The 55,927-nt window shown below is 65.8% G+C and carries 53 protein-coding genes and 2 tRNA genes (1 of these 55 only partly in view); 26 read left to right on the forward strand and 29 right to left on the reverse strand.

All coding sequences use genetic code 11. From position 1 onward, the window contains the following. Positions 1-152 precede the first annotated feature (152 nt). From ACSFA8_RS13985 to ACSFA8_RS13995, 3 genes are read right to left on the reverse strand one after another with little or no spacing between them, the layout of a single operon-like run. Positions 153-932, reverse strand: coding sequence for a glycosyltransferase family 2 protein (locus tag ACSFA8_RS13985; protein ID WP_435480109.1), 780 nt, complete (start codon positions 930-932; stop codon positions 153-155). Further along, positions 896-1,696, reverse strand: a complete 801-nt coding sequence (locus ACSFA8_RS13990; RefSeq protein ID WP_435480110.1) for a lysophospholipid acyltransferase family protein — start codon at positions 1,694-1,696, stop codon at positions 896-898. Before ACSFA8_RS13990 ends, ACSFA8_RS13985 begins: the two co-directional genes overlap by 37 nt. A 7-nt stretch (positions 1,697-1,703) precedes the next feature. Beyond that, a complete protein-coding gene (locus ACSFA8_RS13995) occupies positions 1,704-2,735 on the reverse strand; it encodes a chorismate transformation FkbO/Hyg5 family protein (protein WP_435480111.1) in 1,032 nt (343 codons plus the stop codon). A gap of 208 nt (positions 2,736-2,943) precedes the next feature. On the opposite strand from ACSFA8_RS13995, the gene ACSFA8_RS14000 reads away from it, so the two are divergent. The 8 genes from ACSFA8_RS14000 to rng are packed head-to-tail and all read left to right on the forward strand — an operon-like array spanning position 2,944 to position 9,779. Then, positions 2,944-3,669, forward strand: coding sequence for a YebC/PmpR family DNA-binding transcriptional regulator (locus ACSFA8_RS14000; RefSeq protein WP_435480112.1), 726 nt, complete (start codon positions 2,944-2,946; stop codon positions 3,667-3,669). Beyond that, entirely contained in the window at positions 3,666-4,961 is a 1,296-nt protein-coding gene (gene purD, locus ACSFA8_RS14005) for a phosphoribosylamine--glycine ligase (RefSeq protein WP_435480113.1), read from the forward strand. The genes ACSFA8_RS14000 and purD overlap by 4 nt, the downstream gene beginning before the upstream one ends. Beyond that, positions 4,961-5,878 carry an oxygen-dependent coproporphyrinogen oxidase gene (hemF, locus tag ACSFA8_RS14010; RefSeq protein ID WP_435480114.1) on the forward strand — a complete coding sequence of 306 codons (918 nt, stop codon included), beginning with the start codon at positions 4,961-4,963 and terminating at the stop codon, positions 5,876-5,878. Before purD ends, hemF begins: the two co-directional genes overlap by 1 nt. 8 nt (positions 5,879-5,886) lie before the next feature. Further along, positions 5,887-6,495 carry a nicotinate (nicotinamide) nucleotide adenylyltransferase gene (gene nadD / locus ACSFA8_RS14015; protein WP_435480220.1) on the forward strand — a complete coding sequence of 203 codons (609 nt, stop codon included), beginning with the start codon at positions 5,887-5,889 and terminating at the stop codon, positions 6,493-6,495. Next, complete coding sequence (gene rsfS, locus ACSFA8_RS14020; RefSeq protein WP_435480115.1) at positions 6,495-7,154, forward strand: ribosome silencing factor; 660 nt, start codon at positions 6,495-6,497, stop codon at positions 7,152-7,154. The genes nadD and rsfS overlap by 1 nt, the downstream gene beginning before the upstream one ends. After that, on the forward strand, positions 7,151-7,618 hold the full coding sequence (gene rlmH / locus ACSFA8_RS14025; RefSeq protein ID WP_435480116.1) for a 23S rRNA (pseudouridine(1915)-N(3))-methyltransferase RlmH: 468 nt from the start codon (positions 7,151-7,153) through the stop codon (positions 7,616-7,618). Before rsfS ends, rlmH begins: the two co-directional genes overlap by 4 nt. Next, positions 7,615-8,262 carry a Maf family protein gene (locus ACSFA8_RS14030; protein WP_435480117.1) on the forward strand — a complete coding sequence of 216 codons (648 nt, stop codon included), beginning with the start codon at positions 7,615-7,617 and terminating at the stop codon, positions 8,260-8,262. Before rlmH ends, ACSFA8_RS14030 begins: the two co-directional genes overlap by 4 nt. Further along, positions 8,247-9,779, forward strand: coding sequence for a ribonuclease G (rng, locus tag ACSFA8_RS14035; protein WP_435480118.1), 1,533 nt, complete (start codon positions 8,247-8,249; stop codon positions 9,777-9,779). Before ACSFA8_RS14030 ends, rng begins: the two co-directional genes overlap by 16 nt. Positions 9,780-9,903: 124 nt before the next feature. Here the strand turns inward: rng and msbA are convergent, their stop codons facing one another. Next, positions 9,904-11,688, reverse strand: coding sequence for a lipid A export permease/ATP-binding protein MsbA (gene msbA, locus ACSFA8_RS14040; protein WP_435480119.1), 1,785 nt, complete (start codon positions 11,686-11,688; stop codon positions 9,904-9,906). Between the two features lie 137 nt (positions 11,689-11,825). On the opposite strand from msbA, the gene tolB reads away from it, so the two are divergent. The 5 genes from tolB to ACSFA8_RS14065 all read left to right on the forward strand — a co-directional run bounded on the left by tolB (position 11,826) and on the right by ACSFA8_RS14065 (position 15,378). Further along, positions 11,826-13,142, forward strand: a complete 1,317-nt coding sequence (tolB, locus tag ACSFA8_RS14045; RefSeq protein ID WP_435480120.1) for a Tol-Pal system beta propeller repeat protein TolB — start codon at positions 11,826-11,828, stop codon at positions 13,140-13,142. Positions 13,143-13,162: 20 nt separating this feature from the next. Next, the gene (gene pal / locus ACSFA8_RS14050; RefSeq protein ID WP_286543885.1) at positions 13,163-13,675 is read left to right on the forward strand and encodes a peptidoglycan-associated lipoprotein Pal; all 513 of its coding nucleotides are present in this window, start codon (positions 13,163-13,165) and stop codon (positions 13,673-13,675) included. A gap of 2 nt (positions 13,676-13,677) precedes the next feature. Next, the gene (gene ybgF, locus ACSFA8_RS14055) at positions 13,678-14,427 is read left to right on the forward strand and encodes a tol-pal system protein YbgF (protein WP_435480221.1); all 750 of its coding nucleotides are present in this window, start codon (positions 13,678-13,680) and stop codon (positions 14,425-14,427) included. A 26-nt stretch (positions 14,428-14,453) separates the two neighbouring features. After that, entirely contained in the window at positions 14,454-15,257 is an 804-nt protein-coding gene (locus ACSFA8_RS14060; protein WP_435480121.1) for a tRNA threonylcarbamoyladenosine dehydratase, read from the forward strand. 45 nt (positions 15,258-15,302) lie between these two features. Continuing rightward, a tRNA-Lys gene (locus tag ACSFA8_RS14065) sits at positions 15,303-15,378 on the forward strand. Positions 15,379-15,498: 120 nt separating this feature from the next. On the opposite strand, the gene ACSFA8_RS14070 is transcribed toward ACSFA8_RS14065, so the two are convergent. The 12 genes from ACSFA8_RS14070 to argA all read right to left on the reverse strand — a co-directional run bounded on the left by ACSFA8_RS14070 (position 15,499) and on the right by argA (position 28,412). Continuing rightward, complete coding sequence (locus tag ACSFA8_RS14070; protein WP_435480122.1) at positions 15,499-15,972, reverse strand: response regulator; 474 nt, start codon at positions 15,970-15,972, stop codon at positions 15,499-15,501. A gap of 247 nt (positions 15,973-16,219) precedes the next feature. After that, the gene (locus ACSFA8_RS14075) at positions 16,220-16,444 is read right to left on the reverse strand and encodes a hypothetical protein (RefSeq protein ID WP_435480123.1); all 225 of its coding nucleotides are present in this window, start codon (positions 16,442-16,444) and stop codon (positions 16,220-16,222) included. Between the two features lie 252 nt (positions 16,445-16,696). Continuing rightward, positions 16,697-17,284 (reverse strand): hypothetical protein, encoded by a 588-nt coding sequence (locus tag ACSFA8_RS14080; protein WP_435480124.1) that lies wholly within the window; start codon positions 17,282-17,284, stop codon positions 16,697-16,699. A gap of 19 nt (positions 17,285-17,303) precedes the next feature. Next, complete coding sequence (locus ACSFA8_RS14085) at positions 17,304-19,262, reverse strand: ABC-F family ATP-binding cassette domain-containing protein (protein WP_435480125.1); 1,959 nt, start codon at positions 19,260-19,262, stop codon at positions 17,304-17,306. Next, the gene (locus tag ACSFA8_RS14090; RefSeq protein ID WP_435480126.1) at positions 19,259-21,019 is read right to left on the reverse strand and encodes a peptidase M14; all 1,761 of its coding nucleotides are present in this window, start codon (positions 21,017-21,019) and stop codon (positions 19,259-19,261) included. The genes ACSFA8_RS14085 and ACSFA8_RS14090 overlap by 4 nt, the downstream gene beginning before the upstream one ends. Positions 21,020-21,067: 48 nt before the next feature. Next, positions 21,068-21,943, reverse strand: coding sequence for a 50S ribosomal protein L3 N(5)-glutamine methyltransferase (prmB, locus tag ACSFA8_RS14095; RefSeq protein WP_435480127.1), 876 nt, complete (start codon positions 21,941-21,943; stop codon positions 21,068-21,070). Beyond that, the gene (dapE, locus tag ACSFA8_RS14100; RefSeq protein ID WP_435480128.1) at positions 21,943-23,118 is read right to left on the reverse strand and encodes a succinyl-diaminopimelate desuccinylase; all 1,176 of its coding nucleotides are present in this window, start codon (positions 23,116-23,118) and stop codon (positions 21,943-21,945) included. The genes prmB and dapE overlap by 1 nt, the downstream gene beginning before the upstream one ends. A gap of 16 nt (positions 23,119-23,134) precedes the next feature. Next, positions 23,135-24,286: a PilT/PilU family type 4a pilus ATPase gene (locus ACSFA8_RS14105; RefSeq protein ID WP_435480129.1), complete on the reverse strand. Its 1,152-nt coding sequence runs from the start codon at positions 24,284-24,286 to the stop codon at positions 23,135-23,137. A gap of 36 nt (positions 24,287-24,322) precedes the next feature. Then, positions 24,323-25,147, reverse strand: coding sequence for a 2,3,4,5-tetrahydropyridine-2,6-dicarboxylate N-succinyltransferase (dapD, locus tag ACSFA8_RS14110; protein WP_435480130.1), 825 nt, complete (start codon positions 25,145-25,147; stop codon positions 24,323-24,325). After that, positions 25,144-26,355 carry a succinyldiaminopimelate transaminase gene (gene dapC, locus ACSFA8_RS14115; RefSeq protein ID WP_435480131.1) on the reverse strand — a complete coding sequence of 404 codons (1,212 nt, stop codon included), beginning with the start codon at positions 26,353-26,355 and terminating at the stop codon, positions 25,144-25,146. Before dapC ends, dapD begins: the two co-directional genes overlap by 4 nt. A 52-nt stretch (positions 26,356-26,407) precedes the next feature. After that, positions 26,408-27,043: a LysE family translocator gene (locus ACSFA8_RS14120; protein ID WP_435480132.1), complete on the reverse strand. Its 636-nt coding sequence runs from the start codon at positions 27,041-27,043 to the stop codon at positions 26,408-26,410. A 22-nt stretch (positions 27,044-27,065) separates the two neighbouring features. Continuing rightward, the gene (gene argA / locus ACSFA8_RS14125) at positions 27,066-28,412 is read right to left on the reverse strand and encodes an amino-acid N-acetyltransferase (protein WP_435480133.1); all 1,347 of its coding nucleotides are present in this window, start codon (positions 28,410-28,412) and stop codon (positions 27,066-27,068) included. A gap of 68 nt (positions 28,413-28,480) precedes the next feature. Between argA and hrpA the strand changes: the two genes are divergently transcribed. Continuing rightward, entirely contained in the window at positions 28,481-32,422 is a 3,942-nt protein-coding gene (hrpA, locus tag ACSFA8_RS14130; protein WP_435480134.1) for an ATP-dependent RNA helicase HrpA, read from the forward strand. Positions 32,423-32,464: 42 nt separating this feature from the next. Here the strand turns inward: hrpA and ACSFA8_RS14135 are convergent, their stop codons facing one another. The 6 genes from ACSFA8_RS14135 to lptF all read right to left on the reverse strand — a co-directional run bounded on the left by ACSFA8_RS14135 (position 32,465) and on the right by lptF (position 37,504). Then, entirely contained in the window at positions 32,465-32,623 is a 159-nt protein-coding gene (locus ACSFA8_RS14135) for a DUF3309 family protein (protein ID WP_286543923.1), read from the reverse strand. A 105-nt stretch (positions 32,624-32,728) separates the two neighbouring features. Further along, positions 32,729-33,922, reverse strand: coding sequence for a pyridoxal phosphate-dependent aminotransferase (locus ACSFA8_RS14140; protein ID WP_435480135.1), 1,194 nt, complete (start codon positions 33,920-33,922; stop codon positions 32,729-32,731). Then, positions 33,919-34,860 (reverse strand): CysB family HTH-type transcriptional regulator, encoded by a 942-nt coding sequence (locus ACSFA8_RS14145; protein ID WP_435480136.1) that lies wholly within the window; start codon positions 34,858-34,860, stop codon positions 33,919-33,921. The genes ACSFA8_RS14140 and ACSFA8_RS14145 overlap by 4 nt, the downstream gene beginning before the upstream one ends. Before the next feature lie 60 nt (positions 34,861-34,920). Then, the gene (locus tag ACSFA8_RS14150) at positions 34,921-35,292 is read right to left on the reverse strand and encodes a sirohydrochlorin chelatase (RefSeq protein WP_435480137.1); all 372 of its coding nucleotides are present in this window, start codon (positions 35,290-35,292) and stop codon (positions 34,921-34,923) included. 2 nt (positions 35,293-35,294) lie between these two features. Then, entirely contained in the window at positions 35,295-36,404 is a 1,110-nt protein-coding gene (gene lptG / locus ACSFA8_RS14155) for an LPS export ABC transporter permease LptG (RefSeq protein ID WP_435480138.1), read from the reverse strand. Next, entirely contained in the window at positions 36,401-37,504 is a 1,104-nt protein-coding gene (gene lptF / locus ACSFA8_RS14160) for an LPS export ABC transporter permease LptF (protein ID WP_435480139.1), read from the reverse strand. Before lptF ends, lptG begins: the two co-directional genes overlap by 4 nt. 20 nt (positions 37,505-37,524) lie before the next feature. On the opposite strand from lptF, the gene ACSFA8_RS14165 reads away from it, so the two are divergent. The 4 genes from ACSFA8_RS14165 to ACSFA8_RS14180 all read left to right on the forward strand — a co-directional run bounded on the left by ACSFA8_RS14165 (position 37,525) and on the right by ACSFA8_RS14180 (position 41,249). After that, the gene (locus ACSFA8_RS14165) at positions 37,525-39,015 is read left to right on the forward strand and encodes a leucyl aminopeptidase (RefSeq protein WP_435480140.1); all 1,491 of its coding nucleotides are present in this window, start codon (positions 37,525-37,527) and stop codon (positions 39,013-39,015) included. A 15-nt stretch (positions 39,016-39,030) separates the two neighbouring features. Then, positions 39,031-39,468, forward strand: a complete 438-nt coding sequence (locus tag ACSFA8_RS14170) for a DNA polymerase III subunit chi (RefSeq protein ID WP_435480141.1) — start codon at positions 39,031-39,033, stop codon at positions 39,466-39,468. Then, the gene (locus tag ACSFA8_RS14175; protein WP_435480142.1) at positions 39,468-39,908 is read left to right on the forward strand and encodes a hypothetical protein; all 441 of its coding nucleotides are present in this window, start codon (positions 39,468-39,470) and stop codon (positions 39,906-39,908) included. The genes ACSFA8_RS14170 and ACSFA8_RS14175 overlap by 1 nt, the downstream gene beginning before the upstream one ends. A 132-nt stretch (positions 39,909-40,040) precedes the next feature. Next, positions 40,041-41,249: a branched-chain amino acid ABC transporter substrate-binding protein gene (locus tag ACSFA8_RS14180; RefSeq protein ID WP_286543938.1), complete on the forward strand. Its 1,209-nt coding sequence runs from the start codon at positions 40,041-40,043 to the stop codon at positions 41,247-41,249. A 238-nt stretch (positions 41,250-41,487) separates the two neighbouring features. On the opposite strand, the gene ACSFA8_RS14185 is transcribed toward ACSFA8_RS14180, so the two are convergent. The 3 genes from ACSFA8_RS14185 to ACSFA8_RS14195 all read right to left on the reverse strand — a co-directional run bounded on the left by ACSFA8_RS14185 (position 41,488) and on the right by ACSFA8_RS14195 (position 42,971). Next, a tRNA-Ser gene (locus ACSFA8_RS14185) sits at positions 41,488-41,578 on the reverse strand. A 13-nt stretch (positions 41,579-41,591) separates the two neighbouring features. Beyond that, a complete protein-coding gene (locus tag ACSFA8_RS14190) occupies positions 41,592-42,518 on the reverse strand; it encodes an SPFH domain-containing protein (protein ID WP_286543941.1) in 927 nt (308 codons plus the stop codon). 27 nt (positions 42,519-42,545) lie between these two features. Next, positions 42,546-42,971, reverse strand: coding sequence for an NfeD family protein (locus tag ACSFA8_RS14195; RefSeq protein ID WP_435480143.1), 426 nt, complete (start codon positions 42,969-42,971; stop codon positions 42,546-42,548). 109 nt (positions 42,972-43,080) lie between these two features. Here ACSFA8_RS14195 and ACSFA8_RS14200 point away from each other — a divergent pair, with 109 nt between their 5' ends. Further along, complete coding sequence (locus tag ACSFA8_RS14200) at positions 43,081-45,375, forward strand: Orn/Lys/Arg family decarboxylase (protein WP_435480144.1); 2,295 nt, start codon at positions 43,081-43,083, stop codon at positions 45,373-45,375. A 59-nt stretch (positions 45,376-45,434) separates the two neighbouring features. Here ACSFA8_RS14200 and ACSFA8_RS14205 read toward each other — a convergent pair whose 3' ends face one another. Further along, positions 45,435-45,989: a phosphonate degradation HD-domain oxygenase gene (locus ACSFA8_RS14205; RefSeq protein ID WP_435480145.1), complete on the reverse strand. Its 555-nt coding sequence runs from the start codon at positions 45,987-45,989 to the stop codon at positions 45,435-45,437. Between the two features lie 3 nt (positions 45,990-45,992). Beyond that, the gene (locus ACSFA8_RS14210) at positions 45,993-46,742 is read right to left on the reverse strand and encodes a phosphonate utilization associated transcriptional regulator (protein WP_435480146.1); all 750 of its coding nucleotides are present in this window, start codon (positions 46,740-46,742) and stop codon (positions 45,993-45,995) included. Positions 46,743-46,875: 133 nt separating this feature from the next. Between ACSFA8_RS14210 and ACSFA8_RS14215 the strand changes: the two genes are divergently transcribed. From ACSFA8_RS14215 to ACSFA8_RS14240, 6 genes are all read left to right on the forward strand, one after another. Continuing rightward, a complete protein-coding gene (locus ACSFA8_RS14215; protein WP_435480147.1) occupies positions 46,876-47,910 on the forward strand; it encodes a putative 2-aminoethylphosphonate ABC transporter substrate-binding protein in 1,035 nt (344 codons plus the stop codon). Between the two features lie 13 nt (positions 47,911-47,923). Next, positions 47,924-49,012 carry a putative 2-aminoethylphosphonate ABC transporter ATP-binding protein gene (locus ACSFA8_RS14220; protein WP_435480148.1) on the forward strand — a complete coding sequence of 363 codons (1,089 nt, stop codon included), beginning with the start codon at positions 47,924-47,926 and terminating at the stop codon, positions 49,010-49,012. A 1-nt stretch (position 49,013) separates the two neighbouring features. After that, the gene (locus tag ACSFA8_RS14225) at positions 49,014-50,732 is read left to right on the forward strand and encodes a putative 2-aminoethylphosphonate ABC transporter permease subunit (RefSeq protein ID WP_435480149.1); all 1,719 of its coding nucleotides are present in this window, start codon (positions 49,014-49,016) and stop codon (positions 50,730-50,732) included. Between the two features lie 177 nt (positions 50,733-50,909). Further along, positions 50,910-52,040 carry a TIGR03364 family FAD-dependent oxidoreductase gene (locus tag ACSFA8_RS14230; protein WP_435480150.1) on the forward strand — a complete coding sequence of 377 codons (1,131 nt, stop codon included), beginning with the start codon at positions 50,910-50,912 and terminating at the stop codon, positions 52,038-52,040. Between the two features lie 24 nt (positions 52,041-52,064). Then, entirely contained in the window at positions 52,065-52,880 is an 816-nt protein-coding gene (phnX, locus tag ACSFA8_RS14235) for a phosphonoacetaldehyde hydrolase (RefSeq protein ID WP_435480151.1), read from the forward strand. Between the two features lie 113 nt (positions 52,881-52,993). Beyond that, positions 52,994-53,554 (forward strand): fasciclin domain-containing protein, encoded by a 561-nt coding sequence (locus ACSFA8_RS14240; protein WP_286543946.1) that lies wholly within the window; start codon positions 52,994-52,996, stop codon positions 53,552-53,554. A gap of 31 nt (positions 53,555-53,585) precedes the next feature. On the opposite strand, the gene ACSFA8_RS14245 is transcribed toward ACSFA8_RS14240, so the two are convergent. Both ACSFA8_RS14245 and fabI read right to left on the reverse strand, forming a co-directional pair. Then, positions 53,586-54,434, reverse strand: coding sequence for a DNA ligase (locus tag ACSFA8_RS14245; RefSeq protein WP_435480152.1), 849 nt, complete (start codon positions 54,432-54,434; stop codon positions 53,586-53,588). 33 nt (positions 54,435-54,467) lie between these two features. Further along, the gene (fabI, locus tag ACSFA8_RS14250) at positions 54,468-55,262 is read right to left on the reverse strand and encodes an enoyl-ACP reductase FabI (protein WP_435480153.1); all 795 of its coding nucleotides are present in this window, start codon (positions 55,260-55,262) and stop codon (positions 54,468-54,470) included. Between the two features lie 37 nt (positions 55,263-55,299). Here fabI and ACSFA8_RS14255 point away from each other — a divergent pair, with 37 nt between their 5' ends. Continuing rightward, on the forward strand, positions 55,300-55,927 hold the 5' end (the start) of the coding sequence (locus ACSFA8_RS14255; protein ID WP_435480154.1) for an extracellular solute-binding protein. It continues 1,199 nt past the right edge of the window; only the first 628 of its 1,827 coding nucleotides appear in the window; the start codon lies at positions 55,300-55,302; its stop codon lies beyond the right edge, outside the window.

Below are 55,927 nucleotides of genomic sequence, written 5' to 3' on the forward strand. Positions count from 1 at the left end.
TTTGCGGATCAGGGCTCGCAGCTGTTTGAGCGAAGCGAGTTCTGCGAGACCCCGCAAAACGCGAGCACCGCAGGGCAGCCGCGAAGCGGCCGGCGCAGCAGGGTCGGACAGCCCGTACCGCACACCGGGCGCTCTGCGAAAAGGGCGGAATTTCAGTCCTGAAACGGCGGTAACCGCAAAACCCGCTTGGCGATCAACCAGGGCAGCCGCAGTACGAACTCCACCATCAGCCGCGTGTGCATCCAGGTCAGCAGGACGTTGTCGCGCACGTACCGAAAGTGGGACACACCGCCCTCGGCCGCGGTGAGGTACTTCACTGGTGCATCGATGTTGACCGGCTTCACGCCGCGCCAGGCCAGGCGCACCACGGCTTCGGTGTCGAAGTCGAAGCGGCGCATCCAGGGCTGGCGCGCCATCACGCGGATCAGCGAGGCAACCGGGTAGACGCGAAAACCGTAGAGTGAATCGCCGACGCCGGCGAACAGGGTTTCGAGCTGCGTCCAGCCATTCGACACGCGTCGCCCCCGCACGCGCAGCAGCGGGGCGCTGGCATCGAAGACCGGGCGGCCCAGCACCATCGTGTCGGGTCGCGCGACCGAGGCCTGCATGAACGTCGGGATCAAGTCGGCCGGGTGCTGGCCGTCGGAGTCCATCGTCAATGCGTGGGTGAAGCCGGCCTCCTGCGCCATGCGCAGGCCGTGCAGCACGGCTGCGCCCTTGCCCTGGTTCCGGGGCAGCAGCACCACCTTCAGGCCGGGGTCGCTGGTGGCGATCTGCGCGAGGCGCTCGCCGGTGCCGTCGGTGCTGCCGTCGATTACCACCCAGACCGGGTTCCATTGCGCACGGGCCGCGCTGACGGTGGAAAAAAGGCGCTCGCCCGTGTCGTAGCTCGGGATCAGAACGAGGTGTGTGCGCGAGGCGTCGATGGGCATGCGGGCTGCGCGTCTTTGGCGCGCTGTTCCATGTTTTGGCGAAAATATTGTTCGAGCTGTTTCAGCAGTGCGCTGCTGTCCTGCTCCGGCGCAAAGCGCTGGCCCAGCCGCAGCTTGAACACGACCGGCAACGGCGGCACCCTCCACAGCGGCCAGCCCTTGCCGAGGTACGGCGAATCGGTATCGATGAAAACAGTCTGGATCGGGGCTTGCGCGAGCTTGGCGATCAATGTGACGCCTGGGCGAAAACTGTTGATCGGCGGTTCGACCGTGCGCGTGCCTTCGGGAAACAGCACCAACTGACCGCCGGCACGCAGATCGTCGACGGCCAGCCGCACCATGGCGCGGGCCGAGTCGTTGCGGATGTAGTGCGCCAACCGCGCACCGGCGCCGAGGAAGATGTTCTTCATCAGGTCGGCCTTCATGATGCAGACGCTGCGCGGCAGCCGCGCGACAAGCAGCAACGCATCGAGCATGGTCGGGTGGTTGGCCACGAAGATCAGTCCGCGTTCGTTGCGCAGCGCGTCCAGGCATCCGGCGTCGATGCGCATCATGCCGGTCAGCGATGCGGTGGCCCAGAACCAACGGTAGGCCAGCGCAATGGTTGCGCGTCCGAGCGGACGCGCCAGGCGGGCTGGCAGCACCGGCTGAAGCAGCATCGCGACCATGTTCCACGTGAGCGAGATGGTGCCGAGCAGCAACAGCAACGCGTAGAGCGGCACGGCCAGCAGGGCCGTCTTCAGCAGGGAGAAAAGCCGCATCATCTAAGGCTCAGCCGCGCAGTTCGCCCGGTTCGGTGGCATGCGCCTCGATCTCGACCAGCAGGTCGCTGCGGCAAATGTCGGCCTGGAGAAACACCGCGTGCCGCATGAAGCGCGAGCCGGCGCCGAGCGCCTGCTCGAGTTGCCGGCGGATGCCTGGCGCATCGGCCGGATGGCGCACATAGACCACGGGGTCGCTGCGCTCCAGCGTGAAGTTGGCACTGGAGCGCTCGTTGGCGGCGGCGATCACCGCACGCAGATTCAGCAGCGTTTCGTCCAACTGTGCCCGCACGTCGCCAACGTGTACCGTTTGGTGCCCAACAATGCTGGCCGTGCCCGAAATGAACAACGCGACCTGGCCTCCGCCGAGCGGCGCCAGCGCTGCGCGCGAAAAGGTGGGAGAACGCGGCCCATAGTCGGCGGGGTAGTGGTACGCCGACACCTGGCGCGGGTTTTCCACCGGAAGCGGGGGGACGCGGCCGGCAAGAAACCGGATGCAGAGCGCGCCTTCGTGCACGCCCAGCGCGCAGGCCGCGGGCGCACCTTCGAAGGCGGCTTGGCCGGCCTCGAGAAAGGCCTGCTGGCGCCCTGCGTTGAACTGGCGGTAGCGCTCCATGCCGCCGCCGTCGTCGTTGATGCGCGGCAGGTAGTTCCAGATCCGCAGCAGATGCGGGCAACCGGCTTGTTTCATCGCCTCGAACAGGTTGCGGTAGGCGCGCTGAGACAGCGCGGTCAAGTCCTCGCCATTGCCGTTCTCGTCGAGATCGACCACGCCGAGCAGCCAGTGGCCGTCGCTGCGCCAGCGCACCACGCCGGTGGTGCCCGACTGCACGGCGGCACCGGCATGCCAGAGGTCGACCATGGGCTCGCTGTTGAGCAGCACCCGGGCCGAGACGCCAGTGATCCAGGCGTTGTCACCGCCGGCGCCGTAGCTCAAGGCAGCGAACGGCTTGGCACCGCCCGCCGCGCGGGCCAGGCCTTGGCCCAGTGTCAGACGCTCGACGCGCAGGGACGGCGCTTCTGCCGCGGCAACGAGCGTCACTTGGCCTCGGCGACGTTTGCGCCCATCAGCACATCGCGGCTTTGCGGGCGCGTCGGCCGGGGAGCGGTCTGGGCGAAAGGCATCTGTGTCATCGGGCGATTATCCCCAAACACATTTGGCAGGTCGCAGTTACAGCTCGGGCGTTGTGTGCGCCGGACAGTAAACTCGCTGTCTGCTTTGCAAACACGAGATCGCGAGATATAGAGCTATGGCCGGACACAGCAAATGGGCGAACATTCAACACAGAAAAGGCCGGCAGGACGAGAAGCGTGGCAAGGCCTGGACCCGGGTGATCCGCGAAATCATGGTGGCAGCGCGCCTGGGCGGCGGTGATCTGGGTATCAACCCCCGGCTGCGGCTCGCGGTGGAAAAAGCCAAGGCCGTCAATTTGCCGATCGACACCGTCAAGCGCAACATCGACAAGGCCACGGGCAACCTGGAAGGCGTGAGCTACGAGGAAATCCGCTACGAAGGCTACGGCATCGGCGGCGCCGCCATCATCGTCGACACCATGACCGACAACCGCGTGCGCACCGTGGCCGAGGTGCGGCATGCTTTCAGCAAATACGGCGGCAACATGGGCACCGAAGGCTCGGTCGCGTTCCAGTTCAAGCATTGCGGGCAGTTCATCTTTGCGCCCGCCACCAGCGAGGACAAGGTCATGGAGGTTGCGCTCGAAGCCGGCGCCGAGGACGTCATCACGCACGACGACGGCGCGATCGAAGTGCTCACGGCCTACGCCGACTTCGAAACCGTCAAGAACGCGCTGGAGGCCGCCGGCCTGCAGCCCGAAGTCGCCGAAGTCACGATGCGCGCCGAGAACCCGGTCGAGGTCACCGGCGAAGACGCCGCGAAGATGCAGAAGCTGCTCGACGTGCTGGAAGACCTGGACGACGTGCAAGAGGTCTATCACAACGCCGAGTTGTCCGAATGAAAGTGCTCGTCATCGGCGGTGGTGGACGCGAACACGCACTCGCCTGGCGGCTCGTGCAGTCGCAGCGCGTGTCGAAGATCTATGTGGCGCCGGGCAACGGCGGCACCGCGCTCGACCCGCGCTTCGAGGGGGTGGCGATCAGCGAGCCAGCGGCGTTGCGTGCCTGGGCCGCGGCTGAAAAGATCGCGTTGACCGTGGTCGGCCCAGAGGCGCCGCTGGCGGCCGGCATGGTCGACGAGTTCCGCGCGCATGGCCTGCGCATCTTCGGCCCGACCAAGGCGGCGGCACAGCTCGAAAGCTCGAAAGCCTTCTCCAAGGCGTTCATGAAGCGGCACAAGATCCCGACGGCCGAGTACGAAAGCTTCACTGACCCGGTGGCGGCGCATGCGTACATCGATGCGCAGGGCGCGCCGATCGTGGTCAAGGCCGATGGCCTGGCCGCGGGCAAGGGCGTGGTGGTGGCGATGACCGCGGCCGAAGCCCACGAGGCGGTCGATTTCATGCTCGAAGGCAACAAGTTCGGCGTGACCCACAACGAGGGCGGGGCGCGCGTGGTGATCGAGGAATTCCTGCAGGGCGAGGAAGCCAGCTTCATCGTGCTGTGCGACGGCCGCAACGTGACGGCGCTGGCCACCAGCCAGGATCACAAACGCCTGCAAGACGGCGATCAGGGCCCCAACACGGGCGGCATGGGCGCCTATTCGCCCGCACCCGTGGTCACCGCCACCGTGCATGCGCGTGCAATGCGCGAGATCATCCTGCCGACCATTCGCGGCATGGAGCGCGACGGCATCCTCTACACAGGCTTTCTGTACGCCGGCCTGATGGTCGACCCGCAGGGCCAGCTCAAGACGCTGGAATTCAACTGCCGCATGGGCGACCCCGAAACCCAGCCGATCATGATGCGGCTGAAGTCCGACCTGTTCGAGGTGCTGTGGCACGCGACCGACGGCACGCTCGACCAGGTCGAGCTCGAATGGGATCGGCGCACCGCGCTCGGTGTGGTGATGGCCGCGCACGGCTATCCATTGTCGCCGCGCAAGGGCGACCTCATCAACGGCCTGCCGCCGGAAGCGCCCGATGCCGTGGTGTTCCACGCCGGTACCGCGATGGAGGACGGCGAGGTTCGCACCAGCGGCGGCCGGGTGCTTTGCGTGACCGTGCTGGCCGACAGCGTCAAGCAGGCCCAGCACCGCGCCTATGAAGTGGCAGCGCGCATTCATTTCGACGGCGCCCAGTACCGCCGCGACATCGGCTTCCGGGCGTTGCCGCTGCGCGACCAGGCCGGCTGATGAGCGTCTCGACGCCCGAGGCGGTTGGCGCGTACCTGCGCGGGCTGCAGCAGCGCATCGTCGATGCGGTCGAGCTGGCAGATGGCAGCGCGGCGCTGCGCGATGCCTGGCAGAAAGCGCCCGGCGAGCCGTTGCAGGGCAGCGGGCTTACCTGCATCCTGGAAGGCGGCGCGCTGTTCGAGCGCGCCGGCTGCGGCTTCTCGCAGGTGAGCGGCCCGAAGCTGCCGCCCTCGGCCACCCAGCACCGCCCCGAGCTGGCCGGCGCGCCATTCGAGGCGATGGGCGTGTCGCTGGTGTTCCATCCGCGCAACCCGTACGTGCCGACCGTACACATGAACGTGCGCATGCTGGCCGCCTTGCCCGCGGGCGGCGAGCCGGTCTGCTGGTTCGGCGGCGGCATGGATCTGACGCCGTACTACGGCTTCGACGACGATGCGCGCCATTTCCACCAGACTTGCCGCACGGCGTTGGCGCCGTTCGGCGACGACAAGTACCCGCGCTTCAAGACCTGGTGCGACGACTACTTTTTCCTGAAGCACCGCAACGAGCCGCGCGGTGTCGGCGGCATCTTCTTCGACGACTTCGCCGAACCGGACTTCGAGCAGAGCTTTGCCATGCTGCGGTCGGTCGGCGATGCCTTCCTGCCGGCCTATCTGCCGATCGTCGAACGCCGGCGCGACATGGCCTGGGGCGAGCGCGAGCGCGCCTTTCAGCTCTACCGGCGCGGCCGCTACGTGGAGTTCAACCTGGTGTGGGATCGCGGCACGCATTTCGGGCTGCAGTCGGGTGGGCGCACCGAATCGATCCTGCTGTCGATGCCGCCGCTCGCAAGCTGGGCCTACCGGCGCGAGCCCGAGGCGGGCACGCCCGAGGCGGCGCTGACGCGCGATTTCCTGGTGCGGCGCGAGTGGGTTTGAGCCAAGCGATGCCGCGCGTCGGTGTGTTCGGCGGCGCCTTCGACCCGCCCCACAATGCACACGTGGCTCTGGTGCAGGCCGCGCTCGCCCAGCTGGGCCTGGCCGAGTTGCGCATCTTTCCGACCGGCCAGGCCTGGCACAAGGCGCGCGCCTTGAGCAGTGCTGAACACCGGCTCGCCATGGCCCAGCTGGCCTTCGGCGGCGTGGCCGATGCGGTGGTCGATACCCGCGAAATCCGTCGCGCCGGCCCGACCTATACACTCGACACCTTGCGCGAACTCAAAAACGAGCGCCCGGACATGCAACCTGTGCTGCTGATCGGTGCCGACCAGGCCACTGCCTTGCGCAGTTGGCGCGGGTTTGAGGAGATTCTCTCGATCGCTATTATTTCGATAGCGCATCGCGCAGACCCCACGGGCGCTGCGATCCGATTCGACCCTCAAACACTGGCGCCGTTGCCAGCCGGTGCGCGCTTCGAACAGCTCGAACTGGCGCCGATGGACATCAGCGCCACCGAGATCCGGAGCCGCGCTGCCCGTGGGGCGGACATCTCCGGTCTGGTTCCCCCTGCCGTTGCACGCTATATTGACCAACACCACCTCTACTCACCTGCCTGATGACCACTGAAGCCGCCGCCAAGAAAGACACCCAGAAACTCCAACGGGCCATCATCGATGGGCTCGAAGACGTCAAGGCGCAGGACATCCAGGTTTTCGATACCGAGCATCTCTCCCCGCTGTTCGAGCGCGTGATCGTCGCCTCGGGCACCTCCAACCGCCAGACCAAGGCGCTTGCCGCCAGCGTGCGCGACGCTGTGCGCGAGGCCGGTTTCGGCAAGCCGCGCATCGAGGGTGAGGACAACGGCGAGTGGATCATCGTGGACTGCGGTGCTGCGGTCGCGCACATCATGCAGCCGGCGATCCGCCAGTACTACCACCTCGAAGAGATCTGGGGCGAGAAGCCGGTGCGCCTGAAGTTCGGTGCCGCCAAGCCGGCGACCGCATCGGCTGCGACTGCTGCACCGACGCCCGCCGCGAAGAAGGCGGCGACCACGCTGCGCCGTTCCAGCGCCTCCAAGACCGCGATCCGCGAGATCGAGCAGGCGGCCAAGGCGGCGAAGCCCTCGTCGGCCAGAAGGCCGGCGGCGAAGAAGACCGCTGCGCCTGCGAAGAAAATACCCGCTGGCAAGACACCCATCAAGACCGTGGTGGCCGGCAAGCCGGCCGCCAAGAAGAAGGCCGCGCGCAAGACCACCACCTCGTCGCGCAGCAAATGAAGCTGCTGGTGGTCGCAGTCGGGCAACGCATGCCCGACTGGGCGCAGACCGCCTGGGACGACTACGCCAAGCGCTTCCCGCCCGAGCTGAAGCTCGAACTGCGGGCGGTCAAGACCGAGCCGCGCGGCTCCAAGACCCTCGACACACTCTACGCGGCCGAACGCGAGCGCATAGAAGGCGCGATTGCCAAGGGCATGCGCATCGTCGCGCTCGACGAGCGCGGCACGGCGCTCACGACCAAGGCGTTGGCGGCGCGGCTGCAGGCCTGGCAGGGCGAGGGCGATGACGTGGCGCTGGTGATCGGCGGGCCCGACGGGCTCGACCCGGCGTTCAAGGCGGCCGCGCACGAACGCATTCGCCTGTCGGATCTGACGCTGCCCCACGCGATGGCGCGGGTGCTGCTGGTCGAGCAGTTGTACCGCGCCTGGTCGGTCAACGCGGGCCATCCGTATCACCGCGAATGACTTTGTCTTCTTCTTCATCTCCTTTCATCTATCTGGCCTCGCAGAGTCCACGCCGTGCGCAACTTCTCGGGCAGCTCGGCGTGCGCCATGAACTGCTGCTGCCCGCACCCGACGAGGATGCCGAGGCGCTCGAGGCGGTGCAGGGGGGCGAGTCGCCGAGCGCGTACGTGCAGCGCGTGACTGCGCTCAAGCTCGATGCGGCCGTGGTGCGCCATGCGCGGCTGGGCTTGCCGCCGGCACCGATCCTCTGCGCCGACACCACGGTGGCGCTGGGCCGCACCATCCTCGGCAAGCCCGAAGACGCGCGCGACGCCCAGCGCATGCTCGCACTGCTGTCGGGCCATACGCACCGCGTGCTGACGGCCGTGGCGCTGCAGAACGGCAAGCGCCGGTGGGCCGCGTTGAGCGTCTCGCGCGTGACCTTCGGGCCGATCGGCCGCAACGAGATCGCCGACTACGTGGCCAGCGGCGAGTCGCTCGGCAAGGCTGGCGCGTATGCTGTGCAGGGCCGCGCCGCCGCTTTCATCGCGCACATGGCCGGTTCGTATTCGGGCATCATGGGCCTTCCCATGCACGAGACAAACGCGCTGCTGAAGTCGGTCGGATTCAAGCGCCAGGCCACACCCCCATGCAAGACATCCTGATCAACTGGTCACCCCAGGAGACCCGCGTCGCGCTGGTCGAATACGGCTCGGTGCAGGAGCTGCACGTAGAGCGCACGCTCGAGCGCGGCCTGGTCGGCAATGTCTACCTCGGCAAGGTCTCGCGTGTGCTGCCGGGCATGCAGTCGGCCTTCATCGACATCGGGCTGGAGCGCACCGCGTTCCTGCATGTGGCCGACATCGTCGCGCCGTTCACGCCCGGCTCGCGGCCGAAGACGGCATCGCCCGAGCGCGATCACCGCGGCGGCAATGGCGGCGCGATAGTGCCGATCGAGAAGCAGGTGTTCGAAGGCCAGGCGTTGCTGGTGCAGGTGATCAAGGATCCGATCGGCAGCAAGGGCGCACGGCTGTCCACGCAGATCAGCATCGCGGGCCGGTTGCTCGTGTTCTTGCCGCAGGACAACCACATCGGCGTGTCGCAGAAGATTCCGTCCGACCTGCGCGACGCGTTGCGCGCACGCATGCAGGCGTTGATCGAAGCTGCGGCTGCCGCCGACAGCGGCGGGGTGGTGCCGGCCAGCACCGGCGGCTTCATCCTGCGCACCAATGGTGAGGATTCGAGCGATGCCGAACTGGCCGAAGACATTGCCTACCTGCGCAAGACCTGGTCGCGCATCCGCGAGCTGTCGACGCGGCTGCCGCCGATGTCGCTGCTGCACCAGGATCTGAGTCTGCTGCAGCGGGTGCTGCGCGACCTGACCAGCGAAGACACGCAGGCGATCCGGATCGACTCGCGCGAGCAGTTCGATTCATTGGTGAAGTTCGGCCGCGAGTTCATGCCGCAAGCGGTCGACAAGCTGCAGCTCTACAAGGGCGAACGCCCGATCTTCGATTTGTGCGCGGTCGACGAAGAGATTGCGCGTGCACTGGGGCGGCGGGTCGAGCTCAAGTCGGGCGGCTACCTGGTGGTGGATCAGACCGAGGCGCTGACCACGGTCGACGTGAACACCGGCGGCTTCGTGGGCGCACGCAACTTCGACGACACCATCTTCAAGACGAATCTCGAAGCGGCACAGGCGATCGCGCGGCAACTGCGGCTGCGCAACCTGGGCGGCATCATCATCGTCGACTTCATCGACATGGTGCGCGACGATCATCGTGAGCAGGTGCTGGCCGAGTTCCGCAAGCAGCTCGCGAGGGATCGGGTCAAGACCACTGCCGGCAGCTTCTCGCAGCTCGGTTTGGTGGAGATGACGCGTAAGCGCACCCGCGAGTCGCTGGCCCACATGCTGTGCGAGCCCTGCGCGGCCTGCGGCGGGCAGGGCATCGTGAAGACCGCGCGCAGCGTGGCCTACGACGTGCTGCGCGAGATCCTGCGCGAGGCGCGCCAGTTCACGCCGCGCGAGTTCCGCATCGTCTCGTCGCCGCAGGTGATCGAGTTGTTTCTCGACGAGGAAAGCCAGCACCTGGCGGGCCTTAGCGACTTCATCGGTAAGCCGATTTCGCTGCAGGCCGAGGCGTCGATGGGGCAGGGCCAGTACGACATCGTGTTGCTTTAGCTCGCCCCCAGGTTGGGCTCACTTCGTGTAGCCCGCCCACCCCCTACCGGGGGCAACACCAGCGGACCGGCAGAGCCGGTTCCGCGGTGTTCCGCGAAGGGGCCGGAGTTCCCCCGCTCCGCAGTTAGAGGGTTGGGTCCTGGCCCGCGGGAGCGGTGCGCACGGCATGGGTCTGCAGGCGCGCATAGAGGCCGTCGAGCGCCATCAACTGGTGGTGGCTGCCTAGCTCGGCGATGCGGCCATGCTCCATCACCACGATCCGGTCCGCATGCTGGATGGTCGAGAGCCGGTGCGCCACGATGAGCGTGGTGCGGCCCTGCATCAGGCGGTTCAGCGCTTCCTGCACCAGCCGTTCCGATTCGGTGTCGAGTGCCGAGGTCGCTTCGTCGAGCAACAGGATAGGTGCGTCCTTGTAGAGCGCGCGGGCGATGGCGAGGCGCTGCCGCTGGCCGCCTGAAAGTTCGGTCGCGTTGTGGCCGAGCACGGTGTCGATGCCCTGCGGCAGGCTCTGCACGTGCACCGTGAGGTTGGCGGCTTCTACCGAGGCGGTTACCCGAGCGCGGTCGATCGTGGCGCCGAGTGCCACGTTGGCCGCGAGCGTGTCGTTCAGCATGACGACGTCCTGGCTCACCATCGCGAACTGGGCGCGCAGGCTGGCCAGCTTCCATTGGTCGATCGCATGGCCGTCGAGCAGCACGGCGCCGCCGCTCGGGAGCACGAAGCGCGGCAGCAGGTTCACCAGCGTGGTCTTGCCGGAGCCGGAAGGCCCCACGAAGGCAATCACTTCGCCCGGCTCGATCGTCAGGTTCACGCCGTCCAGCGCCCGCGCTTCGTCGGCGCCACGATAGTTCACCTGCACGTTGCGCAGTTCGATGTGGCCGGCCGCGCGGGCGGCCTCGAAGCCGCCTTGCGGTTCTGCACCGACATCGTCGATGAGCACCAGTCCGCGCTCAAGCGCTGCGAGCCCGCGCGTGATCGGGTTGGCCATGTCGGCCAGCCGCCGGATCGGTGCGATCAACATCAGCATGGCCGTGATGTAGGCCACGAAGCCGCCGACCGTGAGGCCTTGCTCGCCACTCTGCCAGAGCGCGATCATCACCACTACCGACAGCGCCACGGCGGCCAGCAACTGCGTGAGCGGCGTCATGGCCGCCGAAGCAATGGTCGATTTGACGGCGAGCCGGTTCAGGCTCTGGCTCAGTTGCTCGAAGCGGGCGAGCTGGCCGGTTTCGGCGCCGTGCAACCGCACCATGCGATGCGCCAGCACGTTCTCTTCGACAACGTAGGCGAGGTCGTCGGTGGCCTTCTGGCCCAGGCGCGTGAGGTGGTACAGCCGCTTCGACAGCACCTTCATGATCCAGGCCACGCCGGGCACCAGTACGCCGACGATCAGCGTGAGCTTCCAGTTCAGGTAAATCAAATAGGCGAGCAGCGCGATCAGCGTGAAACCGTCGCGCGACAATCCGAGCAGCGCCTGCACCAGCAACATGGCGCCCGTCTGTACTTCGTACACCACCGTGTTCGACAACGCGCTGGCCGACTGGCGCGAGAACAATGCCAGTTCCGCGGCGAGCAGCCGCTCGAACAGCACGCGCCGCAACCGTTGCATGCCCTCGTTGGCTATGCGTGCCAGCGCGTACTGCGAAATGAACTGCGCCACGCCTCGCACTGCAAACAAAAGGATGATGGCGGCAGGCACCGTCCACAGCGCGAGTTGTCCGCGCGTGAAGCCGCGGTCGAGCAGTGGCTTGAGCAGCGCGGGCATCAGTGGTTCGGTCAGCGCGGCGATCATCGCGGTCGCAATGCCGAGTGTCCACCACCGGCGCGAGCCGCCGAACCAGGTCATCAGCCTTGCCAGCCGGCGCATCAGGGGAGGGCGCGCGCTCGCGTCGGCGGGGGAAGACTGCATGGCGGCGCATTCTACGGGTGGCCCTTGCACCACAAGGCCGTACACAGTTTGTGACGTTGCCCTCGGCGCAATGTGTACCATGTAGCCTCGTTACGCCCGGGCCAGAAACTTTCTTCCCGGAAACATCTCCGATCTGCATGAACAAGCCGTTGCCCGTTTCTATCCCAACTCCTTCTTCATCGTTTTTTTCTCGCCGCGGCCTTGTCGCGGCACTCGCTGCCTCCCCCGTGATCCCTGCACTGGCCCAGTTCCGGGTCGAGGTGTCGGGCGTGGGGCTCACGCAGTTGCCGATCGCGCTCGTCCCGTTCAAGGGTCAGGACGCGTCGCCCCAAAAGATTTCCGCCATCGTGCAGGCCGACCTCGAACGCAGCGGCCAGTTCCGCGGCGTCGATGCATCGGGCCAGGCGCTCGACGAAACCTCGCGCCCCGATCTCACGCTCTGGCGCCAGCGCACTGCCGATTCGGTGGTGGCAGGCAGCGTCACGCGCCTTGCCGACGGCCGCTACACGGTGCTGTTCCGGCTGTGGGACGTGGTGCGTGGCCAGGATCTGGGCGGCCAGAGCTACACCGTGCCGCAGGGCGACCTGCGCTTGGCATCGCACCGCATCGCCGACTTCGTCTACGAAAAGCTGACCGGTGAAAAGGGCATCTTCTCGACCCGCATTGCCTATGTGACCAAGGCCGGCAGCCGCTATTCCCTCTGGGTCGCGGATGCTGACGGCGAGAACGCGCAGGCTGCGCTGGCGAGTCCGGAGCCCATCATCTCTCCGGTGTGGTCGTCCAATGGATCGCAACTGGCCTATGTGTCGTTCGAGTCGCGCAAGCCCGTGGTCTACGTTCACAACGTGGCCAACGGACAGCGCCGGCTGCTGGCCAACTTCCGCGGCTCCAACAGCGCGCCTGCGTGGGCGCCCGATGGCAACTCGCTGGCAGTGACGCTGAGCCGCGACGGTGGTTCGCAGCTCTACACGATCCCTGCTGCAGGCGGCGAGCCTCGGCGGCTGACGCAGAGCAACAGCATCGACACCGAGCCGGTGTTTTCGGCCGATGGCGGCACCATCTACTTTGTCAGCGACCGCGGTGGTGCCCCGCAGATCTACAAGATGGGCGCCAGCGGCGGCAACCCGACGCGGGTTACCTTCAGTGGAACCTACAACATTTCGCCTTCAATCAGCGGAGATGGCCGGTGGTTGGCCTACATCTCGCGGGTGGGCGGAGCCTTCAAACTCCACGTGATGGAGTTGGCCACCGGCAACGTGACGGCCATCACCGACACCAGCGCCGATGAAAATCCGAGTTTTGCACCGAACAGCAAGCTGATCGTCTACGCCACCCAGCTGCAAGGCAGGGAAGCGCTGATGACGACCACGCTCGATGGAAAAATCAAGGCACGGCTGGCGGGGCAGGCAGGCGACATACGGGAACCGGACTGGGGTCCGTTTCAAAAGCAATGATTAACTTGAGGAGTTCGAGAATGTTGAAACGTACGATTTATTCGCTCGCCATCGTGGCGCTGATTGCCGGTTGCTCTTCGGGCACCAAACTCAACGACACGCCGGTCACCGACGGACGCGCCGGCGGCATGGGCCAGGGCGCGCAAAGCGGTGTGGCACCGGTCACCATCGACCAGAGCGCGCTGAATGCGCAAGGCCCGGTGGGCGTCGCACGCATCGTGTATTTCGACTACGACAGCTATACGGTCAAGCCCGAGTTCCAGTCGCTGATAGACGCGCATGCACGTTTCCTCAAGACGAATCCCGCACGTCGTGTTTCGATCGAAGGCCATACCGACGAACGCGGCGGCCGCGAATACAACCTGGCGCTCGGCCAGAAGCGATCTGAAGCCGTGCGTCGCGCACTCGCGCTGCTCGGCGTCGGCGATAGCCAGGTCGAAGCGGTGAGCTTCGGCAAGGAAAAGCCGGCAGTGCAGGGCGGCGGTGAAGCGGCGTGGGCACAGAACCGTCGCGCCGAGATTTCCTACCGTTGATGATGGCCAGGCTGAGCCTACGGCGTGCGGCTTGTGCCGCCGCTGTGCTGTGTGTCTCTATGGGCGCGAACGCGGCGTTGTTCGAGGATGACGAAGCGCGCCGCGCCATCCTCGATCTGCGTCAACGCGTCGAGACCATGCGGGTGCAGTCGGAAGGCGCTGCGCAGCGGGCCAGCGAACAGAACGCGCGCTCGGTGCTCGAACTGCAGTCGCAGATCGAAGCACTGCGAGCGGATCTGGCCCGCATGACGGGCCAGAACGAACAGCTGGCCAAGACCGTGTCGGACCTGCAGCAACGCCAGTCGAGCGTGGACGACCGGCTGAAGAAGAACGAGCCCTCACAGGTCGCGGTCGATGGTCGCGAGTTCACGGCCGACCCGCGCGAGAAGTCCGACTTCGATGCGGCGCTGGGCGTGTTTCGGGCCGGCCAGTTCGCGCAGGCGCAAACCGCGTTTGCCGAGTTCGTCAAACGCTATCCGCAGAGCGGCTACAACCCGTCGGCCTTGTTCTGGTTGGGCAACGCGCAATACGCGACGCGCAACTACAACGAGGCGATCGCCAATTTCCGTTCCATGCTGTCACTCGCGCCGGATCACGCAAAGGCGCCCGAGGCCGTGCTGTCGATCGCGAACTGCCAAATCGAGCTCAAGGACACGCGCGCTGCGCGCCGCACGCTGGAAGACCTGGTCAAGGCCTACCCGCAGTCCGAAGCGGCTCAGGCGGGTCGCGAGCGCCTCTCCCGTCTGAAGTAGCAGGCGTCGCGCTGGACGCTCTCGCGTTGCCTGCCGCCCCGCTCCCCGAAGAAGTCGACCTTGCGCGGCGCTTCGGTGGGTTGGAGCGCCTCTACGGCGTGCCAGGGGCCAACAACATCCGCAACGCGCACGTGCTTGTCGCTGGTATCGGCGGGGTTGGGTCGTGGGCCGTTGAGGCGCTCGCCCGCAGCGGTGTGGGGAGGCTGACGCTGATCGACCTCGACCATATCGCCGAGTCGAACATCAATCGCCAGATCCATGCGCTCGACAACACGGTCGGCCAGGCCAAAGTCGAGGCCATGGCGGCGCGCATTGCCCATATCAACCCCGACTGCCGCGTGCTTGCCATCGACGAATTCGTCGAGCCCGGCAACTGGCCTGCATTGCTGCAGGCGGCGGTCGACGCGCACGGGCCGTTGAGTGCCGTGATCGACGCATGCGACGACGGGCGCGCCAAGCTCGCGATGGCGGTTTGGGCGCGCGACAGCCGCAGCCGCTTCATAACGGTGGGCGCAGCGGGTGGCAAGCGGCTCGCGCACCAGGTCGAGATCGACGACATCGCGCTCGCGACGCACGACCCGTTACTGGCACAGATGCGCAACCGCCTGCGCAAGCTGCATGGCGCGTCGCGCGAAGGCAAGAAGATCGGCGTGACTTGCGTGTTCAGCCGCGAGGCGGTGGCACCGCCCGATGCGACCTGCGCCGTCGACGAGGGCGACGGCAGCCTGAACTGCCATGGCTACGGCTCGGTCGTCAGCGTCACCGCCACCTTCGGACAATGCGCCGCGGGCTGGGTTCTCGACCAGATTGCACGGGCCGGCACGCTATAATCATTGGCTTTGCCGGGCCAGCTGCCTGGCGAGATGAATCAGAGTGGGACGTTAGCTCAGTTGGTAGAGCAGCGGACTTTTAATCCGTTGGTCACAAGTTCGAATCTTGTACGTCCTACCACCACACTCTGCGCCAGTACCAGAGAGCCTGCTATAAAAAAGATAGCAGGCTTTTTTGCTTTTCCGTTGCGTTGCCAGATCGCGTAGCGGTTTGCAGGCGCCGCTCCTCGGTAAGAACCCCTCAACAGGCGCCTGGATTGGCGCCACGTGGTTCCATCGCCTCCCCGATCGAACCCATTGGGTGTCGCCCCTGGTCGCGCGCAACTCGCAGGTCCGAGAGCGGGATGTCAAAAACCAGAAGCAAGCTGCGAAGCGCGGCGAAGAGTTCGCGTGAGCTTGCGGTCTTTTCGATGTAGATGTCGGCGCCGGCATCGATGCATTCGTCCGCAACGTCGGCTGCGGGCGATGCCGAATAAACAGCCAGGGGCACGCCGGGAAAATGCCGCTTGACCTTTTGAACCCCGGAGCAGCCCGTGGCGTCCGGCAGGTTCAGATCCAATAAAATCAGGCCAGGCAATCCCGTCACATCCACGCTCGGAACGAGTTCGGCCAGGCATCCGAGTTCGACCACGTTCCGGTGGGGGTGCAGCCGGCGCATCACCATGGCGATCGCGTCGCGCATCATGGGATGATCGTCAACGACATAGATGCTCATGCTGGCGCGCGCAGAGGCTGTGCTGCGATGCTGCGTGAGTCGGCTGCGAATGCCTTGGCAGGCGCGGTCATCATCGGCGTTCCCCCGGTCAATGCTGGGAACCACACCATACCGCGGGCGCTCCGGGGGCTCTGTGCGGCGGCGAACAGAGCGTCAAAGGTGGCGCACAACGGAAAACTTTTCCGCAAAACAACAAAAAAGCCCGCATGCCCATCGGCTCTGCGAATCTTTTTCGTGAACGGCCCGATCAGGCCATGTGCTTGCCGTTGCGCAGAACAGATTCGGCCGCGACAGTCGAAACCAGGCCAATCGCAGTGGCGCGCAGCAATTCGGCTCGCAGGGCGGCCTCAAGCTGGTGGCGAGCGGCATCGGGGCGGTCGTGTTCGTACTCTTCATCCAGTTCGCAATGAAGGTAGTAATCCACCCGTCCCATCAGGCGCTCTATGGCTGCTGCAAGGTCTGTCTCGTTCATCCTTATCCTCTCGGGAGAAACGCGCCTGCGACGGCGCTGTTTCTTGACCTCCCTGCACGGTGCCAGCCGGATCCGGCTGGCCCTCTTTCACTCTCAGTGTGATCCCTTTTAGCGAAACCCACATGCAAGAGGGTATTCGACTTGACGGGAAAGCGCGTTATCGGTAACACCAATATTCTTGAATTTACGATAGCCGGCCTGGCAGGAAGTCAGAAGCTTCCCCACAGGACGCGTCACCATTGTACTTTCTTGTCAATGGCGCAACAGCTTCTGCATCACGTCGCGCAGCCGTGAGGGCCCGGCGGGCGCACGCGCTTGCAGCCTTCGCACGGGCGCAGCCCCCGCGGCAGGAGGGGCCGGAAGCAGGTGCTGCGCCGCCTTGGCAACGCGCACGCAGTCCTTGATGTGCTGTTCGCCCAGCGTGCGCAGCGCTGCATAGCCCAGCACGGCCGAGATGGCCTGGCCGGCCAACGGCACGTATTTGGTCGCCTGCTTGGCCGTCAGGCGGATGCCGGCATGCTTTGCCAGCGTGATCAGCAGTTCGCGGGTGACGAGCTTGCCGACCAGCAGGGCGCTAACGGCGACGGCCGCTTTTTGCACGCCTTCTCGGTGCTGAGGACCGAGCCGGTCGAGTTGCGTCAGCGAGAGGCCGAACTCGGCGCTGATTTGCGGCACCAGCCGCGACAGCAGCGCAGCATCGGCCGCCCAATCCAAACCGGGGATCGGCATCGCGCTGGCGGCCGCGCCGATCAGCGCCTTGCGCCCGAGCAGGCGCCGACTGCGCTGGATTGCAGCGATCAGGTGCGGATCGCCCTGGGCAAGCTCGATAGCGGACGGCATGGCCGCCAGCGTAGCAGGCTCAGCTGGCGAGCGCTTCGAGTTGATCTGAAAGTGCCAGCCAGCGCTCTTCCAGCGTGGCGATCTCTGAATTCAGCGCCTTGAGCCGCTTGCCGGCCTCGGCCATCTCGGCGGGTGCCAGCGAACCGGCCAGGCGGGCCTCGAGCGAGGCCTTGTCGGCGCTGGCCGCTGCAAGGCGTGCATCGATCTGCGCGATCTCGCGTTTCAGCGGCTTTTGCTGCTCGCCGCGTTGCTGCACATCAGACCGGGCCGCAGGCGCGGCCGGTGCCGCCGCAACCGCCGCCGCGGCCGAGCGGGTGGCTTCCTTCGCTTCTTCGCGCAGTCGTTTGGCTTCGTCCAGCAGGTAGCGCTGGTAGTCGTCGAGGTCACCGTCGAAATCGGTGACCACGCCGCGGCCGACCAGCCAGAATTCGTCGCACACCGAGCGCAGCAGCGCGCGGTCGTGGCTCACCAGCATCAGCGTGCCCTCGAACTCGTTGAGTGCCACGGCCAGCGCTTCGCGTGTTGCCAGATCCAGATGGTTGGTGGGTTCGTCGAGCAGCAGCAGGTTGGGACGCTGCCAGACCATCATCGCCAGCACCAGCCGCGCCTTCTCGCCGCCGCTCATGGTGCCGACCGGTTGCTTGACCATGTCGCCGCTGAAGTTGAAGCTGCCCAGGAAGCCGCGCAGCGCCTGCTCGCCGGTGCTTTCCTTGACCGCGCTGCCCAGTTCGCGCGCCATGCGCACCATGTGCTCCAGGGGGTTGTCCTGCGGCCGCAGCACGTCGAGCTCCTGCTGCGCAAAGTAGCCAATGTTGAGACCCTTGCCCTCGGTCACGGTGCCGGCCAGCGCGCCCATTTCGCGCGCGATGGTCTTCACCAACGTCGACTTGCCCTGGCCGTTCGCGCCCAGGATGCCGATGCGCTGGCCGCCCTGCACCGAGCGGCTCACACCGGTCAGGATGGTCTTGGGCGCCTCGCCTTCGGCCTGGTAGCCGAAGCTCGCGCCGGTGATAGACAGCATCGGATTCGGGATGTTGCCGGGCTCCTTGAATTCGAAGGTGAAGTCGGCCTCGGCCAACAGCGGCGCGACCTTTTCCATGCGCTCCAGCGCCTTGACGCGGCTCTGCGCCTGTTTGGCCTTGCTGGCCTTGGCCTTGAAGCGGTCGATGAACTTCTGCAGGTGGGCGATCTTGTCCTGCTGCTTGGTGAAGGCCGTTTGCTGCAGTGCCATCTGCTCGGCGCGCAGCGTTTCGAAGGCGCTGTAGTTGCCGCCGTAGCGCGTGAGCTGCGCGTTTGCGATGTGCAGCGTGACGTCGGTCACCGCATCCAGGAACTCGCGGTCATGGCTGATCACGATCATGGTGCCGGCGTACTTCTGCAGCCATGCTTCGAGCCAGACCAGTGCGTCCAGGTCCAGATGGTTGGTGGGTTCGTCGAGCAGCAAGAGGTCGCTCGGGCACATCAGCGCGCGGGCCAGTTGGAGGCGCATGCGCCAGCCGCCGGAGAAACTGTTGACCGGCCCGTCGAGCTCGTGCGACTTGAAGCCTAGGCCCAGAATCAGCGCCTGCGCGCGTGGCACCGCGTCGTGCTCGCCGGCGTCGGCCAGGTCGGTGTAGGCATGGGCCAGTTCCATGCCGATGTCGGCGTCCTCGGGATCAGCTTCGTACGCGGCTTCGATGGCGGCGAGCGTGGTGCGCAGTCCGACCAGCCGGGTGTCGCCGCCCACCACGAAGTCGGTGGCCGATTCTTCGGTTTCGGGCATGTCCTGCGCCACCTGCGCCATGCGCCACTGCTTCGGGATGTAGAAGTCGCCGCCGTCTTCGTGCAGCGTGCCGTTGAAAAGCGCGAACAGGGTCGACTTGCCGGCACCGTTGCGCCCGACCAGGCCGACTTTTTCACCGGGGTTGAGGGTGACGGTTGCGCCGTCGAGCAGCTTCTTGGCGCTGCGACGCAGGACGACATTTTTGAGAGTGATCATGGACTCGGCGCAATAAGGCCCAGGGCTTCGACTGCGGCCAGTACCGTCGCGGCCTGGGTGTCGTGGGCAAGAATGAAGGGGTCGCCGTAGATCGTTTCGTCAGGAAACTCGGTGATCAAGGTCAGGGCGGGAGAGCCCGGACGGTTGACCTCGGTGATCATGCAGGCCGTGCCATGGATGACTTCGAACGGAAGATCGCCGGCGTGGGCATTGTAACTTGCACGCTGCGCGGCGTTGAAGGCCATCAGGGTCGGCCGCAGTGCCAGTTGCCGGCAGACATGCCCGGCCAATGTGCGGGCGCGCGCTTCCCAGCCCGCGTGATACCGGACGATCAGAAAAAAGCCCTTGGGCAGCGTCCAGAGCTCGAATCCGCGCGGAATGTAGCCAGTCAGTGGCCGTGTCCACTCGTGCGCCGGGTAGCCATGCAGGTTGACGTGCAGTTGCGCGCTAGAGAGCGCCAGCGCCTGGTGGCGCGCTTCGCGTTCGTAGTACGGCGGCTGGTCGCGATACTCGAGATCGTCGCCGAGCGCGGTGTAGCGCGCCGCATGGTGCATGTGGCGCGGCGCGTGGGCACACAGCTCGCTGTGCAGCGCGTAGCCGTCGGGGTTCTCGAGCGGAATCAGCGCGAAGTGGGCGCCGGGCCGCTGTGCGAGCTGCTGCGCAGCCCTCAGCGCGCCCACCACGCCCGAGGTTTCATTCGCGTGCTGCGCGCCGCTGATCAGCAGCGCCGGCCCGTTGCCGGGATGGTAGACACCCCTCACCGCACGACCCTGTCGGCTCGCGGCTTCGAAGCGCTGGCCGGGAATGCGTGCGAGTTCGCTCGCCGTGCGTGCGAGGGAGAGCGGGGCACCGGCCAGGGCCAATGGCCCGTTGTCGGCAGGCGCAGGGCCGCAGGGGGTTGGCACTGCATGGGGGCTGAGCGCGATGCGCAGACGCACTGCACCTTCGCTGGGCCGGACATCCGGCACGATCTGACCCGGTTGCAGGCGGCGGTCGCCTGTGGCCCGGCCGCTGCGGCGCTGGAACACCTCGAGCAGCGAGAAATAGAGGTCTTCGTGCAGCGCCTCGTGGCTGTTGATCCATCCGGCTTCGAGTGGTGGCGCCAATGCGGTGCCTGGAAAGTCAACGCGGATGTCAAGCCGCTCGAAGTAGGGCTCGGTGTCGGGCCAGCGATGCTGCTGAAGGAAGGCTATCGCTTGCCGGAACAGCGCTTCATAGTCCGACTCGCGCGCGCCATCGGCCACGACGGCATTGCCTTTGCGCACGCGCAACCACGCGGTCGGAGACAGCAGGGTTTCGCCGAGGTGGTCGGTGTGCACGCGGTTCGGCGCGAACACCGTGTCGGTATGCTGCCGCCCGTCGTGCCAACGCAGGTCGACCTGGTAGCAGGGCGGCGCGTCGTCCACCAGTTTCGGCGCCAGCACCAGCTCGGCCGCGCCAACCATCGACACCAGCGGATAGGCCTCGAGCGCGAAGCGGCGCGGCGATGCATTTGGATGCACCGGGTAGTGCACCGTCACCTGCGCCAGCCCGCCGGTGTCGATCTGTTCCAGAAAGTGATGCACCAGCGGCTTGTAGGCGCTGTGCAAACGTGCCTCGATGCCGGTCGCGCGCAGGCGCTGCTCGGCGGCTCGGCGCGCGGGAAGCCCTTCGAACAGCCAGCCGTCGACCACGATGCCGGGCGCTTGCGCCGCCCGCAACTCGTCGACCCACGCGTCCAGCGTGCGCGGCAATGAGAGGTCGAGGAGGGGGCGCATGGGTCGTCAGGAGCGTTCACTGCCCGCGCGGGGCGCCTGGCTAGTTTGCTAGTGCAAGTCCCGCACCAGCGTCTCGCGCGTCAGCAGCAGCACCTGGTCGTCGCCGGCCGATGTTTCGAGCCAGACCGCTTCGAGATCGGGGAAGGCCGCTTCGAAGTTTTCGCGCTCGTTGCCGATCTCGAGCACCAGCACCGCGCGCTCGCTCATGGTTGCAGGTGCCGCCGCGAGCAGGGTACGGATGAAGTCCATGCCGTCGGTGCCGCCGGCCAGCGCCAGTTCGGGCTCGGCGCGGTATTCGGCCGGCAAGGCGGCCATGCTGCCTGCGTTGACGTAGGGTGGATTGCACAGGATCAGGTCGTACCGGCCCGGCAGTGCAGCGAGGCCATCGGATTCGACCAGCGTGATGCGCGCGTCGAGCCCATGCCGCGTGACGTTGATGGCCGCGACCTCGAGCGCCGACGCGGAGATGTCGGCCGCCGTCACGTGGACGTCCGGGTAGGTCATCGCCGCCAGTACCGCGAGGCTGCCGTTGCCAGTGCAGAGATCGAGCACCTGCTGCGTGTGCTCGCCGAGCCAGTAGTCGATGCTGCCATCGACCAGCAGCTCGGCGATGAAGCTGCGCGGCACGATCGCGCGCTCGTCGACATAGAAGGGAACGCCCTGTAGCCAAGCCTCCTTGGTGAGATAGGCCGCGGGCTTGCGGGTTTCGATGCGTGCTGCCAGAAGTGCGGCGACCCGCGCGGCATCGGCAGGCGCGACCGCCCGCTCGGCCACCGAATCCAGGTCATCGACGGGCAGCCTGAGCTGCCACAGCACGAGCCACGCTGCCTCGTCGAAGGCGTTGCCGGTGCCATGCCCGAAGGCCACGCCGGCCTCGGCCAGCTGCTTCGCGCCGGCCTCGATCAAATCGATGACGGTGCGCATCAGGCCAACGACCGCTCGAGTCGTTCCAGCGTGCGGCGGTAGATGTTCTTGAGCGGCTCGATCGCATCGACTGCGATGTGCTCGTCGATCTTGTGGATGCTGGCGTTGACCGGACCCAGTTCGACCACCTGCTTGCAGATTTTCGCGATGAAGCGCGCGTCGCTGGTGCCGCCGCTGGTCGAGAGTTCGGTGGTGATGCCGGTCTCGTCGTGGATCGCGGCCTGCACGGCCGCCACCAGCTCACCGGGCGGGGTCAGAAAGGGCAGGCCGCCGACCGTCCAGGCGAGCGTGCAGTCGAGGTCATGGGCATCGAGCACGGCCTGCACGCGCTGCTGCAGCGACTCGGGCGTCGACTCAGTCGAGAAGCGGAAGTTGAAGTCGATCACCGCGGCACCCGGAATCACGTTGCTGGCGCCGGTGCCCGCGTGGAAGTTGCTGATCTGCCAGCTGGTTGGCTGGAAGTACGCATTGCCGGCGTCCCAGCCGCCGGCCGCGTTGATCGCCACCAGTTCGGCCAACGCGGGCGCGAACGCGTGGACCGGGTTCTTCGCAAGGTGCGGGTAGGCGATGTGGCCCTGCACGCCGTTCACCGTGAGCTTGCCGCTCATGGTGCCGCGGCGGCCGTTCTTGATCATGTCGCCGCAGCGTTCGACCGAGGTCGGTTCGCCGACGATGCAGAAGTCGACCACGTCGCCGCGCGCGGCCAGCGTGTTGCAGACCACGACCGTGCCGTCGATGCCCGGGCCCTCTTCGTCGCTCGTGAGCAGCAGCGCGATCGACAGGCGCGGGTCGGGCGTGGCGGCCAGGAACTCCTCGATGGCCACGACGAAGGCGGCTAGCGAGGTCTTCATGTCGCAGGCACCGCGGCCGTAGAGCAGGCCGCCGCGGTGGGTGGGCGTGAACGGATGGCTCGTCCATTGCGCGAGCGGGCCGGTAGGCACCACGTCCGTGTGGCCGGCGAACGCGATTGTTCGGGTGGCGCTGTGTGCAGTCGCTGCAGTCCGTTTGGCCCACAGGTTCGTGACCCGGAAATCGGCCGGCCCGCTTTCGATGGTCTCCAGTGCAAAGCCCAGCCGCGCCAGCCGCTCACCGAGAATCTGCTGGCAGCCCCCGTCGTCGGGTGTGACAGAGGGGCGCGAGATCAGTTGTTCGGCGAGATGCAGCGTTCGGGACATGAGAGAAACGAGGGCCTTAGAACTTCACATCCAGTGTGATGTCGGTGAAGGTCGGCTCTTCGACCTGGTCCATCAGGTTGCGCTCTTCCGCTTTCGCCGCGGGCTTGTTGCGGTTTTGCAGGCGCCACATCAGGTTGGTTGGCGAGTCGGCCTGCAGCAGGCCTTCGGCCCGCGCGACCACGTCGTCGTTGATCAGGCGCGCGATGTCTTCCTCGAAGGTCTGCGATCCTTCGGCCATCGACTGCTCCATGGCTTCCTTGACCGCCGAGAAGTCGCCCTTTTCGATGAACTCGGCCACGAGCGCCGTGTTCAGCAGGACTTCGAGTGCGGGCACCCGGTTGCCGGTCGGCGTGCGCAGCAGCCGCTGCGCCACGATCGCGCGCAGCGCGCTGCCGAGGTCGCCCAGCAGCGTGGCGCGCACCTCGACGGGGTAGAAGCTCAAGATGCGGTTCAGCGCACGATGGCTGTTGTTGGCATGCAGCGTGGCCACGCACAGGTGGCCCGATTGCGCATAGGCGATGGCGGCCGTCATGGTCTCGCGGTCGCGGATCTCGCCGATCTGGATCACGTCGGGCGCCTGGCGCAACGCGTTCTTCAGCGCAATCTGCAGCGATTGCGTGTCGCTGCCCACGTCGCGCTGGTTCACCATCGATTTCTTGTTGGTGTAGGTGAACTCGATCGGCTCCTCGACCGTCAGGATGTGGCCGCTGGCGTTTTCGTTGCGGTAGTCGAGCATCGAGGCCAGCGTGGTGGTCTTGCCCGCACCCGTGGCGCCCACCATCAGGATCAGCCCGCGCTTTTCCATGATCAGCGTCTTCAGGATCTCGGGCAGGTTCAGGTCGGCAAAGGTCGGGATCACCGATGCAATGTGGCGCACCACCACGGCGTAGGTGCCGCGCTGGCGCATCGCGCTGATCCGGTAGTTGCCGGCGCCTTCGAGCGCAATGGCCATGTTGAGCTCGCCCATGCGTTCGAGCTCGGCGATGCGGCTCTCATGCACCACCTCCGCCAGCAGGTGCAGCGGTGCGTCGGGCGGCAGGATCTGCGCGTTGATCGGCAGGCAGGTCCCGTTGATGCGGATCAGTGCCGGCGAGTGCGCCGAGAGGTAGATGTCCGACGCTTTGCGTTCGGCCATCAGGCGAAGAATTCGCTCCATCGTTCCGGTCATCGGGACTCCTCTGGCGGGTTGTAGAAAAGAAGAAGATCAGTCGCGCAGCAGATCGTTCAGCGAGGTGGTCGAACGCGTCTTGGCGTCGACCTTCTTGACGATGATCGCAGCGTACATGTTGTACTTGCCGCCGGGCTTCGGCAGGCTGCCGCTCACTACCACCGAGCCGGCGGGCACGCGGCCGTAGCTCACGCTGTCGGTGGCACGGTCGTAGATCGGGGTGCTCTGGCCGATGAACACGCCCATCGACAGCACCGAGTTCTCTTCGACGACCACGCCTTCGACCACTTCGGAGCGTGCGCCGATGAAGCAGTTGTCCTCGATGATGGTCGGGCCGGCCTGCAGCGGCTCCAGCACGCCGCCGATGCCGACGCCGCCCGAAAGGTGCACATTGGCGCCGATCTGCGCGCACGAACCCACCGTCGCCCAGGTGTCGACCATGGTGCCTTCGCCGACGTAGGCGCCGATGTTCACGTAGCTGGGCATCAGGATCGCGCCCTTGGCGATGTAGCTGCCGCGGCGCGCCACGGCGGGCGGCACGATGCGCACGCCGGCTTCCTTCAGTTCGGCGGCCGACAGGTGCGAGAACTTGGTCGGCACCTTGTCGTAGAAGCCGAGCGAGCCGGCCTGCATCTGCTCGTTGTCCTTCAGGCGGAACGACAGCAGCACGGCCTTCTTGATCCACTGGTGCACGGTCCACTGGCCGACGCTCTCGCGCGTGGCCACGCGCAGGTGGCCGTTGTTGAGCTCGGAAATGACGTGTTCGACAGCTTCAAGCACTTCCTTGGGCGCCTGGGTGGCGGAAAGGTTGGCGCGGTCTTCCCACGCGGCGTCGATGGTCTGCTGGAGTTGTTGGGTCATGAAGAAAAATCTCTTTGGATGAACTGAACGATGCGCCCGGCGGCCTCGACGCACTCGGCGGTGTCGGCCACCAGGGCCATGCGTATCCGCCCACGGCCCGGATTGCGACCTTGCGATTCGCGTGCCAGATAGCTCCCGGGCAAAACCGTCACATTGTATTGAGCGTACAGGGCGCGGGCGAAAGCCTCGTCGTCCCCGTTCCAGGCGGCCGGAATGCCGGCCCAGAGGTAGAAGCTGGCGTCGGGCAGGCCCACGTCCAGCACGGCTTCGAGCATCGGCGTGACGGCGGCGAACTTGGCCCGGTACAGCGCGCGGTTCTCGACCACATGGGCTTCGTCGCCCCAGGCCGCGATGCTGGCTGCCGCCACGCTGCCGCTCATGGCGCTGCCGTGATAGGTGCGGTAGAGCAGGAAGCGCTTGATGATGGCCGCATCCCCCGCCACGAAGCCGCTGCGCAGCCCCGGCACGTTGCTGCGCTTTGACAAAGATGTCAGGGCAATAAGGTTCTTGAAGTCGCGGCGCCCCAATTTGTCAGCTGCTTCGAGGCCACCGAGCGGCGGTTCGTCGCGGAAATAAATCTCGCTGTAGCACTCGTCGGCCGCGATCACGAAGCCGTGCCGATCCGACAGCACAAACAGCTTGCGCCACTCGTCCAGCGGCATCACCGCGCCGGTGGGGTTGCCGGGGGAGCAGACGAACACGAGCTGGGTGCGGGCCCAGACCTCGTCCGGCACGCTGTCCCAGTCCACGGCGAAGTTGCGCTCGGCGAGGCTGGGCACGTAGTGCACTTCGGCGCCGGCCAGCAGCGCCGCGCCTTCGTAGATTTGATAGAACGGGTTGGGCGAGACGACCACCGGGCCGGGCTTGGCGCTCGCGTCCACCACCGTTTGGGCCAATGCAAACAGCGCCTCGCGCGAGCCATTGACCGGCAGCACCTGGGTCACCGGATCCAGCGCCAGTCCATAGCGCCGCTGCAGCCATCCGGTGAAGGCGGCGCGCAATGCGGGTGTGCCTGCCGTTGCGGGGTACATGGCCAGCGCACCGAGGCCTGCGGTCAGCGCATCCTTGATGAACTGCGGCGTGGGGTGTTTGGGTTCGCCGATGCCGAGGCTGATGGGCGGGAACGCGGCGTCCGGTGTGACGCCTGCAAAAAGCTGCTTGAGCCGCTCGAACGGGTAGGGCTGCAGTCTGGCGAGCAGGGGATTCATGCCGGCGATTATCGGGGACAGCCCGCGGCGCGAAGCGCGCCCGCGCGCCCGTTCAGGCGTTGCCGCGGCGATAGAAGGCCAGCGATGCAGCCAGTGCCAGCAGCAAGGCGCCGCAGGTGCGGTCGAGCCAGCGAGTGGCCGATGCGGTGAGCAGGCGCATGGCGCGAGCGCCGACAAATGCGTAGATGCACATCACGGCCACGTCCAGTGACGCGAACAACAGCGCGATGGCGATGTACTGCGGCGTCTGCGCCATTGCCGGATCGATGAACTGCGGCAACAGTGCCGAGCAGAACAGGTAGCCTTTCGCGTTGGTCACTGCGACGAGGAAGGACTTGAAAAAGACCTGCCGGCTGGTGCGTCGTCCACCGCCGCCCGGGCCCGCCGCAGGCACATCGAAACCACCGCGCGAGCGCAGCATCCGGATGCCGAGCCACGCAAGGTAGAGGGCGCCCGCCCACTTGAGCATCGAGAACCAGAACTCCGACGCCGCGAGCAATGCGCCCAGGCCGAGCGCCACCGCGCCCACCAGCACGAAATCCGACAGCGCCGCGCCCAGCATGCCCGGCAGTGCGCCGCGCACGCCGTGGCGCGAGCCGTTGCTCAGCGCCAGCAGCACGGTCGGCCCGGGCGTGGCGATGGCGGACAGCGCGACGATCGAGAACAGGAGGGCGGTCGTGAACGTCATGGGCGCCGGCCTTTCGTGCGGATCAGAGTTTCTTGACGAGAACCTGGCTCTTGCGATCCCAGTTGTACTTGCGCTTGCGCGCCTCGGGCAGCCATTCAGGGTCCACCTGCACGAAGCCGCGCTTGATGAACCAGTGCATGGTGCGCGTTGTCAGCACGAAGATGCTCTCGAGGCCCATCCCCTTGGCGCGCTGCTCGACGCGCTTGAGGATGCGCTCGCCGTCGCCCTGAGACTGCACATGGGGCGATACCGTCAGGGCCGCCATCTCGGCGGTGCGCGCCTCGGGGTAGGGATAGAGCGCAGCACAGCCGAAGATCACCCCGTCGTGCTCGATGACCGTGTAGTGGCCGACGTCGCGCTCGATCTCGGTGCGGTCGCGCTTGACCAGCGTGCCGTCGCGCTCGAAGGGCTCGATCAGTTGCAGGATGCCGCCGATGTCGTCGGCCGTCGCTTCGCGCAGCGACTCGAGCTTTTCGTCGATCACCATGGTGCCGATGCCGTCGTGCACGTACACCTCGAGCAGCAGCGCGCCATCGACCGCGAACGGCAGGATGTGGTTGCGTTCGACGCCGCCCTTGCAGGCCTTGACGCAGTGCTGCAGGTAGAACGCACTGTCGGTCGGGCGCTGCGCCGGTTCCAGCGTGGCCAGCAGCTTCTCGGCGGCGGCCAACGGCAGTTCGGTGTCGATCGGGTTGTCTTCGCTCACCGGCAGGCTCGTGTCGAGCGGAATGCCGGGGATCTCGGTCAGGAAGATCAGCTTGTCGGCCTGGATCGAGATCGCCACGCTGGTGGCCACCTCTTCCATCGTGAGGTTGAAGGCCTCGCCGGTGGGGGAGAAGCCGAACGGCGAAATCAGCACCATCGCGCCGAAGTCGAGCGTGCGGCGAATGCCTGCGCTGTCGACCTTGCGCACCAGCCCCGAATGCTTGAAGTCGACCCCGTCGAGTACTCCAACCGGCCGTGCCGTGATGAAGTTGCCCGAGATGATGCGTACCGTGGAGCCGGCCATCGGCGTGTTGGGCAGGCCCTGGCTGAACGCTGCTTCAATCTCGTAGCGCAGCTGGCCCGCGGCCTCCTGGGCCGAATCGAGCGCCACTTCGTCGGTGATGCGCATGCCGTGCGAATAGCGCGCCTCGTGGCCCTTGGCACGCAACTGCTCGTTGACCTGCGGGCGGAAGCCGTGCACCAGCACGATCTTCACGCCCATCGACTGGATCAGCGCCAGATCCTGCGCGATGTTCTGCAGCTTGCCGGCGGCGATCGCCTCGCCTGCCAGCCCGACCACGAAAGTCTTGCCCCGGTGCGTGTGGATGTAGGGCGCCACCGAGCGGAACCAGGGGACGAAGGTGAAATTGAAGACGGTGGACATTGGCAGGGGTGAGGAGGGCAGGTATGCCGGGCGCAAGATAATCGACGATTTTCCCTGAACTGACGGCCTTGTCTTTGTCCCCCCTTCGAATCGAGTTCCCAGAAGCCTTGCCGGTGTCGGCCCGGCGCGACGAGATCGCCGCCGCCATCGCGAACAACCAGGTTGTGATCGTGTGCGGCGAAACCGGCTCGGGCAAGACCACGCAGTTGCCGAAGATCGTGCTGCAGCTGGGCCGCGGCAAGCTCAATGCCGAACCCGGCAAGGGCAAGCTGATCGGCCACACCCAGCCGCGCCGCATCGCGGCGAGCTCGGTGGCCAAGCGCATCGCCGAGGAACTGAAGACGCCGCTCGGCGAGGTGGTCGGCTTCAAGGTGCGCTTCCAGGATCGCCTGGGCCGCGACGCCTCGGTCAAGCTCATGACCGACGGCATCCTGCTGGCCGAGACGCAGACCGATCCGCTGCTCAAGGCCTACGACACCCTCATCATCGACGAGGCCCACGAGCGCTCGCTGAACATCGACTTCCTGCTGGGCTACCTGCGCGAGATCCTGCCGCGCCGGCCGGATCTGAAGGTGATCGTGACCTCGGCGACCATCGATGCCGACCGCTTCGCGCAGCATTTTGCGTCGCGCCGCCCGCCGCCGGGCCGCCCCAAGGCGGACGAGGCCGCCTCGGGGGGCAGCGACGACGCGCAGCGCGGAGCGTGGGGGCCAGTGATTCCCGCGCCGATCATCTACGTGTCGGGCCGCACCTTCCCGGTGGAACAGCGCTGGCGACCGTTCGAGGAATCGCGCGAATACGACCTCAACGATGCGATTGCCGACGGTGTCGACGAGCTTTGGCGCGATCCGCACAACGCGGGCGACATCCTGGTGTTTCTGCCCGGTGAGCGGGAGATCCGCGAGGCGGCCGACCACCTGCGCAAGCACCTTGCGCACCAGCCGTTGTACCGCGGCGCCGAAGTGCTGCCGCTGTTTGCGAGGCTGTCGCCGGCCGAGCAGGATCGCATCTTCGAAGGCCACACCGGTCGCCGCATCGTGCTGGCCACCAACGTGGCCGAAACCTCGCTCACCGTGCCCGGCACGCGCTATGTGATCGATGCCGGCACGGCACGCGTCAAACGCTACAGCTTCCGCAGCAAGGTCGAGCAGCTGCTGGTGGAGCCGATCAGCCAGGCGGCGGCGAACCAGCGCGCCGGCCGCTGCGGTCGCGTGGCCAACGGCATCTGCATCCGGCTCTACGACGAGAAAGACTTTGCCGGGCGGCCGCGCTTCACCGACCCCGAGATCCTGCGCTCGTCGCTGGCCGGCGTGATCCTGCGCATGAAGTCGCTGCGCCTGGGCGACGTGGCGCGCTTTCCATTCCTCGAGGCGCCGTCGCCGCGCGCCATTGCCGACGGCTACCAGTTGCTCAACGAACTGGGCGCGGTCGACGACGCGAACGAGCTCACGGCCATCGGCGGCGAGCTCGCGCGGCTACCGCTCGACCCGCGCGTGGGCCGCATGATCCTGGAGGCGCGGTCGCGCAGCGCGCTCGAAGAGGTGCTGGTGATCGCGTCGGCACTCAGCGTGCAGGACGTGCGCGACCGCCCGATGGACGCGCAGCAGCAGGCCGACCAGGCGCATACCAGGTTCGACGACGAGAAGAGCGAGTTCAGTGGCTACCTGCAACTCTGGAAGTGGATCCATGCAGCGCGCGGCGGCCACGGTGATACGCACAAGCTCACCAACCGGCAGTACGAGCAGTTGCTGCGCCAGAACTTCGTCAACATCCGCCGCGTGCGCGAATGGCGCGACATCCATTCGCAACTGCTCACGGTCGTGACCGAGCACAAGTGGAAGATCAATACGCAGCCCGCGAATTACGAGCAACTGCACCTGTCGATGCTGGCCGGCCTGCTCGGCAACATCGGCTGGAAGCTGGAGGATGACGAAGCGTATCTCGGCGCGCGCGGAATCAAGTTCTACCGCCATCCGGGCGCGCACCTGAAGAAGAAGCCGGGCCGCTGGATCGTGGTGGCCGAGCTGGTCGAGACCACGCGCCTGTTCGGCCGCGGCATCGCCAACATCGAGCCGCAGTGGCTCGAGCAGGTGGCGGGCCATCTGCTCAAGAAGCAGCTGCTCGATCCGCACTGGGAGAAGAAGGGCGCGCAGGTCACGGCGCTGGAGCGCGCCACCTTGTATGGCCTGGTGGTCTACAGCGGCCGGCGTGTCGACTTCACCCGGGTCGACCCGGTCGCGGCGCGCGAAATCTTCATTCGCGAGGCGCTGGTGGGGGGGCAGTGGGATAGCAAGTACCCGTTCCTTGCCGCCAACCGCAAGCTGGTGAAGGAGGTGGAGGGCCTGGAGCACAAGTCGCGCCGGCAGGACGTGCTGGTCGACGACGAGCTGATCTATGCGTTCTACGACGCGCAACTGCCGCCCGACGTGGCCAGCGGTGCATCGTTCGAGCATTGGTACAAGGAGCGTTCGCACACCGAGCCGCGCCTGCTGTTCCTGACGCGCGACGAGCTCATGCGGCACCAGGCCGCCGGCATCACGACCGATTCGTTCCCGTCGACGCTTCGCTTGGGCGGAGTCGATTGCGCGGCGACCTATCTGCACGAACCCGGCGACACGCGCGATGGCCTGACGGTGACGGTGCCGCTGTTCGTGCTGAACCAGGTCAGCGAGGAGCGCAGCGAGTGGTTGGTCACCGGCATGCTCAAGGACAAGTTGCAGGCGCTGCTCAAGAGCCTGCCGCAGCGGCCGCGCTCGCGCCTGGTGCCGTTGCCGGAGTCGGCCTCGAAGCTGGCCGAGGCGATGTCGGTGCCCGAGGCTTTCGGCGCCGGATCGCTGACCGATGCGCTACTCAAGCGCGTGCGCGACCTCACGAGCCTCGACGTGAAGCGTGCCGACTTCAAGCTCGACATGCTGCCGCCGCACCTGTTCATGAACCTGCGCGTGGTCGACGAGCATGGTCGCCAGCTCGGCATGGGGCGCAACCTCGGTGCGCTCAAGGCCGAACTCGGGGCGCAGGCGCGTGGCGCGTTCCAGGCGCTGGCGGGGCTCAATGTCAAGAAGACCGCGGACTCGGAACAAAAAGCGGCCGCTTCGTCCGCAGGACGCACGCAGGCTGCTGTCAAGAACGTGGCAGCGGAGCCCTCGTTGCCGGCGGGGCAACGCTACGTGGCGTGGACTTTCGGCGAGTTGCCGGAGTTGATGGAAGTGCGGCGCGGCGCGCAGTCGCTGGTCGGCTTCCCCGCACTGGTGAACGACGGGCATCCCGATGGCGTGACGATCGAGGTGTTCGACGAGCCGGCCGTCGCTGCGGCCAAGCACCGCGCCGGGCTGCGTCGCCTGGTCGCGCTGCAACTCAAGGACGCGCTCAAGTACCTCGAAAAGAACATCCCCGACCTGCAGAAGATGGCCGTGGCCTATATGCCGCTCGGCACCGTGGAAGAACTGCGGGCGCAGATCATCGATGTGGCGCTGGATCGGGCGTTCCTGCAGGAACCGTTGCCCACCGACGAGTTCGCATTCAAGCGCCGCATCGAAGAAGGGCGCGGCCGGCTCACGCTGATCGCCAACGAGGTCGCCCGGCTGGCCAGCGTGATCCTGGTCGAGTACGCGGCCGCGGTGCGCAAGATCAAGGACACAAAACTTCAGCCGGAATCGGTGCAGGACGCCGCGCAGCAATTGCAGCGGCTGGTCGGCAAGCGCTTTATCGCCGAAACGCCCTGGCCGCAGTTGCAGCACTTCGCGCGCTATCTCAAGGCCATCGTGCTGCGGCTCGACAAGCTGCGCGCCGATGCCGCGCGCGATACGGCCAAGCTCGCCGAGCTGCGTCCGCAGGAGCAGCGCTACTGGCGCCTGGTTGCCGAACGCAAGGGCGCGGTCGACGAACGCATGCTGGAGTTCCGGTGGTTGCTGGAGGAGCTGCGCGTGAGCTTCTTCGCGCAGGAACTGCGTACGCCGCAGCCGGTGAGCGTCAAGCGTCTCGACAAGGCCTGGGCGCAGCTCGACGCGTGAAAAAGCCCGCCAAGGCGGGCTTTCGAGCGGTTTGGCCGGCCGCTATATGCGGCCCATCAGCAGCAGCACGATCACGACGAGCAGTACCAGGCCGAGGCCGCCGCTCGGGCCGTAGCCCCAACTGCGGCTGTAGCCCCAGCTTGGCAGCGCGCCGATCAGCAACAGGACCACGACGATCAGCAGGATCAACGAAAGCGACATGGACTTCTCCTAAGGCATTACAAAGAAGTCAATGGTCGGCTCCGGCGAGCCGATCGCCTAGGGAAAGCAGCCCCTTCGGCGGTCAGGAAGCACCTACGACTGGTGTCAGAGCCGAGCGAGTCTTTCCAGCGCCGCGTTGAGCGTTTCGTCCTTTTTGGCAAAGCAGAAGCGCACCACGCGCTGGTCGAAACCGTCGCCGTAGAAAGCCGAGAGTGGGATTGCCGCCACGCCGATCTCGCCGGTGAGCCACAGGCAGAACTCGGATTCTGTCAGGTCGCTCACGGCCGAGATGTCCACGCACTGAAAGTAGGTGCCTTCGCTCGGCAGCAGTTTCAGGCGGGTCTTCGCCAGGCCGGCGGCAAACAAGTCGCGTTTGCGCTGGTAGAAGGCCGGTAATTCGAGGTAGGGCGCCGGGTCGGCCATGAACTGCGCCAGCGCATGCTGCATCGGCGTGTTGACGGTGAACACGTTGAACTGGTGCACCTTGCGGAACTCGGCGGTGAGCGGCGCCGGCGCGGCCACGTAGCCGACCTTCCAGCCGGTCACGTGGTAGGTCTTGCCGAAGCTGCTGACGATGAAGCTGCGCGCGGCCAGGCCCGGGTAGCGCGCGGCGCTTTCGTGGCGCAGCGGCGCGTAGACCATGTGCTCGTAGACCTCGTCGGCAATCACCAGCACCTCGGTGGGCGCCAGCAGCGCGTCGAGCCGGCGCATCTCGGCATCCGTCCACACGGTGGCGCTCGGGTTGTGCGGGGTGTTGACGATGATCGCGCGCGTTTTCGGCGTGAGCGCGGCGGCGATCTTGTCGAAGTCGGGCCGGAACGTACCCGGCGTGAGCGGCACGCGCACCACGGTGCCGCCGGCCAGTTCGATGTTGGGCACGTAGCTGTCGTAGCAGGGCTCCAGCACGATCACCTCGTCGCCGGCGCGCACCACGGCAAGGACGGCGGTGATGATGGCCTGCGTGGCGCCGGCGGTGATGGTGATCTCGTCGGCGGCGCTGTAGCGGTGACCGTAGAGCGCCTCGATCTTCGACACGATCGCGTTGCGCAGCGGCAGGATGCCGGGCATCGGCGGGTACTGGTTATGGCCGGCGGCCATGGCGTCCGTGACGGCCTGCAGCAGCTTCGGATCGCAGCCGAAGTCCGGAAAACCCTGGCCGAGGTTGACCGCATTTTTCTCGGCGGCGAGCGCCGACATCACGGTAAAGATGGTGGTGCCGACGGCCGGCAGCTTGGTGGTCAGTGCCGGCGTCCGCGGCGCGGTGCCAGCGGCGGCGGAAGATGAAAGTACGGCGCTCACAGCTGGTAATCCTGGTTGTGGCCGGCAAGGGCCTTGGCGATGAGATTGCGGTCGAGCCGGTCGCTCAGCAACTCGGCGAACTTGAAGACGAAGTTGCGCAGGTAGGCGCTGCGCTTGAAGGCGACGCGTGCGATGTTGGTGCCGAAGATATGGCCCATCGGGCGCACCACGAGGTCGGCATTGGAGTCGTCGCGCACCGCCATCTCGGCCACGATGCCGACGCCGAGGCCGAGCCGCACATAGGTCTTGATCACGTCGGAATCGATCGCTTCGAGTGCGATGCGTGGCGTGAGCTTCTTCTGCGCGAAGGCATGGTCGATGCGCGTGCGCCCGGTGAACGACGGGTGGTAGGTGATGATCGGCTCGTGCGCGATGTCTTCGAGCGAGACGCGCTCCTTGTTTGCCAACGGATGGTCTTTCGGCAGCACCAGCACGTGCTGCCACTCGTAGCAGGGCAGCGTCACGAGTTCGGCGTAGCCATCGAGCGATTCGGTCGCGATGCCGATCTCGGCAATCTCGTCGATCACCATGCGCGCCACCTGATCCGGCGATCCCTGATGCAGACTCACATTGACCTTGGGGTAGGCCTCGCGCAGCTTCGCCACCGGCACCGGCAGCACATATCGCGCCTGCGTGTGGGTGGTGGCGATCGAGAGCGTGCCGCTGTCCTGCGCGCTGAACTGCTCGCCGATGCGCTTGAGATTGCCGACCTCGCGCATGATCAGTTCGATGCTCGCGATCACGTGCTGGCCCGGCTCGGTCACGCGCTTCAGGCGCTTGCCGTGGCGCGCGAAGATCTCGACGCCGAGTTCTTCCTCGAGCTCGATGATGGCCTTGGAGACGCCGGGTTGCGAGGTGTGCAGCGCCTTGGCCGCCTCGGTCAGATTCAGGTTGCGGCGCACCGCTTCCTGCACAAATTTGAATTGGTGCAGATTCATAACAAATTCCGTCCTTTTGCGGGATTTATTATGCCTTCCGAATCTATCAATGTCGGCGGATCATCCTTGCCCAAGCGCAATCCGGGCCATCAGATCGATCAGTTCCGGCTCTTCGCCGACCGCCTTGCGCAGCGAGAAATCGACCGCCGGGTGGGCCGTGCGAAGCTGCTCCAGCAGCAGCGGCAGGTCTTCACGCAGATGCTTCCCCATGCCGAGAAACAGCGGCACCACGCGCACGCTGCGTGCGCCGCGGGCCACCATCTGCGCAGCCGCCGTCGGCAGGTCGGGCTCGACCAGCTCGAGGTACGCGCAGGCCACCTGGGCTGCCGGGTCGCGCTCGCCGACCCTGCGTGCGACGGCTTCGACGGGCTCGCGCCAGCGCATGTCGCGCGAACCGTGCGCAAACAGCAGAATGCCGCGCTCGCCACCCATCGCTACCGTCTCAACACCAGCCAGCTGAAGGCCGCCAACGACATCACCGAATAGATCATCCCGGGCGCCGCCGCCGTGATCCAGGGCGACCAGGTGCGCAGGTTGCCGATGTAGCCGAACACGTTGTTGAGCAGGAAGAAGCTGATGCCGATCAGCACGCCGCCGAACACATAGCTGGTAATGCCGGTCTGCCGAAAATGCAGGTAGGCGAAAGGCAGGGCGAGCACCACCATCACCAGGCAGGAGAGCGGGTAGAACACCTTGCGCCAGAACTCGATTTCGTAGCGCTGCGCCTTCTGGCCATTGGCATCGAGGTGGCGGATGTAGTCGAACAGGTCGAAGGTGCTCATGCGGTCGGGCTTCAGCAGCGCAACCGACACCATTTCGCCGGTCAGCGAACTGGGCCAGCGCAGCCCGGGGGTGGTCACGGTCTGCACATGTGCCTTGTCGGCATTGCGGGTTTGGTATTGCTGACGCTCGACCCCATAAAGCATCCACGCGCCACCGCTTTCTATCACCGCGAACTCGGCCGAGGTTTGCGAGGCGAGAAAGCCCTTGGCGTCGAATTCGAAGATGCGCGGGTGTTTGAGCGTGCCGTCGCGATCCATCGACACCACATTCACCGCATAGGAGTTTTCGCCCTGCTTCTCACGCAGCCAGGCCCCGGTGTTGCCGCCCATGGCGTAGACGCCCTGGTAACGCGCCTTGAGCAGTTGCGCGGTGCGGTCGCTGAAAGGCGCAAGGTAGTCTCCGACCGCGAACGTGAGCACCACGAAGCCGGCCCCCAGCAGCAGCAGCGTGCGCAGCGCGCGCCAGGGCCCGAGACCACTGGTACGCAGGATGGTGTATTCCGAGCTCTGTGCGAGCCGCGCCATCACGAAGATGGTGCCGATGAGCACTGCGATGGGCAGCAACTCGTACATGTGGCTTGGCACCAGCATGGTCACATAGAGCAGTGCCTGCGGCAGTCCGTAGCCGAGCGCGTTGGCCTTGTTGACGGCCTGCAATTCGTCGACAAAGTCGAAAAAGAAGAACAGGCACAGAAAGCCGAGAGTCACGAAGGCCACGGCCCTCAGCACCTCGCCATAGATCAGTCGTCGAATGGTTTTCACGCGGTCGCAAGGGGTGCCGGGGCAGGGCGCCGCGCCCTCAGACCCCAGTTGTTATGGCGTTTGGCAAGCCAGAGCAGCGCCAGCACGAACACGCCGCCGTGCAGCAGCAGCAGAAAGACGCCGGCGCTGAGACGGCCCGACCCGACCCAGCCCTGCCCGAGATTGAGCAGGTTGTAGTAGATGACGAACGCGAACAGTGCGAACAGCAGGTTGCCGCTGCGACCGACGCGCGGGTTGACACTCGACACCGCGAGCGCCAGCAGTACGAAGTTGATGGCCGCCAGCAGCATGCCGATGCGCCAGGCCAGTTCGGCGCGATAGATCGGCGTCGGGTTGGCCAGCAGCGCCATCGTGGTGCGCGCGCGCGCCGGCGTGTTGTCTTCCGAGGCTGCCACGTTGCTGCCGGTCTTGGCTCCGTAGGTGTCGAACTCGCTGATCTTCAGCCCGGACTTGTCGAGCGGGCGCTCGAGCCGCTGGCCGTTGCTCAGCATCAGGTAGCGAGTCTCGTTGATCGATTCGACCTTGCCGCTACGGGCCGAGGTGATGATCTGGCGGTTGCGTTCGATCGAAGAAATGAACACGTTCGACGCAACGGTTCCGTTGGCCGTGTCCTTGTCGATGAAGAACACGCGGTTGCGGCCGGACGACTCCTGGAACTCGCCGGGCGCCACGCGGTCGATGTCGCCGCGCCGCTCGTACTGGTCGCGCATGCCCTGCGTCTGCGAGTTGGCCCACGGCCATCCCACCAGCGACAGCACCGCGATCAGCAGCAGCACCGGCCATGCAAAGCGGAACAGCGGGTGGATGAAATCGGTCAAGCCGCGACCGCTGGAGAACCAGATGATCATTTCGCTGTCGCGGTACATGCGCGACAGGGTGCCGACGATGGAGACGAACAGGCTCAGGCTCAGGATGGTCGGCATGTAGCCGATCACCGTGTAGGTCATCACGAGAAACACTTCGGCCGGATCGACACTGCCCCTGGCCGCAAGGCCCAGGGTGCGGATCAGCATCATCGTCATCACGATCGTGACCAGAACCACCAAGGTGGCTCCGAAGCTGCGTGACAGCTCCTTGCGTAGGGAGGAATGGAATAACATCGTCGGGGAAAAGAAGGATTATGGACTTTCAACTCAAGACCCTCTCCCTGGCCCAGGCGGCGACCGAAAAGACCGACGCACTGATCGTGCTTGCGGGCGCCCTTGACAACGACAAGGCAGGCGGCCCGCTGGCCGAACTGATCGCCCAGGCCCGTGACGCCGGCGACCTTCCAGCCAAGGCCGGCAAGCTGTTGCAGCTCTATCGTCCCGCGGGTGTCGCGGCGTCGCGCGTGGTGCTGGTTTCGATTGGCGACGGCACGGCGAGCGCGGTGCGTACCGCGGTCGGCGCCGGCGTTCACGCCGTCAAGGGCTGCGATCCGAAGCGCCTTGCCATCGTGTTCGCGCAGCCCGCCGACGCGGCGGCGTTGCGGCTCGCCGTGCTTGCCGCGGCAGACGCCACGTATGTGTACACGACGACCAAGCCCAAGGCGGAGGCACGCACGGTTCGCCATGTCACGCTGGGTGTGCCCGATGCGGCCACGCTGAACCCGGCTTTCCAGGAGGCCAAGGCCACGGTGGCCGGCATCGAGTTCGCCAAGGAGTGGGGCAATCGTCCCGCCAACCATGCCACGCCCACCTTGTTGGCCGAAGCCGCGAAAAGTCTTGCCGAAGCGCCGCACATCAAGTGCGAGGTGCTGGGCCCCAAGGAAGTGGCCAAGCTTGGCATGGGCTCTTTCGCCGCCGTGGCGCAGGGTTCGTCGGAGCCGCTGCGGTTCATCGTGCTCCGATACCAGGGCGGCGCCACGGACGAGCCGCCCGTGGTGTTGGTCGGCAAGGGCATCACCTTCGATACCGGCGGGGTGTCGCTGAAACCGGCGGCCGAAATGGACGAGATGAAGTTCGACATGTGCGGCGCGGCCAGCGTGCTGGGCGTCTTCCGCGCGCTCGGCGACTGCAAACCCGCGATCAACGTGGTCGGCCTGATTCCATCGTGCGAGAACATGAACGACGGTGCTGCGCTCAAGCCAGGCGACGTCGTCACCAGCATGAGCGGCCAAACCATCGAGGTGCTCAACACCGATGCAGAAGGCCGCCTGATCCTTTGCGATGCACTGACCTACGCCAAGCGCTTCGCGCCGGCCGCCGTGATCGACATCGCGACGCTGACCGGCGCCTGCGTGGTGGCGCTGGGCGGCGTGCGCAGCGGCTTGTTCTCGAGCGACGACACGCTGGCCGCGGCGTTGGAGACAGCGGGCGAGCAATCGCAAGACCGCTGCTGGCGCTTGCCGCTCGACGACGAGTATGCAGAAGGCCTCAAGACGCATTTCGCCGATGTGGCCAACATCGCGGGCCGGGCTGGTGGCGCAATCACCGCAGCCAAGTTCCTGCAGCGTTTTGTGGGTGACTTCCCGTGGGCGCATCTGGACATTGCCGGCACGGCCTGGAAGAGCGGCGCCGCCAAGGGCTCGACCGGGCGACCCGTGGGCCTGCTGCTGTCGTACCTGATGGCGCGCGCGGCAACTGCTTCGCCCACAACGCCCGCCAAGTCCGCCCGGCGCAGGACCCGGTAGTCAGGCAGGCCGCCCTTGACCGAGATCGACTTCCACTTCAACGCCGCCGACAAGGTGAGCCACACCTGCAGGCTGCTGCGCAAGGCGGTGGTGGTCGGCGGCGCGCGCGTCGTGGTCACGGCCGATGCCGCGATGCTCGACGCCATCGACGCCGCGCTCTGGCAGTTTTCAGCCACCGACTTCATCGGCCATTGCCGCAGCGACGGCGAGCCGCAGATGCTCGCGCGGTCGCCGGTGGTGCTGGCTGCTTCCGACGCGGTCGGTTTGCCGCACCAGCAGGTGCTGGTGAACCTGGGCGAGGTCGTGCCGACCGGTTTCGAGCGCTTCGAGCGACTGATCGAGGTCGTCACCGGGGACGACGCCGACCGCATGGCGGGCCGGGCGCGTTGGCGTCACTATGCCGAACGTGGCTACGCGTTGAAGCGCCATGACCTGTCCGGAGGTGGCGCCTGATGGTGAGCACGCTGCGCACGCCGCCCCGCTTTGTTCCCACGCTCACTGCGGTGGTCGAACTGCCCGTGCCGCCCGAGCCGCCGGCTGAGACGCCGGAGGCCGTGGCCGAAACTGAAACCCTCGTGTCGCAGGCGGCGTTCCACAGCCCCGAGGAAGAGAAGGCTGCCATGGCGCCCGCGCTGGCGCTGTCGGATGCCGAGGCGTTCCGCTTCGAGGAGGGCCTGGTTCACCGCGTGTTGCAGCGGGTCGACCTTTCCCTCGAAGCCCGCATGACCGACACCGTTTCGGCTGCTGTCCAGCAGCAACTCGACAGCATGCTGCCGCGTCTGCGCGCAGAAATCGAAACGATTTTGCGGGAGCTCGTGGTCGAAGCGCTGGCCCATGAACTTTCCGAAAACACAGGGTCTGCGACAGGATTGGGCCCTGAATCCTTGGGCTAAACTCCGCGCCGGGTCGATGCGCGAGGGCGCGGCGATGCGTGGCACGGCGCGGAATTTGCTCTGTTGTCTTGCCCGGATCAACCGACCGGTTTTTTGTTGTTTATCTAATTCATCCATGTTCTGGAGGTTCTCATGCAATTGAAATGGACTGCGGTCGCTTTGGCTGCTCTCACGCTTGTGGCTTGCGGCAAGAAAGAAGAAGCTGCCGCCCCTGCTGCCACGCCGGCGCCAACTGCTGCTGCACCCGCGCCCGCCGCACCTCCGGCCGATGCAATCGTCGTCAAGATCGGCCACGTGGGCCCCACCAGCGGCGCCATCGCCCACCTGGGCAAGGACAACGAACTGGGCGCCAAGATGGCCATCGAAGACCTGAACGCCAAGGGCGTGAAGATCGGCGACAAGGTTGCCAAGTTCGAACTGCTGGCTGAAGACGACGCCGGCGACCCGAAGCAAGGCACCGCTGTGGCCCAGAAGCTGGTCGACAGCAAGGTCAATGGCGTGGTCGGTCACCTGAACTCGGGCACCACCATCCCGGCCTCCAAGCTGTACAGCGACGCTGGCATTCCCCAGATTTCGCCTTCGGCCACCAACCCCAAGTACACGCGCCAAGGCTTCAAGACCACGTTCCGCGTGGTGGCTGACGACACGCAACTCGGTGGCACGCTGGGCAAGTACGCGGTCGAAACGCTGAAGGGCAAGAACATCGCCGTGATCGACGACCGCACGGCTTACGGCCAGGGCGTTGCCGAAGAGTTCGAGAAGGCCGCCAAGGCTGCCGGCGCCACCATCGTCGGCCACGAGTTCACGACCGACAAGGCCACCGACTTCAACGCCATCCTGACCAAGCTCAAGGGCGCCAAGCCTGACGTGCTGTTCTTTGGTGGCATGGACGCCGTTGCCGGCCCGATGCTCAAGCAGGTCAAGCAACTGGGCATGAGCGTCAAGTTCATGGGCGGCGACGGCATGTGCACCGGCGAGTTAGCCAAGCTGGCCGGCGATGCCGTGGGCGAAGAAATGGTCGTGTGCGCCGAAGCCGGCGGCGTTGACGGTGACTTCAAGGCACCGCTCGAAGCCTGGAAGACCAAGTTCAAGGAAAAGAACGGCGTCGAAGTGCAGATTTATGCACCGTACGTCTACGACGCCGTGAACGTGATGGTCGCGGCGATGGAAAAGGCCGGCTCTTCGGATCCGGTCAAGTACCTGCCTGAAATCGGCAAGATCCAATACAAGGGTCTGACCGGCCCGATCGCATTCGACGAAAAGGGCGACATCAAGAATGGCGCGCTGACCCTGTACACCTACAAGGCCGGCAAGCGCGAGCAACTCGCCGTGGTGCGCTGAACTGGTTCTTCGTTAATCAGTTTGAATTAAAAAGGGCCTTCGGGCCCTTTTTCTTTGCACGCACCACTTGCATATTCGAGTTTTTAGGCTCATTGTGGATACCGCTAGTGGTTTCTCCATGGGTCTCCTAACCAAAGATCCTTAGGCCTGCTTCACTGCAGGCCTCTTTTTGTCCGGGCAAGGAATGCGCCCGGACAAAATAAAAAACGGGCCCCGAGGGGCCCGTTTTACTGATGGTTGGCGGAGCAGGCGGGATTCGAACCCGCGGAGGGCTATTAACCCTCACACGCTTTCCAGGCGTGCGACTTAAACCACTCATCCACCGCTCCGAAGCCCGCGATTCTAACCGGCTGCGGGGCCGGTTTTGCCAGCCTGCACCATGCGCATCGCGGAGGCGATGAGGGCTGCGGTCTCGGTCATGTTGCTGGGGACGATCAGGGTGGTGGTGGCGTCGGCTGCCACCTTGCCATAGGCATCGACCGCGCGCTCGGCCACCTTCAGCTGCACGGCCTGTTCGCCGCCCGGTTCGCGAATGGCGGCTGCAACGCGCGAGATGGCGCCGGCGGTCGCATCGGCCACTGCGGTGATGGCGGCGGCCTCGCCCTGGGCGTTGTTGATCTGCGCCTGCTTCTCGCCTTCAGAGCGCGCGATGAAGGCTTCGCGTTCGCCGGTGGCGATGTTGATCTGCTCCTGGCGGCGGCCCTCCGACGCGGCGATCAGTGCGCGCTTCTCGCGCTCTGCCGTGATCTGGCGCTGCATCGCCTGCAGAATTTCCTTGGGCGGGGTCAAGTCCTTGATTTCGTAGCGCAGCACTTTCACGCCCCAGTTCAGCGCGGCCTCGTCGATGGCGGCAACCACCTGCGCGTTGATGATGTCGCGCTCCTCGAAGGTCTTGTCGAGCTCGAGCTTGCCGATCACGCTGCGCAGCGAGGTCTGGGCGAGTTGCGTCACGGCCACGATGTAGTTCGAAGAGCCGTAGCTGGCGCGCATCGGGTCGGTCACCTGGAAGTAGAGGATGCCGTCGACCTGCAACTGCGTGTTGTCGCGCGTGATGCAGATCTGGCTCGGCACGTCGAGCGGGATTTCCTTCAGGCTGTGCTTGTAGGCAACCCGATCGACGAAGGGGATGAGGAAATTGGCGCCCGGTGTCATCGTGCCGTTGTACTTGCCGAGGCGCTCGCGCACCCAGGCGTGTTGTTGCGGCACGATCTTGATCGTGAGCCACACGAAGATGACGGCGATGACGAGGATGGCGGCTGCGATTTCCATGATGAGTTCCTGTTGGGGTACGGTTGTTCAGATTTTGTCGACCACCAGGCGGCTGCCGGTGACTTCGGCCACGCGGTGCGCGCCGATGGAGGGCGTTGCACCAGCGCGCGGCACTACGGTCCATTGGGCGCCGCGATAGCGCACGCTGGCGGTGCCGTCGGCGTTCCAGGCGTCGACCTGAACCGTCTCGCCGATGTCCAGATTGACGTCGCGGTTCGCCTGCGAGGGTGGCTCTGCCGGCCGGGAACGCCGGATGAGATACCAGGCCAACATGGCCCCCACGCCAACGACTGCCGCACACAGGAGCTGCACGGTCAGCCCGGCGCCCATGTGGGCCGCCAGCGCCGCGGCCGCGAACCCCACGCCCAGCAGCAGCAGGTAAACCGTGCCGGACAGCAATTCCAGCACGACGGCACCCGCCGCGATCAGCCACCAGATGGTGGAACTAGCCATGTCATCTCCTCGTTGGTCGTCAGTCCTGCATTTTGGGTCAAACCGCGCCGGTGACCTTCATGCGAATTCCGTACACTGCGCGGCTATTTGCCTGTCCGGAGCCCTGCCCATGAAATTCCGCTTTCCCATCGTCATCATCGACGAGGACTTCCGCGCCGAGAACACCTCGGGGCTCGGCATCCGCGCGCTGGCGCAGGCCATCGAAAGCGAGGGCTTCGAGGTGCTTGGCGTGACGAGCTACGGCGACCTGAGCCAGTTCGCGCAACAGCAAAGCCGCGCCAGCGCGTTCATCCTGTCGATCGACGACGAGGAGTTCACCCCCGGTCCCGACCTCGACCCCGCCGTGCTCAACCTGCGCAGCTTCATCGAACAGGTGCGCCGCAAGAACGCCGAGGTGCCGATCTACATCTATGGCGAGACGCGCACCTCGCGCCACATCCCGAACGACATCCTGCGCGAGCTGCACGGCTTCATCCACATGTTCGAGGACACGCCGGAGTTCGTGGCACGCCACATCATCCGCGAGTGCAAGAGCTACCTCGAAGGCGTGCAGCCGCCATTCTTCAAGGCGCTGATCGACTACGCCGAAGACGGCTCGTACTCCTGGCACTGCCCGGGCCACTCCGGCGGCGTGGCGTTTCTGAAGAGCCCGGTCGGCCAGATGTTCCACCAGTTCTTCGGCGAGAACATGCTGCGCGCCGACGTCTGCAACGCGGTCGAGGAACTCGGCCAACTGCTCGACCACACCGGCCCGGTGGCGGCCAGCGAGCGCAATGCGGCGCGCATCTTCAATGCCGACCATTGCTTCTTCGTCACCAACGGCACCAGCACCAGCAACAAGATGGTGTGGCACCACACGGTGGCGCCGAACGACGTGGTGGTGGTCGACCGCAACTGCCACAAGTCGATCCTGCACGCGATCATCATGACCGGCGCGATACCGGTTTTCATGAAGCCCACGCGCAACCACTTCGGCATCATCGGCCCGATTCCCCAGAGCGAGTTCGAGCAGAGCGCGATCAAGGCCAAGATCAAGGCCAATCCGCTGCTGGCAGGCGTCGATCACGACAAGATCAAGCCGCGCGTGATGACGCTCACGCAGTCGACCTACGACGGCGTGATCTACAACACCGAGACCATCAAGAACATGCTCGACGGCTACGTCGACACGCTGCACTTCGACGAAGCATGGCTGCCGCATGCCGCCTTCCACCCCTTCTACGGCGCCTACCACGCCATGGGCAAGCGCCGGGTGCGGCCGAAGGAGTCGCTGGTGTTCGCGACCCAGTCGACCCACAAGCTGCTGGCCGGCATCAGCCAGGCCAGCCATGTGCTGGTGCAGGACTCGCAGAACCGCGCGCTCGACCGCGACCTGTTCAATGAGGCCTACCTGATGCATTCGTCAACCAGCCCGCAGTACGCGATCATTGCGAGCTGCGACGTTGCCGCCGCCATGATGGAGCCGCCTGGCGGCACCGCGCTGGTGGAAGAAAGCATCCTCGAAGCGCTCGACTTCCGGCGCGCGATGCGCAAGGTCGAGGAGGAATTCGGCAAGGACGAATGGTGGTTCAAGGTCTGGGGGCCGGAAAAGCTGGTCGACGAAGGCATCGGCCGCGCCGACGACTGGATCATGAAAGGCGAGGGCAGCAGCGACAAGAAAACCAAGAGCTCTGCGCGCAACTGGCATGGCTTCGGCAAGCTGGCCGACGGCTTCAACATGCTCGATCCGATCAAGTCGACCATCGTCACGCCGGGTCTCGACCTGCAGGGCAAGTTTGCCGACACCGGCATCCCGGCCAGCGTGGTGACCAAGTTCCTGGCCGAACATGGCGTGATCGTGGAGAAGACCGGGCTCTACAGCTTCTTCATCATGTTCACCATCGGCATCACCAAGGGCCGCTGGAACACGCTGTTGACGGCGCTGCAGCAGTTCAAGGACGACTATGCGCGCAACCAGCCGATGTGGCGCATCCTGCCCGAGTTCTGCCAGCAGCATCCCGGCTACGAGAAGCTCGGCCTGCGCGACCTGTGCCAGCGCATCCACAGGCTCTACGCGCGCTACGACGTGGCGCGCCTCACCACCGAGATGTACCTGAGCGACCTGACGCCCGCGATGAAGCCCAGCGACGCCTACGCGCACATCGCACACCGCAAGACCGAGCGCGTGGAGATCGACCAGCTCGAAGGGCGCATCACCACCAGCCTGATCACGCCGTATCCACCGGGCATTCCGCTCCTGATCCCGGGCGAGGTGTTCAACAAGAAGATCGTCGACTACCTGAAGTTTGCACGCGAGTTCAACACCGAGTGCCCCGGCTTCGAGACCGATATCCACGGCCTCGTGGCCAAGATCGACGAAACGGGCAAGAAGCGCTACTACGCAGACTGCGTGCGCGCCAGCTGAGCTTCTTCAGCCAAAGCGCAGCGCGATCAGTACCGCCAGGACGATCGGACCGGTCAGCGTCACGCGGACGTCAGCATGCAGCGTTGTGCGCGCGTCAGGTAGTGCGAGAGCGGCGGCGTCGCGAGATGAGGTGACTTGGCCTGGTCGTCCCACAGGCGCAACTGCACGGCTTTGGTGGCATTGGGCTGCGCGATGAAACGATCAGCAGCGTCTGCCGCGAAAACGCCACCCTGTAGTTCAAGGCTGCGTTTCGAGTCGGCAGACAGGCCTTGCCAATAGTCGGGCCGCGTTGCGCACAGGTAGCGCTTGGCATCGACATGCCACTTGATCGCGTCGAGCACGCGGTCGCTGAACACGTGGCGAAGGAAGGGCAGGGCGAAGTACTGGTGCACGTCGTCGACACCACGCAAGGTGGGCGATTCGCCCTGGTCGTTGAGCAGGTGGCCGAGGTCGTGCAGCAGCGCTGCAGTGACGAGTTCGTCGTCGGCCCCGGCCTGTTCGGCCAGGTACGCCGTTTGCAACGCGTGCTCGAGCTGAGTGACGGGCTCGCCGCTGTACTGGGCGCCGCCGTGGCGCGCAAACAGCGTTTCGATGTCCGCAAGGGTGAGTGCCATGGCTCAGGCCTCCACCGCGGCCGCGGCCCGTGCCGCAGCGGCGCTCGCGACCTGCTTCAGTTCGTAGTTGCGCAGTGTGCGTTCGCGGCTGTTCATCACATGCTGGTACATCGCCTGGCCGGCCGCATCGGGGTCGCCGGCTGCGATCGCTTTGACGATCTGGCGATGCTCGCGCGAGTAGACGGCCATCGACTCGCTGGTCAGGTTCTGGCGCCGGAACAGCGAGAGTTCGTTCACCAGCTTGCGGTAGGTGGCCGTAAGCTTGGCGTTGCCGGCGAGTTCGAGCAACCGGTCGTGAAACTTGAGGTTGAAGCGGTGGTAGTCGTTGGCGTTGTCGCCTTTGACGGCCTGATCCATTGCGTCGGCCAGCTGGCGCAGCTCGCGAACCTCTGCGGGGCTCAGGCCTTTGGCTAGCTTGCGGCCCACGTAAAGATCCATCACGGCACGCACTTCGAAGATCTCGAGGGCTTCCTCGATCGGCACATGCCGCACGAACACGCCGCGGTTCTTTTCGGTGCGCACCAGCCCGGCTTCCTCGAGCATGCGGAACGCTTCGCGCACCGGGCCGCGCGACACGCCGATCTGCTCGGCCAGCGTGGCTTCGGTCAGTTTGGCACCGGAGGGGAGCACGCCGTCCAGGATCATGCGTTCGATCTCGGCTTGCACCAGATCGGCGAGCGAATGCGACTGGAGTTGCGCGATGGCGGGGTTGCTGGAGATCCTGGAGGCCATGCCGAATACTAAGCGTCGCATTCTAGATTGTCTACAATTTACAAAAAACAATAGACAACTTGGCGGATCAGGCCCCGATTTTGCTTGGCGCATGTGTCACGAACATGTCGTTTCGTGCCGGCACAGTCCTTTCTTTTTCGACAAGGAGCACCCCATGCATCTCGCCAAATCCCTTATCGCCGGCCTGCTCGGCATGGCTTTCGCTACTGGTGCGCTTGCGCAGAAAACCCAGCTCATCGTCTACACCGCGCTGGAAACCGACCAGCTCAAGGCGTACCAGGAGGCATTCAACAAGGTCGAGCCCAACATCGAAATCAAATGGGTGCGCGATTCCACTGGCGTCGTCACCGCCAAGCTGCTGGCCGAGAAAGGCAATCCGCAGGCCGACGTGATCATGGGCGTGGCGGCCACCAGCCTGGCGCTGTTCGAGCGCAACGGCATGCTTGAGGCTTACGCACCCTTGAACCTCGACGCCATCATGCCGGCCTACCGCGACAAGAAGTCGCCGCCGGCCTGGTTCGGCATGGACGTGTTCGGCGCCGTGGTGTGCTTCAACACGGTCGAGGCGAAGAAGAAGAACATCGCGATCCCGACCACCTGGAAAGACCTGACCAAGCCCGAGTTCAAGGGCCAGGTCGTGATGCCCAATCCGGCGTCGTCGGGCACGGGCTACCTGGACGTGGTGTCCTGGCTGCAGCTGTGGGGCGACGATGCGGGCAAGGGCGGCGGCTGGAAGTACATGGATGCGCTGCACGAGAACATCGGCCAATACACCCATTCGGGCTCCAAGCCCTGCAACATGGCCGCAGCCGGCGAGTACGTGGCGGGCGTGTCGTTCGAATACCGCGGCCATACCAACAAAGCCAAGGGCGCACCCATCGAGTTGGTGTTCCCGAAGGAGGGCCTGGGCTGGGATCTGGAAGGCTTCGCCATCTACAAGGGAACCAAGAAGCTGGACGCGGCGAAAAAGCTGGCCGACTGGGCCTCGTCCAAGGACGCGATGATCCTGTACGGCAAGAATTTCGCGATCACGGCGCAGCCCGGCGTCGCCCCCAAGCTGGCCAACATCCCGGCCGACTACGAGTCGCGCCTGATCAAGCTCGATTTCGACAAGGCCGCTGCCGGCCGCGAGCGCACGCTGGCCGAGTGGTCGAAACGCTACGACGCCAAGAGCGAACCGAAGAAGTGAGCCGGGGCCTCGCGTGACCGACGCCTACCTCGAACTGCGCGGCATCCAGAAGCGCTTCGGCAGCTTCACCGCGCTGGACAACATCGACCTGTCGATCCGGCGCGGCGAGTTCGTCTGCTTCCTCGGCCCCTCCGGATGCGGCAAGACGACCCTGTTGCGCATCATCGCCGGGCTGGAGACGCAGACGGCCGGGCACATCTTGCAGGCCGGGCGGGACATCTCGGTGCTGCCGCCGGCCGGGCGCGACTACGGAATCATGTTCCAGTCGTATGCGCTGTTTCCAAACCTCACGGTGGCGCAGAACGTGGGCTACGGTCTTGTCAACCGCAAGCAGACACGCGCGCAGATCACGCCGCGCGTCGAAGAATTGCTGGCGCTGGTCGGCCTGCCCGGAAGCGGCGCCAAGTACCCGGCGCAGATGTCGGGTGGACAGCAGCAGCGCATCGCGCTCGCCCGTGCGCTCGCGACCTCGCCCGGGCTGTTGCTGCTCGACGAGCCGCTGTCGGCGCTCGACGCGATCGTGCGCGTGCACCTGCGCAACGAGATCCGCGACCTGCAACGCAAGCTCGGCGTCACGACCGTGATGGTCACGCACGACCAGGAGGAGGCCCTGTCGGTGGCCGATCGAATCGTGGTCATGAACCATGGCGTGATCGAGCAGGTCGGCACGCCGCTGGAGGTGTACCGCGAGCCGGCGTCGCCGTTCGTGGCCGACTTCGTTGGCAAGGTCAACCGGCTCCAGGCCGTGGCCGAGGGCGATCACTGGTTCCGCTGCGGCAACATGCGGCTGCAAACCGCGCAGGGCCACGGTTCGGGCTTCCGGCCCGGCCGCGAGGTCGCGCTCTACCTGCGGCCCGAAGACCGTGTCGTCGGCAACGTGCACGACGACGACCCGATGCGCTGCGCCGGCACGGTGCGCCACATCGAGTTTCTTGGCGGCAACTGCCTGGCCGAGGTCGATGTCGAAGGCATTCCGGGCCAGCCCTTGCAGTTGCAGTACTCGCTCAACCAGATGGACGAGTTCGACGTGCGCCAGGGCGCCAGCGTGCGCTTCGCGCTGCGGGCCGACCGGCTGCGGGTGTTTCCCGTCGCCGCTGCCTGACATGGCGCCCACGACCGCGGTGCTGGTGCCGCCGCTGCGCCAGCAGGTGCACTGGACCGATCGGGTCGGCAATCTGATGCTGCTCGGCACCGTCGCTCTGCTGTGCATCGGCCTGATCGCGCCGTTGCTGCTGATCCTGTCGAAAGCGCTCGACGCCCCCGAGGGCGGTGCTGTTTCGGGCCTCGGCGCGTTCGGCGCCTACCTGGCCTCGCCGGCGCTGCTGCAAAGCCTCTGGCACAGCGTCTGGGTGTCGGTGCTGGTCACCGTGATCGTGGTGCCGCTGGCCTTCACCTTCGCCTATGCGCTCACGCGCAGCTGCATGCCGTTCAAGCCGCTGTTTCGTACCATCACGCTGCTGCCGCTGCTCGCGCCGTCACTGCTGTCGGCGATCTCGCTGATCTACTGGTTCGGCAACCAGGGCATCGCAAAAGACTTCTGGCTGGCGCTCGGTTTCACGGGCATCTACGGCGCGCCGGGCATCGTGCTGGCCGAATGCTTCGCGGCCTTTCCGCATGTGCTGATGATCCTCGTGACCGCGCTCACGCTGGCCGATGCGCGGTTGTACGAGGCCGCCGATGCGCTCGGCACCAGCACCCTGCGCAAGTTCTTCACCATCACCTTGCCGGGCGCCAAGTACGGCCTGATTTCAGCCGCGATGGTGTGCTTCACGCTGGTCATCACCGACTTCGGGATTCCCAAGGTGGTGGGCGGCAACTTCAACGTGCTGGCCACCGACGTGTTCAAGCTGGTGATCGGCCAGCAGGACTTCCAGCGCGGGGCGGTCGTGGCGCTGCTGCTGCTGGCGCCGGCGGTGCTGACCTTCGGCGTCGACTATCTGGTGCAGCGCAAGCAGACCGCGACGCTCACAGCCCGTGCCGTGGCGCTGGTGCCGAAGCGGGCCAAAGCTTTCGACACAGCGATGACCTTGTACTGCGTGCTCATCGTCGTGTTGATGCTCGCCATGTTCTTCATGGCGGTGTTCGCCTCGTTCGCGACGCTCTGGCCCTACAACCTCGCGCCCAGCTTCAACCATTACGTGTCGGGCCTGGTCGACGCCGAACTGGGCGACGCGATGCTCAACAGCCTGAAGCTCGCGGCTTGCACCGCTGTGATCGGCACCGTGATCGTGTTCATCGGCGCCTACCTGCTCGAAAAGACGCGCGGCTTCGACTGGGTGCGGCCGCTGGTGCGCCTGATGGCGATGCTGCCGATGGCCGTGCCCGGCCTGGTGCTGGGCCTGGGCTACATATTCTTCTTCAACGCGCCGTCGAACCCGCTGAACGTGATGTACCAGACGCTGCCGCTGCTGGTGCTGTGCACGATCATCCATTTCTACACCACCGGCCACCTCACGATGGTGACGGCGCTGAAGTCGATCGACGCGGAATTCGAAGCCGTCTCGGCCTCGCTCAAGGTGCCGTTCTACAAGACCTTCTGGCGCGTCACGCTGCCGATCTGCCTGCCGACCCTGCTGGACGTGTCGCGCTACTTCTTCATCAACGCGATGACCACGATTTCTGCCGTGGTGTTCCTCTATTCGCCGGACACCAAGCTCGCGTCGGTCGCGATCCTGAACCTCGACGAAGCCGGCGACACCGGCCCGGCCGCAGCCATGGCCGTGCTGATCGCCGCCACCTCGGCCGTGGTCACCTTGCTCTACATGGCGCTCGGCAAATGGGTCGACCGCCACACGCAGCGCTGGCGGGCGCCGGGGCGATGAACGCCCCGCACGGCCGCCCGAAGGTGTGTTCGCTTCCGCCTGGCGGGACAGCACGAAGCGCAAGGGTGCCCTGATGACATTGGCGCTGTTCGATCTCGACAACACCTTGCTCACCGGCGACAGCGAGGTGCTCCGGGTCGAGTACCTGCTGGCGCGGCCACCACTTTTCTTCACACCATGAGCATCACGAACCCCACGAACTTCGACCTCATCGTCGTCGGCGCCGGCATTGTCGGCCTGGCGCATGCGTACACCGCCGCCAAGCGCGGCCTGCGCGTGTGCGTGGTCGAGCGCGACGCGGCCTGCGTGGGCGCCTCGATCCGCAACTTCGGCTTCATCACCGTCACCGGCCAGGGCGCGGGCGACACCTGGCGCCGCGCCAGACGGGCGCGCGAGGTCTGGGGCGAGGTGGCGCCTCGCGCCGGCATCGCGGCGGTGCACCACGGCCTGTACCTCACTGCCTTTCGTCCCCAGGCCTTGAAGGTGCTGGAGGAGTTCATGGCCACAGAGATGGGCGCGGGCTGCGAACTGATCGACACCGCCGAGGCGGCCCGGCGCGCACCGGTGCTGCAACTCGACGGCGCACAGGCGGTGCTCTACAGTCCGCACGAGATGCGGGTCGAATCGCGCACGGCCATCGCCCTGCTCGCACGCTGGCTGTCGGATGCGATGGGTGTGGTGTTCCGCTTCAGCGAGGTGGTGCTCGAGGTGGCGACGCCACGGGTGCGCACCTCGCGCGGCGTGCTGCATGGCGAACGCGTTGCGGTCTGCACCAACACCGATTTGAACGGCCTTTTCGCCGAGCGCCTGAGCCCGCACAAGCTGCGGCTGTGCCTGCTGCAGATGCTGCGCGTGCATCCGGAGCCGGGCTTCAAGCTGCCGGGTTCGGTGATGGCCGACCTGAGCCTGGTGCGCTACCACGGCTACAGCAAGCTGCCCGCGGCCGTGCCGCTGCTGGAACAGATGCGCCGGGAGGAGGGCGAGTCGCTCGACAACGGCATCCACCTGATCGTGGTGCAGAGCGCCGACGGCTCGCTGGTGGTGGGCGACTCGCACCTCTACGGCGATGCGCCCGAGCCCTTCGCCGACCAGCGCGTCGACGAACTGATCCTCGAACACCTGCACAAGACGCTCAAGCTGCAGCAGTGCCGCGTGACCGAGCGCTGGGTCGGCATCTATCCCTCGTCGGCCAGCGCCGACTGCCTGATCGACGCGCCCGACGACGCAACCCGGCTCGTGCTCGTCACCAGCGGCACGGGCGCCAGCACGGCCTTCGGAATCGCCGAAGACGTGTTCGCTGGCTGGTAAACCTTTTTTCCCAAACACACAGACATGCCCCAACAACCCGTACACCTCAGCGCTGTCGTTTTCGACTGGGCCGGCACCATCCTCGACTTCGGCTCCTGCGCGCCGATGGGCGCATTTGTGCGCCTGTTCGAGAAATTCGGCGTCGACCTCACCATCGACGAGGCCCGCGGCCCGATGGGCATGGCCAAGTGGGATCACATCCAGGTGCTCGGCAACCTGCCGCGCATCGCGGCGCAATGGGAGCGCGTGCATGGCAAGCCGTTCAGCGATGCCGATGTCGACCATCTCTACGAAGTCTTCACACCGATGAACGCGGCGGTGGTGGCCGACTTCGCGGACTTCGTTCCGGGCGCCGTGGAGATGGTCGACACGCTGCGCGCGCGCGGCCTGAAGATCGGCTCCACCACGGGCTACAACCGCCCCATCATGGAGGTCGTCACGCCGATCGCCGCGGCCGGCGGCTACGTGCCCGACAACCTCGTTTGTGCGGGCGACCTGGCGGCGGGCCGGCCCTCGCCGCTGATGATGTACCGCACCTTCGCCGACATCGGCGTCTGGCCACCTTCGAGTGTGGTCAAGGTCGACGATACCGGCGTGGGCATCGAAGAGGGTCTGAACGCCGGCACCTGGACGGTGGGCCTGGCGATCAGCGGCAACGCCGTGGGCCTGCCCCTCGCGCAATGGGCAGCACTCGATCCCGCGAAGCAGGAAGCACTGCGGCAGATCGCCACGGCCAAGCTCAAGGCCGCCGGCGCTCACTATGTGATCGACAGCGTGGCCGATCTGCTGCCGGTGCTGGACGACATCGAGGCCAGGCTCGCAAAAGGCTTGAAGCCCTGAGCTGCTGAAACACAGCATTGCGGTCGGCGCACGAATCCGCGTGGGCGGGGCTCCCGTATTGATTGCAACCACTGCGCATTTCCGCAGGGTTCTTTCATCTACAGGAGCCTTCCATGTCTACTCGCAAATTTCACCGCCTCGCTTCCATCACGCTGGCCGTTGCCATGGCGGCAGGTGCCGTCTCCGCCGTCGCACAGGTGATGGTTGGCGGCGCACCGATGCTGGCCACCAAGGACATCATCGACAACGCCGTCAACTCGAAGGATCACACCACGCTGGTGGCCGCAGTGAAGGCCGCCGGCCTGGTCGACACGCTCAAGGGCCCGGGCCCGTTCACCGTGTTCGCACCGACCAACGACGCGTTTGCGGCACTGCCGGCCGGCACGGTCGACACGCTGCTCAAACCCGAGAACAAGGGCACGCTGACCACGATCCTGACCTACCACGTGGTGCCCGGCAAGCTCGATGCGGCCGCGCTGACGAAGCAGATCATGGACGGCAAGGGCATGGCCACGCTGAAGACCGCATCGGGCGGCACGCTCACCGCCAAGGCCATGGGCGGCAAGGTCATGATCACCGACGAGAAGGGCGGTAGCGCCACCGTGACCATCGCCGATGTGTACCAGTCGAATGGCGTGATCCACGTGGTCGACAAGGTGCTGCTGCCCAAGTAGGCAGGCAGCCGGTTTGGGGGCTGGGGGCCTGCTAGCTTCGACCTTCTTCCCGCACGCGCATGAAGCGCGCGAACCTCGGCACACCGCCGGGGTTTTGGCCGTTGTAGCGATAGGTCACCCAGGCGCCGACCGGCGGCGGATCTTCGCGCTGTGCGTCGGTGAGGCCGCCGCCGAGCTTGAAGCGCAAGCCTTCGGGCGTCTCGACCACCAACGCGCCGAGTCGCCCCGCATGCTTGCCCTTGCCGGACACGTGGCCGATCACCCGTGCCTCCGCGTCGTCGAACGGCTTGAACTTGAGCAGGTCGGCGTTGCGCTCGCCACGGTAGAGCGATCCGCCACGGTGCAGCATCAGCCCTTCGCCGCCGAGCTTGATCGTCTTGTCGAGCAGCGCCTGCAGATCGGCATGCGTGGTGGCGCGTTGTTGTGCCACCGGCAGCACCCAGGGCGCCTGCGTGGTCGGCAGCAGTTTCTTCAGTGCCGTCAGGCGGGTATCGAAGTCACCGGGCTGGGCCGGCAGGTCGAATACCATGAAGCGCATCTCGCGCCAGGCCGCGTCGCTCGGCGTCTGGCTGCGCACGGTCGACACCGCCAGGTTGAAGCGGCCACGGCCGGCCCACAGTTCGCCGTCGAGTGGCGTCGCCGGCAACGGCGCCGTGAACCAGGCCGGCGCGAGCACGCGCTCGCCACCACGCGTCCACAACTGCTGGCCGTCCCAGTAGCCGCGCACGCCGTCGTACTTCTCGCTGACCCAGTAGCCTTCGAGCGGCATGCCTCGCCGGTACACCTCGGCCAGCATCAGCCCGGGCGCGGCCGCGCGGGCGGGTGCAGCCACGCACGAGGCCAGCAGGCTTGCAGCAAGAAAACGTCGGCGCTTCAGCACGGCGCTGTGAAACGGATGGCTGCCGCATGAACCTCAGGCTTGGGCTGGCTCGTCGATCCCGCCGACCACCTGGCTGAAGCCGCCGTCGACGTAGGTGATTTCGGCCGTGACGCCGCTGGCCAGATCGCTCAACAGGAAGGCGGCGACATTGCCCACTTCCTCGATGGTGATGTTGCGACGGATCGGCGAGACCTCGGCCACGGCCGAAAGGATCTTGCCGAAGCCCTTGATGCCGCTGGCCGCCAGCGTCTTGATCGGTCCGGCGCTGATGCCGTTGACGCGCATGCCCTTGGGGCCGAGCGAGCCGGCCAGGTAGCGCACCGAGGCCTCGAGGCTGGCCTTGGCCAGGCCCATGGTGTTGTAGTTGGGCAGCGCGCGGATGGCGCCGAGGTAGGTCAGCGTCAGCAGGGCCGACTTGTCGTTGAGATAGGGCAGGGCCGCCTTGGCCATGGCCGGGAAGCTGTAGGCGCTGATGTCGTGCGCGATGCGGAAGCCTTCGCGCGAGAGGCCATCGAGAAAGTCGCCCGCAATGGCCTCGCGCGGGGCGAAACCGATGCTGTGCACGAAGCCGTCGAACTTCGGCCAGGTTTGCGCCATATCGGCAAAGAGTTTGTCGATCTGTGCGTCGTCGCCCACATCGCAGTCGAAAATCAGCTTCGAGTCGAAGTCGGCAGCGAATTCGGTGATACGGTCTTTGAATCGTTCGCCGACATAGCTGAATGCAAGCTCGGCGCCCTGGGCATGACATGCCTTGGCAATGCCGTAGGCGATCGAGCGATTGCTCAACACGCCGGTGATCAGGAGTTTTTTGCCGGTGAGAAAGCCCATGAAGTTGCCTCGTAGAAATCTTGGGCAGAATTCTCGCATGCGAGGTTGGCTGCTCACGGTGTTGGTTTTGCTGGCGATGCCGTCCTGGGCAGCGCCGGCGCTGGGCATGGGCTACGAGCCGAAGTACGCCGCTTCGTTCAGGAATTTCGACTACGTGAACCCGGATGCGCCGAAGGGCGGCAGCCTGACGCTGTCGGCGAGCGGGAGCTTCGACAAGCTCAACCCGTTCACGCTCAAGGGAACGCCAGCGGTGGGCATGGGGTACAGCAGCAACGGCTTCGTCTTTGCCGAGTACGGGCTGATCTTCGATTCATTGATGACGCACAGCGAGGACGAACCGTTCTCGAACTACGGCCTGCTGGCCGAAGACATCGACCTCGCGCCCGATCGTCTGAGCGTCACCTTCCGCCTCAACCCCAAGGCGCGCTTTTCCGACGGTACGCCGGTGCTCGCAGCGGATGTGAAGTATTCGTTCGACACGCTCATGAGCAAGCAGGCAGCGCCCACGTTCCGCTCGTACTGGGTGGACATCAAGGAGGCCGTGGTGGTTGGTGAGCGCATCATCCGCTTCGATTTCCGGCGCCGCAATTCCGAGCTGCACATGATCATCGGCCAGCTCCCGGTGTTCTCGCGGGCTTGGGGCAAGGGCAAGCCGTTCGACCAGC

Source organism: Variovorax nitratireducens (genome assembly GCF_051216545.1).
In the GTDB taxonomy this organism is placed as follows: domain Bacteria; phylum Pseudomonadota; class Gammaproteobacteria; order Burkholderiales; family Burkholderiaceae_C; genus Variovorax.

Bases quoted from the DNA above. Each gene is read 5' to 3' on its own strand.
- ACSFA8_RS13985 (WP_435480109.1), bottom strand. From the start codon at position 932: ATGCCCATCGACGCCTCGCGCACACACCTCGTTCTGATCCCGAGCTAC.
- ACSFA8_RS13990 (WP_435480110.1), bottom strand. From the start codon at position 1,696: ATGATGCGGCTTTTCTCCCTGCTGAAGACGGCCCTGCTGGCCGTGCCG.
- ACSFA8_RS14000 (WP_435480112.1), top strand. From the start codon at position 2,944: ATGGCCGGACACAGCAAATGGGCGAACATTCAACACAGAAAAGGCCGG.
- purD (WP_435480113.1), top strand. From the start codon at position 3,666: ATGAAAGTGCTCGTCATCGGCGGTGGTGGACGCGAACACGCACTCGCC.
- hemF (WP_435480114.1), top strand. From the start codon at position 4,961: ATGAGCGTCTCGACGCCCGAGGCGGTTGGCGCGTACCTGCGCGGGCTG.
- nadD (WP_435480220.1), top strand. From the start codon at position 5,887: ATGCCGCGCGTCGGTGTGTTCGGCGGCGCCTTCGACCCGCCCCACAAT.
- rsfS (WP_435480115.1), top strand. From the start codon at position 6,495: ATGACCACTGAAGCCGCCGCCAAGAAAGACACCCAGAAACTCCAACGG.
- rlmH (WP_435480116.1), top strand. From the start codon at position 7,151: ATGAAGCTGCTGGTGGTCGCAGTCGGGCAACGCATGCCCGACTGGGCG.
- ACSFA8_RS14030 (WP_435480117.1), top strand. From the start codon at position 7,615: ATGACTTTGTCTTCTTCTTCATCTCCTTTCATCTATCTGGCCTCGCAG.
- rng (WP_435480118.1), top strand. From the start codon at position 8,247: ATGCAAGACATCCTGATCAACTGGTCACCCCAGGAGACCCGCGTCGCG.
- msbA (WP_435480119.1), bottom strand. From the start codon at position 11,688: ATGCAGTCTTCCCCCGCCGACGCGAGCGCGCGCCCTCCCCTGATGCGC.
- tolB (WP_435480120.1), top strand. From the start codon at position 11,826: ATGAACAAGCCGTTGCCCGTTTCTATCCCAACTCCTTCTTCATCGTTT.
- pal (WP_286543885.1), top strand. From the start codon at position 13,163: ATGTTGAAACGTACGATTTATTCGCTCGCCATCGTGGCGCTGATTGCC.
- ybgF (WP_435480221.1), top strand. From the start codon at position 13,678: ATGGCCAGGCTGAGCCTACGGCGTGCGGCTTGTGCCGCCGCTGTGCTG.
- ACSFA8_RS14070 (WP_435480122.1), bottom strand. From the start codon at position 15,972: ATGAGCATCTATGTCGTTGACGATCATCCCATGATGCGCGACGCGATC.
- ACSFA8_RS14075 (WP_435480123.1), bottom strand. From the start codon at position 16,444: ATGAACGAGACAGACCTTGCAGCAGCCATAGAGCGCCTGATGGGACGG.
- ACSFA8_RS14080 (WP_435480124.1), bottom strand. From the start codon at position 17,284: ATGCCGTCCGCTATCGAGCTTGCCCAGGGCGATCCGCACCTGATCGCT.
- ACSFA8_RS14085 (WP_435480125.1), bottom strand. From the start codon at position 19,262: ATGATCACTCTCAAAAATGTCGTCCTGCGTCGCAGCGCCAAGAAGCTG.
- ACSFA8_RS14090 (WP_435480126.1), bottom strand. From the start codon at position 21,019: ATGCGCCCCCTCCTCGACCTCTCATTGCCGCGCACGCTGGACGCGTGG.
- prmB (WP_435480127.1), bottom strand. From the start codon at position 21,943: ATGCGCACCGTCATCGATTTGATCGAGGCCGGCGCGAAGCAGCTGGCC.
- dapE (WP_435480128.1), bottom strand. From the start codon at position 23,118: ATGTCCCGAACGCTGCATCTCGCCGAACAACTGATCTCGCGCCCCTCT.
- ACSFA8_RS14105 (WP_435480129.1), bottom strand. From the start codon at position 24,286: ATGACCGGAACGATGGAGCGAATTCTTCGCCTGATGGCCGAACGCAAA.
- dapD (WP_435480130.1), bottom strand. From the start codon at position 25,147: ATGACCCAACAACTCCAGCAGACCATCGACGCCGCGTGGGAAGACCGC.
- dapC (WP_435480131.1), bottom strand. From the start codon at position 26,355: ATGAATCCCCTGCTCGCCAGACTGCAGCCCTACCCGTTCGAGCGGCTC.
- ACSFA8_RS14120 (WP_435480132.1), bottom strand. From the start codon at position 27,043: ATGACGTTCACGACCGCCCTCCTGTTCTCGATCGTCGCGCTGTCCGCC.
- argA (WP_435480133.1), bottom strand. From the start codon at position 28,412: ATGTCCACCGTCTTCAATTTCACCTTCGTCCCCTGGTTCCGCTCGGTG.
- ACSFA8_RS14135 (WP_286543923.1), bottom strand. From the start codon at position 32,623: ATGTCGCTTTCGTTGATCCTGCTGATCGTCGTGGTCCTGTTGCTGATC.
- ACSFA8_RS14145 (WP_435480136.1), bottom strand. From the start codon at position 34,860: ATGAATCTGCACCAATTCAAATTTGTGCAGGAAGCGGTGCGCCGCAAC.
- ACSFA8_RS14150 (WP_435480137.1), bottom strand. From the start codon at position 35,292: ATGGGTGGCGAGCGCGGCATTCTGCTGTTTGCGCACGGTTCGCGCGAC.
- lptF (WP_435480139.1), bottom strand. From the start codon at position 37,504: ATGTTATTCCATTCCTCCCTACGCAAGGAGCTGTCACGCAGCTTCGGA.
- ACSFA8_RS14165 (WP_435480140.1), top strand. From the start codon at position 37,525: ATGGACTTTCAACTCAAGACCCTCTCCCTGGCCCAGGCGGCGACCGAA.
- ACSFA8_RS14175 (WP_435480142.1), top strand. From the start codon at position 39,468: ATGGTGAGCACGCTGCGCACGCCGCCCCGCTTTGTTCCCACGCTCACT.
- ACSFA8_RS14180 (WP_286543938.1), top strand. From the start codon at position 40,041: ATGCAATTGAAATGGACTGCGGTCGCTTTGGCTGCTCTCACGCTTGTG.
- ACSFA8_RS14190 (WP_286543941.1), bottom strand. From the start codon at position 42,518: ATGGAAATCGCAGCCGCCATCCTCGTCATCGCCGTCATCTTCGTGTGG.
- ACSFA8_RS14195 (WP_435480143.1), bottom strand. From the start codon at position 42,971: ATGGCTAGTTCCACCATCTGGTGGCTGATCGCGGCGGGTGCCGTCGTG.
- ACSFA8_RS14200 (WP_435480144.1), top strand. From the start codon at position 43,081: ATGAAATTCCGCTTTCCCATCGTCATCATCGACGAGGACTTCCGCGCC.
- ACSFA8_RS14205 (WP_435480145.1), bottom strand. From the start codon at position 45,989: ATGGCACTCACCCTTGCGGACATCGAAACGCTGTTTGCGCGCCACGGC.
- ACSFA8_RS14210 (WP_435480146.1), bottom strand. From the start codon at position 46,742: ATGCGACGCTTAGTATTCGGCATGGCCTCCAGGATCTCCAGCAACCCC.
- ACSFA8_RS14215 (WP_435480147.1), top strand. From the start codon at position 46,876: ATGCATCTCGCCAAATCCCTTATCGCCGGCCTGCTCGGCATGGCTTTC.
- ACSFA8_RS14225 (WP_435480149.1), top strand. From the start codon at position 49,014: ATGGCGCCCACGACCGCGGTGCTGGTGCCGCCGCTGCGCCAGCAGGTG.
- ACSFA8_RS14230 (WP_435480150.1), top strand. From the start codon at position 50,910: ATGAGCATCACGAACCCCACGAACTTCGACCTCATCGTCGTCGGCGCC.
- phnX (WP_435480151.1), top strand. From the start codon at position 52,065: ATGCCCCAACAACCCGTACACCTCAGCGCTGTCGTTTTCGACTGGGCC.
- ACSFA8_RS14240 (WP_286543946.1), top strand. From the start codon at position 52,994: ATGTCTACTCGCAAATTTCACCGCCTCGCTTCCATCACGCTGGCCGTT.
- fabI (WP_435480153.1), bottom strand. From the start codon at position 55,262: ATGGGCTTTCTCACCGGCAAAAAACTCCTGATCACCGGCGTGTTGAGC.